Source organism: Phenylobacterium sp. (assembly GCF_036821595.1).
GTDB lineage: Bacteria > Pseudomonadota > Alphaproteobacteria > Caulobacterales > Caulobacteraceae > Phenylobacterium.
In genome coordinates, this window is record NZ_DAISJG010000007.1 from 1 (window position 1) to 54,096 (window position 54,096).

At 71.3% G+C, this 54,096-nt stretch carries 56 protein-coding genes (1 of these 56 only partly in view); 25 read left to right on the plus strand and 31 right to left on the minus strand.

Features of this window, described 5'->3' with window-relative positions:
- Positions 1–153: 153 nt before the first annotated feature.
- Positions 154–1,095 (plus strand): GlxA family transcriptional regulator, encoded by a 942-nt coding sequence (locus V7Z97_RS05570; RefSeq protein WP_334161973.1) that lies wholly within the window; start codon positions 154–156, stop codon positions 1,093–1,095.
- On the opposite strand, the gene V7Z97_RS05575 is transcribed toward V7Z97_RS05570, so the two are convergent.
- Complete coding sequence (locus tag V7Z97_RS05575; RefSeq protein ID WP_334161974.1) at positions 1,010–1,639, minus strand: DUF1003 domain-containing protein; 630 nt, start codon at positions 1,637–1,639, stop codon at positions 1,010–1,012. The two genes, V7Z97_RS05570 and V7Z97_RS05575, sit on opposite strands and share 86 nt — an antisense overlap.
- A gap of 215 nt (positions 1,640–1,854) precedes the next feature.
- Between V7Z97_RS05575 and V7Z97_RS05580 the strand changes: the two genes are divergently transcribed.
- Positions 1,855–4,176, plus strand: a complete 2,322-nt coding sequence (locus tag V7Z97_RS05580) for a PAS domain S-box protein (RefSeq protein WP_334161975.1) — start codon at positions 1,855–1,857, stop codon at positions 4,174–4,176.
- A 6-nt stretch (positions 4,177–4,182) separates the two neighbouring features.
- Here V7Z97_RS05580 and V7Z97_RS05585 read toward each other — a convergent pair whose 3' ends face one another.
- Complete coding sequence (locus tag V7Z97_RS05585; protein WP_334161976.1) at positions 4,183–5,247, minus strand: cell wall hydrolase; 1,065 nt, start codon at positions 5,245–5,247, stop codon at positions 4,183–4,185.
- Positions 5,248–5,619: 372 nt separating this feature from the next.
- Between V7Z97_RS05585 and V7Z97_RS05590 the strand changes: the two genes are divergently transcribed.
- A complete protein-coding gene (locus tag V7Z97_RS05590; protein ID WP_334161977.1) occupies positions 5,620–5,808 on the plus strand; it encodes a hypothetical protein in 189 nt (62 codons plus the stop codon).
- 46 nt (positions 5,809–5,854) lie between these two features.
- Here the strand turns inward: V7Z97_RS05590 and V7Z97_RS05595 are convergent, their stop codons facing one another.
- From V7Z97_RS05595 to V7Z97_RS05605, 3 genes are read right to left on the minus strand one after another with little or no spacing between them, the layout of a single operon-like run.
- Positions 5,855–6,526 carry a hypothetical protein gene (locus V7Z97_RS05595; RefSeq protein ID WP_334161978.1) on the minus strand — a complete coding sequence of 224 codons (672 nt, stop codon included), beginning with the start codon at positions 6,524–6,526 and terminating at the stop codon, positions 5,855–5,857.
- Between the two features lie 35 nt (positions 6,527–6,561).
- The gene (locus V7Z97_RS05600; RefSeq protein WP_334161979.1) at positions 6,562–6,822 is read right to left on the minus strand and encodes a hypothetical protein; all 261 of its coding nucleotides are present in this window, start codon (positions 6,820–6,822) and stop codon (positions 6,562–6,564) included.
- On the minus strand, positions 6,822–7,163 hold the full coding sequence (locus tag V7Z97_RS05605; RefSeq protein ID WP_334161980.1) for a PadR family transcriptional regulator: 342 nt from the start codon (positions 7,161–7,163) through the stop codon (positions 6,822–6,824). Before V7Z97_RS05605 ends, V7Z97_RS05600 begins: the two co-directional genes overlap by 1 nt.
- A 111-nt stretch (positions 7,164–7,274) precedes the next feature.
- Between V7Z97_RS05605 and V7Z97_RS05610 the strand changes: the two genes are divergently transcribed.
- Complete coding sequence (locus tag V7Z97_RS05610; RefSeq protein WP_334161981.1) at positions 7,275–8,177, plus strand: alpha/beta fold hydrolase; 903 nt, start codon at positions 7,275–7,277, stop codon at positions 8,175–8,177.
- Between the two features lie 71 nt (positions 8,178–8,248).
- Positions 8,249–8,803 (plus strand): cytochrome b, encoded by a 555-nt coding sequence (locus V7Z97_RS05615; RefSeq protein ID WP_334161982.1) that lies wholly within the window; start codon positions 8,249–8,251, stop codon positions 8,801–8,803.
- Here V7Z97_RS05615 and V7Z97_RS05620 read toward each other — a convergent pair.
- A complete protein-coding gene (locus V7Z97_RS05620) occupies positions 8,800–9,189 on the minus strand; it encodes a hypothetical protein (RefSeq protein ID WP_334161983.1) in 390 nt (129 codons plus the stop codon). The two genes, V7Z97_RS05615 and V7Z97_RS05620, sit on opposite strands and share 4 nt — an antisense overlap.
- 82 nt (positions 9,190–9,271) lie before the next feature.
- Between V7Z97_RS05620 and uvrB the strand changes: the two genes are divergently transcribed.
- Positions 9,272–11,506: an excinuclease ABC subunit UvrB gene (gene uvrB, locus V7Z97_RS05625; protein ID WP_442958013.1), complete on the plus strand. Its 2,235-nt coding sequence runs from the start codon at positions 9,272–9,274 to the stop codon at positions 11,504–11,506.
- 204 nt (positions 11,507–11,710) lie between these two features.
- Here uvrB and V7Z97_RS05630 read toward each other — a convergent pair whose 3' ends face one another.
- Positions 11,711–12,508 carry a hypothetical protein gene (locus V7Z97_RS05630; RefSeq protein WP_334161985.1) on the minus strand — a complete coding sequence of 266 codons (798 nt, stop codon included), beginning with the start codon at positions 12,506–12,508 and terminating at the stop codon, positions 11,711–11,713.
- Positions 12,508–13,299, minus strand: coding sequence for a hypothetical protein (locus V7Z97_RS05635; RefSeq protein ID WP_334161987.1), 792 nt, complete (start codon positions 13,297–13,299; stop codon positions 12,508–12,510). Before V7Z97_RS05635 ends, V7Z97_RS05630 begins: the two co-directional genes overlap by 1 nt.
- Positions 13,300–13,845: 546 nt before the next feature.
- Here V7Z97_RS05635 and V7Z97_RS05640 point away from each other — a divergent pair.
- Positions 13,846–14,133, plus strand: a complete 288-nt coding sequence (locus tag V7Z97_RS05640) for a hypothetical protein (RefSeq protein ID WP_325461255.1) — start codon at positions 13,846–13,848, stop codon at positions 14,131–14,133.
- A 484-nt stretch (positions 14,134–14,617) separates the two neighbouring features.
- Here the strand turns inward: V7Z97_RS05640 and V7Z97_RS05645 are convergent, their stop codons facing one another.
- The 3 genes from V7Z97_RS05645 to mnmA form a co-directional block, all read right to left on the minus strand.
- A complete protein-coding gene (locus V7Z97_RS05645) occupies positions 14,618–14,890 on the minus strand; it encodes a GNAT family N-acetyltransferase (RefSeq protein ID WP_334161988.1) in 273 nt (90 codons plus the stop codon).
- A gap of 217 nt (positions 14,891–15,107) precedes the next feature.
- On the minus strand, positions 15,108–16,298 hold the full coding sequence (locus V7Z97_RS05650) for an acetyl-CoA C-acyltransferase (RefSeq protein ID WP_334161990.1): 1,191 nt from the start codon (positions 16,296–16,298) through the stop codon (positions 15,108–15,110).
- Between the two features lie 232 nt (positions 16,299–16,530).
- Positions 16,531–17,712: a tRNA 2-thiouridine(34) synthase MnmA gene (gene mnmA, locus V7Z97_RS05655; RefSeq protein ID WP_334161991.1), complete on the minus strand. Its 1,182-nt coding sequence runs from the start codon at positions 17,710–17,712 to the stop codon at positions 16,531–16,533.
- Between the two features lie 192 nt (positions 17,713–17,904).
- Here mnmA and V7Z97_RS05660 point away from each other — a divergent pair, with 192 nt between their 5' ends.
- Positions 17,905–18,093 (plus strand): hypothetical protein, encoded by a 189-nt coding sequence (locus tag V7Z97_RS05660; protein WP_334161993.1) that lies wholly within the window; start codon positions 17,905–17,907, stop codon positions 18,091–18,093.
- Between the two features lie 23 nt (positions 18,094–18,116).
- Here V7Z97_RS05660 and V7Z97_RS05665 read toward each other — a convergent pair whose 3' ends face one another.
- The gene (locus tag V7Z97_RS05665; protein WP_334161994.1) at positions 18,117–19,052 is read right to left on the minus strand and encodes a flagellin; all 936 of its coding nucleotides are present in this window, start codon (positions 19,050–19,052) and stop codon (positions 18,117–18,119) included.
- Positions 19,053–19,064: 12 nt separating this feature from the next.
- Positions 19,065–21,167, minus strand: coding sequence for a flagellar hook-associated protein FlgK (flgK, locus tag V7Z97_RS05670; protein WP_334161995.1), 2,103 nt, complete (start codon positions 21,165–21,167; stop codon positions 19,065–19,067).
- A 359-nt stretch (positions 21,168–21,526) separates the two neighbouring features.
- Here flgK and V7Z97_RS05675 point away from each other — a divergent pair, with 359 nt between their 5' ends.
- The 4 genes from V7Z97_RS05675 (at position 21,527) to sciP (ending at position 25,795) form a co-directional block, all read left to right on the plus strand.
- Positions 21,527–23,092, plus strand: coding sequence for a flagellar hook-length control protein FliK (locus V7Z97_RS05675; RefSeq protein ID WP_334161997.1), 1,566 nt, complete (start codon positions 21,527–21,529; stop codon positions 23,090–23,092).
- Between the two features lie 11 nt (positions 23,093–23,103).
- On the plus strand, positions 23,104–23,823 hold the full coding sequence (locus V7Z97_RS05680) for a flagellar hook assembly protein FlgD (RefSeq protein WP_334161998.1): 720 nt from the start codon (positions 23,104–23,106) through the stop codon (positions 23,821–23,823).
- Between the two features lie 112 nt (positions 23,824–23,935).
- Positions 23,936–25,336: a flagellar hook protein FlgE gene (locus V7Z97_RS05685; RefSeq protein ID WP_334161999.1), complete on the plus strand. Its 1,401-nt coding sequence runs from the start codon at positions 23,936–23,938 to the stop codon at positions 25,334–25,336.
- A 168-nt stretch (positions 25,337–25,504) separates the two neighbouring features.
- A complete protein-coding gene (sciP, locus tag V7Z97_RS05690) occupies positions 25,505–25,795 on the plus strand; it encodes a CtrA inhibitor SciP (RefSeq protein ID WP_325460365.1) in 291 nt (96 codons plus the stop codon).
- A gap of 109 nt (positions 25,796–25,904) precedes the next feature.
- Here the strand turns inward: sciP and V7Z97_RS05695 are convergent, their stop codons facing one another.
- Positions 25,905–26,291 (minus strand): RusA family crossover junction endodeoxyribonuclease, encoded by a 387-nt coding sequence (locus tag V7Z97_RS05695; RefSeq protein ID WP_334162002.1) that lies wholly within the window; start codon positions 26,289–26,291, stop codon positions 25,905–25,907.
- A 70-nt stretch (positions 26,292–26,361) separates the two neighbouring features.
- On the opposite strand from V7Z97_RS05695, the gene fumC reads away from it, so the two are divergent.
- Genes fumC through V7Z97_RS05710 form a run of 3 tightly spaced genes read left to right on the plus strand, consistent with a single transcriptional unit; the run spans position 26,362 to position 28,474 of the window.
- Entirely contained in the window at positions 26,362–27,753 is a 1,392-nt protein-coding gene (fumC, locus tag V7Z97_RS05700; protein WP_334162003.1) for a class II fumarate hydratase, read from the plus strand.
- Positions 27,753–28,181 (plus strand): GNAT family N-acetyltransferase, encoded by a 429-nt coding sequence (locus V7Z97_RS05705; protein ID WP_334162005.1) that lies wholly within the window; start codon positions 27,753–27,755, stop codon positions 28,179–28,181. The genes fumC and V7Z97_RS05705 overlap by 1 nt, the downstream gene beginning before the upstream one ends.
- A 44-nt stretch (positions 28,182–28,225) precedes the next feature.
- The gene (locus V7Z97_RS05710; protein ID WP_325460389.1) at positions 28,226–28,474 is read left to right on the plus strand and encodes a hypothetical protein; all 249 of its coding nucleotides are present in this window, start codon (positions 28,226–28,228) and stop codon (positions 28,472–28,474) included.
- A gap of 3 nt (positions 28,475–28,477) precedes the next feature.
- On the opposite strand, the gene V7Z97_RS05715 is transcribed toward V7Z97_RS05710, so the two are convergent.
- Both V7Z97_RS05715 and V7Z97_RS05720 read right to left on the minus strand, forming a co-directional pair.
- Positions 28,478–29,410, minus strand: a complete 933-nt coding sequence (locus tag V7Z97_RS05715) for an iron-containing redox enzyme family protein (RefSeq protein WP_334162006.1) — start codon at positions 29,408–29,410, stop codon at positions 28,478–28,480.
- A gap of 86 nt (positions 29,411–29,496) precedes the next feature.
- Complete coding sequence (locus V7Z97_RS05720; protein ID WP_334162156.1) at positions 29,497–30,429, minus strand: polyprenyl synthetase family protein; 933 nt, start codon at positions 30,427–30,429, stop codon at positions 29,497–29,499.
- Positions 30,430–30,645: 216 nt separating this feature from the next.
- Between V7Z97_RS05720 and V7Z97_RS05725 the strand changes: the two genes are divergently transcribed.
- The 3 genes from V7Z97_RS05725 (at position 30,646) to V7Z97_RS05735 (ending at position 33,355) form a co-directional block, all read left to right on the plus strand.
- On the plus strand, positions 30,646–31,386 hold the full coding sequence (locus V7Z97_RS05725; RefSeq protein ID WP_334162008.1) for a tRNA1(Val) (adenine(37)-N6)-methyltransferase: 741 nt from the start codon (positions 30,646–30,648) through the stop codon (positions 31,384–31,386).
- A 116-nt stretch (positions 31,387–31,502) separates the two neighbouring features.
- Positions 31,503–32,846, plus strand: a complete 1,344-nt coding sequence (locus V7Z97_RS05730; protein ID WP_334162010.1) for a hypothetical protein — start codon at positions 31,503–31,505, stop codon at positions 32,844–32,846.
- Positions 32,831–33,355, plus strand: coding sequence for a hypothetical protein (locus V7Z97_RS05735; protein ID WP_334162012.1), 525 nt, complete (start codon positions 32,831–32,833; stop codon positions 33,353–33,355). The genes V7Z97_RS05730 and V7Z97_RS05735 overlap by 16 nt, the downstream gene beginning before the upstream one ends.
- 15 nt (positions 33,356–33,370) lie before the next feature.
- On the opposite strand, the gene V7Z97_RS05740 is transcribed toward V7Z97_RS05735, so the two are convergent.
- Both V7Z97_RS05740 and V7Z97_RS05745 read right to left on the minus strand, forming a co-directional pair.
- Positions 33,371–33,739, minus strand: coding sequence for an iron chaperone (locus V7Z97_RS05740; protein ID WP_334162013.1), 369 nt, complete (start codon positions 33,737–33,739; stop codon positions 33,371–33,373).
- A gap of 13 nt (positions 33,740–33,752) precedes the next feature.
- Positions 33,753–34,064 carry a GNAT family N-acetyltransferase gene (locus V7Z97_RS05745; protein ID WP_334162014.1) on the minus strand — a complete coding sequence of 104 codons (312 nt, stop codon included), beginning with the start codon at positions 34,062–34,064 and terminating at the stop codon, positions 33,753–33,755.
- A gap of 226 nt (positions 34,065–34,290) precedes the next feature.
- On the opposite strand from V7Z97_RS05745, the gene rsgA reads away from it, so the two are divergent.
- Positions 34,291–35,364: a ribosome small subunit-dependent GTPase A gene (gene rsgA / locus V7Z97_RS05750; RefSeq protein ID WP_334162015.1), complete on the plus strand. Its 1,074-nt coding sequence runs from the start codon at positions 34,291–34,293 to the stop codon at positions 35,362–35,364.
- 83 nt (positions 35,365–35,447) lie between these two features.
- Here rsgA and ilvC read toward each other — a convergent pair whose 3' ends face one another.
- The gene (gene ilvC, locus V7Z97_RS05755; protein WP_334162018.1) at positions 35,448–36,467 is read right to left on the minus strand and encodes a ketol-acid reductoisomerase; all 1,020 of its coding nucleotides are present in this window, start codon (positions 36,465–36,467) and stop codon (positions 35,448–35,450) included.
- Between the two features lie 216 nt (positions 36,468–36,683).
- Here ilvC and arfB point away from each other — a divergent pair, with 216 nt between their 5' ends.
- The 3 genes from arfB to V7Z97_RS05770 all read left to right on the plus strand — a co-directional run bounded on the left by arfB (position 36,684) and on the right by V7Z97_RS05770 (position 38,357).
- Complete coding sequence (gene arfB, locus V7Z97_RS05760) at positions 36,684–37,109, plus strand: alternative ribosome rescue aminoacyl-tRNA hydrolase ArfB (protein WP_334162019.1); 426 nt, start codon at positions 36,684–36,686, stop codon at positions 37,107–37,109.
- A 202-nt stretch (positions 37,110–37,311) separates the two neighbouring features.
- Positions 37,312–37,848 (plus strand): hypothetical protein, encoded by a 537-nt coding sequence (locus tag V7Z97_RS05765; protein ID WP_334162021.1) that lies wholly within the window; start codon positions 37,312–37,314, stop codon positions 37,846–37,848.
- A gap of 74 nt (positions 37,849–37,922) precedes the next feature.
- Positions 37,923–38,357 carry a hypothetical protein gene (locus V7Z97_RS05770; RefSeq protein ID WP_334162022.1) on the plus strand — a complete coding sequence of 145 codons (435 nt, stop codon included), beginning with the start codon at positions 37,923–37,925 and terminating at the stop codon, positions 38,355–38,357.
- Positions 38,358–38,412: 55 nt separating this feature from the next.
- On the opposite strand, the gene clpB is transcribed toward V7Z97_RS05770, so the two are convergent.
- From clpB to V7Z97_RS05815, 9 genes are all read right to left on the minus strand, one after another.
- Positions 38,413–40,998 carry an ATP-dependent chaperone ClpB gene (gene clpB, locus V7Z97_RS05775; RefSeq protein WP_334162023.1) on the minus strand — a complete coding sequence of 862 codons (2,586 nt, stop codon included), beginning with the start codon at positions 40,996–40,998 and terminating at the stop codon, positions 38,413–38,415.
- Positions 40,999–41,107: 109 nt separating this feature from the next.
- On the minus strand, positions 41,108–43,021 hold the full coding sequence (locus V7Z97_RS05780) for an alpha/beta hydrolase family protein (RefSeq protein WP_334162025.1): 1,914 nt from the start codon (positions 43,019–43,021) through the stop codon (positions 41,108–41,110).
- A gap of 17 nt (positions 43,022–43,038) precedes the next feature.
- Positions 43,039–44,952 (minus strand): alpha/beta hydrolase family protein, encoded by a 1,914-nt coding sequence (locus tag V7Z97_RS05785; RefSeq protein ID WP_334162027.1) that lies wholly within the window; start codon positions 44,950–44,952, stop codon positions 43,039–43,041.
- Between the two features lie 65 nt (positions 44,953–45,017).
- Positions 45,018–45,290: a hypothetical protein gene (locus tag V7Z97_RS05790; RefSeq protein ID WP_334162028.1), complete on the minus strand. Its 273-nt coding sequence runs from the start codon at positions 45,288–45,290 to the stop codon at positions 45,018–45,020.
- 30 nt (positions 45,291–45,320) lie between these two features.
- Positions 45,321–46,730 (minus strand): M20/M25/M40 family metallo-hydrolase, encoded by a 1,410-nt coding sequence (locus V7Z97_RS05795; protein WP_334162029.1) that lies wholly within the window; start codon positions 46,728–46,730, stop codon positions 45,321–45,323.
- Positions 46,731–46,825: 95 nt separating this feature from the next.
- Positions 46,826–47,257: a DUF1178 family protein gene (locus V7Z97_RS05800; RefSeq protein WP_334162031.1), complete on the minus strand. Its 432-nt coding sequence runs from the start codon at positions 47,255–47,257 to the stop codon at positions 46,826–46,828.
- Positions 47,254–48,081 carry a carbon-nitrogen hydrolase family protein gene (locus tag V7Z97_RS05805; RefSeq protein ID WP_334162033.1) on the minus strand — a complete coding sequence of 276 codons (828 nt, stop codon included), beginning with the start codon at positions 48,079–48,081 and terminating at the stop codon, positions 47,254–47,256. The genes V7Z97_RS05800 and V7Z97_RS05805 overlap by 4 nt, the downstream gene beginning before the upstream one ends.
- Positions 48,082–48,265: 184 nt before the next feature.
- On the minus strand, positions 48,266–48,526 hold the full coding sequence (grxC, locus tag V7Z97_RS05810) for a glutaredoxin 3 (protein WP_334162034.1): 261 nt from the start codon (positions 48,524–48,526) through the stop codon (positions 48,266–48,268).
- Between the two features lie 31 nt (positions 48,527–48,557).
- Positions 48,558–49,337 carry a ComF family protein gene (locus tag V7Z97_RS05815; protein WP_334162035.1) on the minus strand — a complete coding sequence of 260 codons (780 nt, stop codon included), beginning with the start codon at positions 49,335–49,337 and terminating at the stop codon, positions 48,558–48,560.
- Between V7Z97_RS05815 and V7Z97_RS05820 the strand changes: the two genes are divergently transcribed.
- Both V7Z97_RS05820 and V7Z97_RS05825 read left to right on the plus strand, forming a co-directional pair.
- Positions 49,336–50,244, plus strand: coding sequence for a methyltransferase domain-containing protein (locus V7Z97_RS05820; RefSeq protein ID WP_334162036.1), 909 nt, complete (start codon positions 49,336–49,338; stop codon positions 50,242–50,244). The two genes, V7Z97_RS05815 and V7Z97_RS05820, sit on opposite strands and share 2 nt — an antisense overlap.
- A 118-nt stretch (positions 50,245–50,362) precedes the next feature.
- On the plus strand, positions 50,363–51,274 hold the full coding sequence (locus V7Z97_RS05825; RefSeq protein WP_334162038.1) for a hypothetical protein: 912 nt from the start codon (positions 50,363–50,365) through the stop codon (positions 51,272–51,274).
- On the opposite strand, the gene V7Z97_RS05830 is transcribed toward V7Z97_RS05825, so the two are convergent.
- Together V7Z97_RS05830 and mutT are read right to left on the minus strand one after the other, a co-directional pair.
- Entirely contained in the window at positions 51,271–51,687 is a 417-nt protein-coding gene (locus V7Z97_RS05830; RefSeq protein WP_334162039.1) for a secondary thiamine-phosphate synthase enzyme YjbQ, read from the minus strand. The two genes, V7Z97_RS05825 and V7Z97_RS05830, sit on opposite strands and share 4 nt — an antisense overlap.
- On the minus strand, positions 51,687–52,094 hold the full coding sequence (gene mutT, locus V7Z97_RS05835) for an 8-oxo-dGTP diphosphatase MutT (RefSeq protein ID WP_334162041.1): 408 nt from the start codon (positions 52,092–52,094) through the stop codon (positions 51,687–51,689). The genes V7Z97_RS05830 and mutT overlap by 1 nt, the downstream gene beginning before the upstream one ends.
- A 316-nt stretch (positions 52,095–52,410) precedes the next feature.
- On the opposite strand from mutT, the gene V7Z97_RS05840 reads away from it, so the two are divergent.
- Positions 52,411–53,844 carry a DEAD/DEAH box helicase gene (locus tag V7Z97_RS05840; RefSeq protein WP_334162042.1) on the plus strand — a complete coding sequence of 478 codons (1,434 nt, stop codon included), beginning with the start codon at positions 52,411–52,413 and terminating at the stop codon, positions 53,842–53,844.
- A 163-nt stretch (positions 53,845–54,007) separates the two neighbouring features.
- On the opposite strand, the gene cutA is transcribed toward V7Z97_RS05840, so the two are convergent.
- A protein-coding gene (gene cutA / locus V7Z97_RS05845; RefSeq protein ID WP_334162045.1) for a divalent-cation tolerance protein CutA crosses the window boundary here: on the minus strand, positions 54,008–54,096 show its final stretch. Its footprint extends 229 nt past the window's final position; 89 of the gene's 318 nt are visible here — the last part of the coding sequence; the start codon falls outside the window, past its right edge — the gene reads right to left on this strand; the stop codon is at positions 54,008–54,010.

A 54,096-nucleotide genomic window follows, 5' to 3' on the forward strand; every position in this document is an offset into this window, starting at 1 on the left:
ACCTGGTGCGGGCCGGTGAAGTCCAGCTGGGTGACGCCGGGATAGAGCGGGAAGAGGACGACGAATTCGGCCATGACGGCTCCTGAGGTTTGACGGCTCATCCTGTCAAGCCTAGGCTTCGTCCGAAATGACATTGTTCCCTCTGATCCTGCCATGACCCGCCGGCTTGCCGTGGTCATCTTCCCGGGCTTCCAGCTGCTGGACGCGGCGGGACCGATCGCGGCGTTCGAGATCGCCGAGCGGTTCCGGCCGGGGGACTATGAGCTGTGGGTCCTGGCGGCGGAGCCGAGCGACATCGAGAGCTCCTCCGGGGTGAGGATGGCCGCCGACGCCCTGGACGACGGCCCCTGGGACACGGTGCTGGTCTCTGGCGGCGACGGGACCCGCGCCCTGCCCGAGCTTGCGAAGATCGTCGCCTGGCTGCAGCGCATCGCCCCGTCGGTGCGGCGGGTGGCCAGCGTCTGCTCGGGCGCCTACCTGCTGGCCGAGGCCGGCCTGCTGGACGGGTGGCGGGCGACCACCCACTGGGGCCGGTCGGACGACTTCGCCCGCCGCTACCCCAAGGTGCGGCTCGAGGCCGACCGGATCTGGGTCCGCGACGGGCCTGTCTGGACCTCGGCGGGTATCACCGCCGGCATCGACCTGGCGCTGGCGCTGATTGAGGACGACCTGGGCTCCGAGGTGGCGCGGCGCACGGCCCAGCAGCTCGTAGTCCACCAGCGCCGGCCGGGCGGGCAGTCGCATTTCTCCGCCTTGCTGGACGGCGGTGGCGTGCACGGCCGGTTCGCGGATCTCATGGACTGGGCGCGCGAGCGGCTCGCCGAGCCGCTGCCGGTGGACCGGCTGGCCGAACAGGCCGCCATGAGCCCGCGCAACTTCGCCCGCGCGTTCCGGGCCGAGACGGGACTGACGCCCGCCAAGGCGGTGGAGCGCCTGCGCCTGGAGGCCGCGCGGAGCCGCGTGGAGGCGACGGCGGAGCCGATCGAACGCGTGGCCGAGGCGGCCGGCTTCAGCGATCCCGAGCGGATGCGGCGGGCTTTCCTGCGCGCTTACGGCCAGCCGCCGCAGGCTCTGCGGCGGGCGGCCCGGGCTTGAACCGCTCGCTGAGTTCGGCGCGAAGGATGCGCAGGGCCTCGTTCTGCCGCTTGATCATCTGCAGCATCTCGCGGTGGCGCATGCTGTCGACCTTGTCGTGCAGGTGCATGATCTCGAGTTCGGCGCGCAGGTTGACCAGGTAGTCGTGCTCGGCCGCCTCTCGGTCGCGGGCGGCGGCGCGGTTCTGGCTCATCATGATGATCGGCGCCTGCACCGCGGCGAGCGTCGAGAGCATCAGGTTGAGGAAGATGAACGGATAGGGATCGAAGGCCATCCCCTCCTGCGCCGTCAGCAGGTTCCATCCCATCCACAAGGCCAGCGCGATGCCGAAGCCGGCGATGAAGGCCCAGGAGCCGCCGACCGCCGCCACCCGGTCGGCCAGCCGCTGGCCCGGCGTCCGGTCGTCGATGAGCAGGCGCGGATCGACGCCGCTGGGAGCCTCGGTGGCGATCAGGTCGATCACGCTGCGCTGAACGTCCGTGAGCTGTTCGTATGAACAGCCGAGGAGCTCCTGGGCGAGTTGCTGACGGTGCTGGTTGGGCATCGGAGCCTCCGCTCTCCACGAGCTGCCGCCGAACATCATCGGGGGAGTCGAGGCCGAGCAAAACCGCGGCGCGTCGGCGCTGTCAGGGAACCCGGCGCGTGGTGAAGCCGTTGTGCAAGGTCAAGCTGTCGCGCAGGGGGCGCCAATGCTGCAAAACTTCCACACCGGTTTGTCGGCAGGGTTGAACCGCCGCAAGGCGTCGGCTTAGTGGCGACGTGAGCGAAACGTCCTATTCCGGCGAGAAGCGCTTCCAGCTCCTGGTGGAGTCGGTCAGCGACTACGCCATCTACATGCTCGACCTGGCCGGCCGCGTGACGAGCTGGAACCCGGCCGCCGAACGCATCAAGGGCTATACCGCCGAGGAGATCGACGGGCAGAACTTCCGCCGCTTCTTCACGCCGGAGGACCAGCGCGCACGCCTGCCGGAGAAGATCCTGGCCGAGGCCCGGGAGAACGGCCGCTACGAGAGCGAAGGCTGGCGGGTGCGCAAGGACGGCTCGCACTTCTGGGCGCTGGCCACCGTGCATGCGATCCGCGGCGAGGACGGCGCCCTGATCGGCTTCGCCAAGATCACCCGCGACATGACCGAGCGGCGGGCGGCGCAGGAGGCCCTGCTCGAGAGCGAGCGCCGCTTCCGCTACCTCGTCGAAGGCGTGGTCGATTACGCCATCTACATGCTCGACGTGAACGGCACGATCAGCAACTGGAACCCCGGCGCGGAGCGGATCAAGGGCTACAGGGCGAGCGAGATCGTGGGGCGCCACTTCTCCACCTTCTACACCCCCGAGGAGCGCGCGGCCGGGGTCCCGGTCCGGGCGCTGGCGACGGCGCTCAGGGAGGGACGCTTCGAAGCCGAGGGCTGGCGCATCCGAAAGGATGGCTCGCGCTTCTGGGCCTCGGTGGTCATCGATCCCATCCGGAACGACGACGGCGATCACATCGGCTTCGCGAAGATCACCCGCGACATCTCGGACAAGAAGGCCGCCGAGGACGCGCTGGCGCAGAGCGAGCGGCAGTTCCGCATGCTGGTGGCCGGCGTCGTCGACTACGCCCTCTACATGCTGGACCCCAACGGCATCGTCACCAACTGGAACGCCGGCGCCCAGCACATCAAGGGCTATTCGGCCAGCGAGATCGTCGGCCAGCACTTCTCCAGGTTCTACGCCGATCCCGACCGGGCGGCCGGGACGCCCACGCGCGCCCTGGAGACCGCCCGGGAACAGGGCCGCTACGAGGCGGAGGGCTGGCGGGTCCGCAAGGACGGCAGCCTGTTCTGGGCGAGCGTCGTGATCGACGCGATCCGCGACGAGGCCGGCGAACTGGTCGGCTTCGCCAAGATCACCCGCGACGTCACCGAACGGCGCAACGCCCAGCTCGAGCTGCAGAAGGCGCACGAGCGCCTCGGCCAGGCTCAGAAGATGGAGGCGATGGGCCAGCTCACCGGGGGCGTGGCCCACGACTTCAACAACCTCTTGATGGTGGTGGGCGGACAGGCGCAGCTGCTGCGCAAGCGCGTGGCGGACGACACCCGGGCCCTACGCGCGCTGGACGCCATCGACATGGCCGCAAAGCGCGGCCAGGACCTGACCCGGCACCTCCTCACCTTCGCCCGCCGCCAGCGGCTGCAGCCCGTGCCGATCTCCCTGCACGAGCGCTCGGCAGACCTGCGCGAACTGCTCGGCACCAGCCTGGGTTCGACCATCAGCCTGAACCTGACCCTGCCCAAGGACCTTTGGGCGGTCGAGGTCGATCCCGGCGAGCTGGAGCTGGCGCTGCTGAACCTGGCGGTGAACGCCCGCGACGCCATGCCCTCGGGCGGCTCCCTGTCGATCGTCGGCCGCAACCGCACGCTCACCGGCGGCGAGGTGGACACCGACGTGCAGGGCGAGTTCGTCGCCCTCTCGATCCGCGACACCGGCGTGGGCATCCCGCCGGACATCCTGGCGCGCGTCTTCGAGCCGTTCTTCACCACCAAGGAGGTGAACAAGGGCACGGGGCTGGGGCTCAGCCAAGTCTACGGGTTCGTGCAGCAATCCGGCGGGCGCGTGACCGTGGACAGCCGGCTGGGCGAGGGCACCACCATCACCCTCTACCTGCCGCGCACGGAGCTGCAGCCGACCGCTGACCTGAGCGCGCCGGCTCCTGCGGCGCCCGAAGGCGTCAACATCCTGGTGGTCGAGGACAACCCCGAAGTTGCCGAGGTGGTGGCGGGGCTGCTGGAGCAGCTCGGCAACCGGACCCATGTGGTGAACAGCGCCGACGCCGCGCTCAAGGCCCTGGCCAATGGCGACGAGCCCGACCTGGTGTTCAGCGACATCGTCATGGCCGGCGAGATGGACGGCCTGGCCCTTGCGCGTCGCCTGCGGGCCGAACGCCCGGACCTGCCGATCCTGCTGGCCACCGGCTACAGCCAGGCGGCAGAGGCCATGGGCGACGAGTTTCCGATCCTCACCAAGCCCTACCGGTTGCCCGAACTCAGCCGAGCCGTGGGCGCGGTCCTGGCCCGCAGGACCATGCCCGCGCCCCAGACCCACTAGGGCCTATCAGGAGGCGGACGCCTCCGAGCCGGCGGCGGGCGCGACGGCGGCCGTGGTGTCCGCCTTGCTGAGGCCGACGGGCGCCTGGTCGGCCGCCCTCGCGCCCGGCGGCTTGGCCGCGGTCGGCCTGGCGACGGCGGGCTTGCTCTCGGCGGGCGCGGCTTCGACGTCCGGAGCCTGAGTCACCGCGTTGACAGCGGCGTCCGCAGCCTTCTCGGCGACCGCGGTGGCCAGACGCAGCTCCACGGAGGCGGGGCCGGTGTTGGCGGCCAGCATCACCGGCTCGGGCAGGCCCGGCAGCTCCGGCGCGGACCGTACAGGCTTCGCGCCGCGCGGGTTGAAGCGGTAGAACACGTGCATTCCCACCTGCGCCACCTGGCGCATCTGGGGTCCCCAGGCGGGCGAAACGGCCGTGGTGTGGAAGTGGGTCGCCGAGCCCACGTCGCCGAGCAGCCGGCCCGAGAGGGCTCGCGCGGCGACCTTGCGGGCGCGGTCCCAGGCGCTCGCCTCACGGCGGCCGCGCATGGAGCCGTCACAGGCGAAGCTGAACTGGCAGCCGGTGCGGCGGTGCGAGCCCTGGAACACCACGCCGCAGACCGTCTTAGGGAAGGCCGGATGCTTGACGCGGTTCAGCACCACCTGGGCCACCGCCGCCTGGCCGCGGGGGGACTCGCCCCGGGCCTCGAAATAGACGGCCTGGGTAAGGCACTCGAGCTCACGCGAGGCGTCTATGCCGGAGGTCGGCTCCGCACCCAGGGAGGTGAGGCTGGCGCGCAGGGCGAGGCTGTCGTTCTGCTTGCGCTCGAGGCCCTGGGCCAGGAGCGCGGCCTGGCGGTCGCGCTCGCCGACGGCGGCCAGGGGATCATGGTTACGGGCGACCCGCATCACGCCCGGGTCCATGCCCGCGGCGTTGCGCTGCAGCACGGTCTCCGAGAAGCGGCCGGAGGCGGCTTCGGCGATGCGTTCGGCGCGCGCGTGGTCGGATGCCGCCTGGGCCATGCCGCCAGCCATGTAGCCGGCGCCCAGGGCCAGGCCCACGCCCGAACCGATCAAAGCGGCGCTCAACAGCACGCGCCATTCGGCGCTTGCCTGCGTTCCAATACTCAAGGGATTTCGTGTCCTGCACGACGAGGGCGACGGCGCCCCCCGACAATTTGTCGCCGCGGTCGCCCCTGCTCTTGCTGGAAGCGCCCGCCGGCAGGCCTGTCCGGGTCACGTTGAGGACAGGCGACGGCAAAAGGTGAAGCGTTTATGAATGCAACCCGCCCGTTTGGCAAGCGGATATTGCAGTGCAGCATGAGATTTAGGGCTAAGCTTGGTTAAATCCCGTTCTGATCCACTCGGACAGAACAGCGGCAAGACACGGGCCAGCCCCGGCGTTTCCAGGAACCTCGGCCACTCAACCTTCGTTTGGTTGCCGACATCTGGAACCTGGAGATTCACATGCGCAAGACGCTGACCCTTCTCGCCGCCGCGGGGCTTCTGACCACCCTCGCGGCCTGCGGCCACACCACCGAACAGAAGGCGGCCACCGGCGCCGTGGCAGGCGCCGTCGTGGGCGGCCCGGTGGGCGCAGCGGTGGGCGGCGCCACCGGCGCGGTCGTGGGCAAGGCGACCGACGGCAAGAACTAGATCCGGCCGGGCTGCGCGGGGCCGAGGGTCCCGCGCAGCTGCGCCATCAGGCAGGGTCGAGAGCGCCGTTCGCGTCCGCGCGTCCGAGCGACTGGACCAGCCGCCAGGCCGAATGGACGGCGAGCGCCAGCATCGCCACGGCTGTCGCGGTGAAGCCGATCTGCGTCCACCTGTTGATCGTCGCCTCGCTCAGCGAGTGCCGCGCGGCGTCCGCCACCTCGATCCACGGTCCCGTCTGGGCGATCCCCGCGAGCAGGCCCGCGCCGGCCAGGTTGCGCATCAGGCGCAGGGTAGCGTTGGTCCGCACCCAGGCCGGACGTACGAAGCTCACCAGGTTCGCGAACAACTCGAAGAGCAGATAGGCCAGGACCGGACCCCGCCAGAGGTCCCAGGTCGGGGCCATGGCGACGGCCCCCTCCAGGGCCTGGGGGGCCAGGTCGCGGAAGCGGATCGCGCCCACCCACCACAGGATGAAGATCACCCCGAAGCCGATCTCGACCACGTGGTCGAACCGGGAGCGGGTCCGCAGCCTGGGCGGGGGCAGATGCGAGGGCCGCCAGCGGGCGAGCCGCCGAACGCCCCCGCCCCGCTCGAGGCCGACCGCGATGAGGGTGACCACCGCGAAGGCGATCAGGAAGGCTTCCCAGAGATCCGGGATCGCCCGGGCGACGATCCGGGTGAGCTCGCCGGTGGTCAGGAGGCCGATCACGGCGAGCACGAGGTAGACGCCGGCCCCGATAACGAGCGTCGCCTTCAGGCCGGCCCACCAGAAGGGAAGACCGCGGGGCCGACCAGGTGCTGGATCCGGCGATACCGGTGCGCAACGACGAGAGGATGGCCGAACTCGACGAGCAGGCGCTCCAGCTCGCGCCGGTCGAGCGCACGGCCGGCCGCCGCCTCCCGCTCCTCGATCTTCGAAAGCAGCTCGTCCCGCAGCTCGGCTGTGATGTCGGCCCGGTGGCCTTCCGGCAGTTCCCGGCCGATGGCGGCGAGGTAACGCTCAACGAGGTCCATCACGCGTCTCCCTTCAGGATGTCGTCCACGGCGGCGTTCAGCCCCCGCCATTCCTCGACCAGGCGGGCGAGCACGACGGCTCCCGCCTCCGACAGGCGGTAGAAGCGCTTGTTGCGCTTCTCCTCCTCCCGCCACTCGCTCACCAGGAGGCCCTGGGCCTCGAGACGGCGGAGCATGGGGTAGAGGGCCCCCTCCTCGATCTCCACGCCCGCCTCGGCCAGAGCCTTGCGCAGGGTGTAGCCGTAGTGCTCGCCGCGGAGCTGGCCGAGCACGGCGAGGATCAGCGAGCCGCGGCGCAGCTCCAGGCGGAGGATTTCGAAGATGTCGCTCTCAACCGGCATGCTGTGCGTCATATACTGTGTGACACACACTGTCTAGCGCATACTGTGCGGCGCATGGGGTACCCTGCGGCGGTGTGTGGTCTACGCTGTAAGCCAAAGAGGGAGGGAACCATGATCCGCACCGTCATCGTCGCGCTCGCCGCACTGGCGCTGGCAGGCGCCGCGCAGGCCGCGCCGCAGGACCGCTACGCCGAGAACGGCGCGGTGAAGATCCACTACGTCGCCGACGGGAAGGGGCCGCTGGTGGTTCTGCTGCACGGCTTTCCGGACTATTCCGCGACGTGGAAGCCGCTGACGGCGGCGCTGAACCGGGCGGGCTTCCGGACGGCGGCCCTGGACCTGCGGGGCTACAACCTCTCCGACAAGCCGGAGGGCGTGGCGGCCTACGCCATGCCGAACCTGATCGGCGACGTGGCGGCGGTGATCGCCGCGGAGGGCGGCAAGGACGCCGTCGTGGTCGGCCACGACTGGGGCGCGGCGATCGCCTGGCAGGTGGCCATGAACCGGCCGGACCTCGTCAGCCGGCTGGTGATCATGAGCGTGCCGCACCCGGCCGGCTTCGCCCGCGAGATGGCGACGAACAAGGACCAGCAGGCCAACAGCCAGTACGCCCGCAACTTCCAGCAGCCGGGATTCGAGAAGAACCTGACGGCGGAAGGACTGGCCGGCTGGGTCAAGGACCCCGCGGAGAAGGCCGGCTACATCGAGGCGCTGAAGCGGTCGGACTTCGGGGCCATGCTGAACTACTACCGCGCCAACTACCCGCGCGGGACCGGCGGGGAGACCGCCGCGCCGGCGACCATGGCCACCAGCCAGCCGGTGAAGGCGCCGACGCTGGTCATCCACGGGATGAAGGACACGGCGCTGAACGCTGCGGGCCACGCGGGGACCTGGGACCATGTCCAGGCCGACACCACCCTCGTGATGATCCCGGACGCCGCCCACTTCGTGCAGCACGACGCCCGCGAGCTGGTGAACCGCACCGTCGTGGACTGGCTGAACGCCCGGCGGTGACCTGACCCAGATCAAGGCCGCACGACGGCCCAAGGTCTAGGTTGGCGAGGTCATCCTCAGGAGACGCCGCCATGTCGCTCGTCAACACCCGCACCGGCTACGGCTGGGGCGCCATCGTCCTGCACTGGATCTCGGCGGTGGGGGTGATCGTGCTCTACCTGACCGGGGAGCAGATGGAGGAGGCGGCGAACCGAACCGCCGAGCTCGCGGCGCGGGCCCAGCACGTCTCCATCGGGCTCCTGCTGTTCACCTTCCTGGCGGCGCGGCTGCTGTGGAGCGCCTCGCAGGTGCGGCCCGACGCCTTGGAGACGCGGCGGCCGTTCCGGTTCATCGCCGAGGCGGTGCAGTTCCTGTTCCTGGCGATGATCGCCATCCAGATCCTCAGCGGGCCGCTGGTGATCTGGTCGAACGCCCGGCCGCTGGAGGTGTTCGACTGGTTCGCCCTCGCCAGCCCCTTCCCGGCCAAGGTGGAGTGGCTGCACGAGGGGGCCGAGACGGTGCACAAGCTGACCGCCAACCTGTTCTGGCCGCTGCTCGGCCTGCACGTGCTGGGCGCGCTGAAGCACCTGATCGTCGACCGCGACGCCACCCTTCGGCGGATGCTCTGGGTGAAGCGCGAGGCCTAGGGGGCGTAGCTGGAGCGGATCTTCACGCCCCAGTGGCCGTCCTCCAGGGTGACCACATAGACGCTGTCGAAGCCGCCGATCACCGAGCCGTCCTTGCGGTAGCGGGTGAAGCGGGTGTCGATGTGCACCTTGTCGGGCCCGGCGTGGATCAAGTTGCGCCGCTCCCAGGCGGAGTGGTCCCATTCGGCCAGCGCGCCCTGGTCGAACATGCCGGGCCTGTGGTCGCCCTTCTGCAGGATCACCAGCTTCCCCGAGGCCAGCCGCACCGAGGGGAAGTTGAAGGTCGCGTCCCAGGCTTCGACGTCGCGGGCGTTGAAGGCGGCCATGAAGTCGTCGAGGACCTGCTGGGCGGCGGCGATGGCGGCGGAATGCGGATGCTCGGACATCGGGTCCCTCGTCTCTGATGCTGCCAGCATGTTGGCAGCAGGACGGCTGGAATAACACCGGCCGGAATCCTATCTTGCGCCGATGCCCAGAGCCTCCGCCGGCGGCGTCGCCGACATGTCCGCGACGTTCGACTACGACGAGAACACCATGCCGCTCCTGTGGAAGCCCCACAGGCCCGCGCGTCCGGCCAAGTCCGAGGGCGGGCGGACGTTCAAGCTCGTCTCCGACTACGAGCCGGCGGGCGACCAGCCGACGGCGATCCGCGAGCTGGTGGCGGGGCTGGAGGGCTCCGAGCACGACCAGGTGCTGCTGGGGGTCACGGGCTCCGGCAAGACCTTCACCATGGCCAAGGTCATCGAGGCGACCCAGCGGCCGGCGCTGATCCTGGCCCCGAACAAGACGCTCGCGGCCCAGCTCTACTCGGAGTTCAAGAGCTTCTTCCCCGAGAACGCGGTGGAGTTCTTCGTCTCCTACTACGACTACTACCAGCCCGAGGCCTACGTGCCGCGGACGGACACCTATATCGAGAAGGACTCCTCGATCAACGAGCAGATCGACCGGATGCGGCACTCCGCGACCCGGGCGATCCTGGAGCGCGACGACGTCATCGTCGTGGCCTCGGTGTCGTGCATCTACGGCATCGGCTCGGTCGAGACCTACACGGCCATGACCTTCACCCTCGAGCCCGGCCAGCGGGTGGACGAGAAGAAGCTCATGGGGGACCTAGTGGCGCTGCAGTACAAGCGCAACGACCAGGCCTTCGAGCGCGGCACCTTCCGCCGGCGCGGCGACACCATCGAGATCTTCCCGGCCCACTACGAGGACCGGGCCTGGCGCATCTCCCTGTTCGGCGACGAGGTGGAGACGATCAGCGAATTCGACCCGCTGACCGGCAAGAAGACCGCCGAGCTCAAGGGCATCAAGATCTACGCCAACAGCCACTATGTGACGCCGAGGCCGACGCTCCGGCAGGCGATCAACGAGATCAAGAAGGAGCTCAAGGAGCGCCTCGACTGGCTGGTGGCCAACGGCAAGCTGCTGGAGGCCCAGCGGCTGGAGCAGCGGACCACCTTCGACATCGAGATGATCGAGGCCACCGGCTCCTGCGCGGGGATCGAGAACTACTCGCGCTACCTGACCGGCCGCCGGGCCGGCGAGCCGCCGCCGACCTTCTTCGAGTACATCCCGGAAAACGCCCTGCTGTTCGTCGACGAGAGCCACCAGACGGTGCCGCAGATCGGCGGCATGTACCGGGGCGACTACCGGCGGAAGTTCACGCTCGCCGAGTACGGCTTCCGCCTGCCCAGCGCCATGGACAACCGCCCGCTGAAGTTCGAGGAGTGGGACGCCATGCGGCCGGACACGGTGCACGTGTCGGCGACGCCGGGGTCCTGGGAGATGGAGCGGACCGGCGGCGTCTTCGTGGAGCAGGTCATCCGCCCCACCGGCCTGATCGACCCGCCGGTGGAGGTGAAGCCGGTCTCCAAGGACGGCTTCAGCCAGGTGGACGACGTCATCGACCAGGCGCGCCAGACGATCGCCCAAGGCTACCGATGCCTGATCACGGTGCTGACCAAGAAGATGGCCGAGGACCTCACGGAGTACATGCACGAGCAGGGCCTGCGGGTCCGCTACATGCACTCCGACGTGGACACCCTGGAGCGCATCGAGATCATCCGGGACCTGAGGCTCGGGGCCTTCGACATCCTGGTGGGGATCAACCTGCTGCGCGAGGGCCTCGACATCCCCGAGACGGGGCTCGTGGCCATCCTCGACGCCGACAAGGAGGGCTTCCTGCGCTCCGAGACCTCGCTGATCCAGACCATCGGCCGGGCGGCGCGGAACATCGACGGCCGGGTGATCCTCTACGCCGACCAGGTGACCGGCTCCATGGAACGCGCCATGGCCGAGACCAAGCGGCGGCGCGAGAAGCAGGAGCAGTACAACCTCGAGCACGGCATCACGCCGGCCAGCGTGAAGAGCCAGATCAAGGACATCCTGGCCAGCCCGTACGAGAAGGACCGGGTCACCGTCCCGGTGGGCGTCGCCGAGGACGGCAAGCCGTTCATGGGCGACAACTTCAAGACCACCCTGCGCGACCTGGAGAACAAGATGCGCGAGGCGGCGGCGAACCTGGAGTTCGAGACCGCGGCCCGGCTGCGCGACGAGATCAAGCGGCTGAAGCTGCTCGACCTGGAGTTCGCCTCCGATGCGCTCGCCGCGCCGGGCGAAACCGGCGACCGGGCGGCGGTCAAGCAGGTCCGCGCCGAAGCGAGAGCCGAGGCCCAGGAACGCTTCCGCAAGAAGCGGCGGTAGGGCCGCCTGGCCCCTTCCTCCTCGATGGAGGAGGGCTTTCTGAGCCTCCGCGAGCGACGATCCGTGGCACGTCTCCCGCGTACGCGTGCGCGCGCATAGGCGCCGGGGCGTCCAAAGGCCGGGGATTCACCTGTCGAAAGACCGTCGCGTGTCGCAGCTGAGAGGCTAAGCCCGGCGCCGCCGGATCGCCAAGAAATCAGCGGCCTAATCGAACACCTCGGCCACGCCGGCCTCGGCGCGGGCCCGCTGGCGGTAGACGACGGCGGCGGCGGCCGCCGCAAAGGCCTCCACCAGCGCCAGGGTCACGGCCTCGATGAGCTGCGGGACCCAGGCCGCCCGCGGGAGCAGGAGGCCGGCCAGCAGGCGGGCCGGCGCGGAGACCAGGATCATCAGCGCCAGGGCCGGCAGGACGACGGCGCCGATGTAGGGCCAGACCGCGCCCGGCATGGCGCGCCAGGAACCGCGAGGTCCGGGTCCGGGGTCGCCCACCAGCCGGGCCGTGGGCCAGAGCATCAGGCGCGCAAGCGGGTAGGCCAGCGCCAGCATGAAGGCGAGCTCGGCGAAGCTGCTCCAGGGCTCGCCCGGCCCGCCCCGGTCCGTCGCGGCCAGCAGATGGGTGACCCCCAGCAGGTCCGGCGCCGAGAAGCTGAGCGAGGCCAGGCCGGCGAGCGCCACATAGGTCCAGAAGCCGAGGTCGAGGCGCCAGCCGCGCTCCGGCGCCAGCCAGCGGCGCACGGCGAGGCCGGAGAGCGCCACGGCCACGACATCCCCCGCCACGGTGGTCGCCCACAAGGCCGGGGTGGGCGAGGCGCCCTCGCCGCCGAGACCAAGCCGGCGCTCGGCGAACTCCTGCGCGGCGTAGAGGCCGGCCAGCGCCGCCCACAGCGCCCAGACCGCGGCGGGCGAGGCGGCGAGCACCCGCCCGGCCCGCGCCACCAGCTCGCCGAACGTGACCCTCGGCGGGACGAGGTCGGCGACGGCCTCGGCGAGCGCCGGGTGCATCAGTCGAAGGTGTCGGCGACGCCGCCGGGGGCGCCGCCCACGCGGCGGCGGTAGACCTCGGCGCCGACAGCGGCGCAGGCCATGGCGAAGAACACCAGGAAGGGCGCGCCGATCACCAGGCGCCACTCGCCGCCCTGGCTGGTGTACTGCGAGGCCACCACGCTCCAGACGACCACCGGGCCCACGCCCAGGATCGCCGCGCCGAAGATGTAGGGCCAGACCGCGCCGCGCATCAGCCGGAAGGCGCGGCCGGGCGGCACCGTCCCCTCCCCCAGGAGCAGGCTGATCGGCCAGGGCATCAGGCGCAGGCAGGCCCAGGCGGCGACGAGGTAGAGCCCCATGACCAGGATCGCCCGGCCGAGGAAGGCCGCGGCGGCGGCCGGGTCGGCGGCGTCGGCGGGGGGCGGGTTGCCGTAGCCCAGCACCAGCAGGTTGAGGCCGGCGCCGGCCACGGTCAGCAGGACCACATAGGCGAACAGGCCCGCGTCCGGCCGCCAGGCGGGCCGGCCGGGCTGCAGCAGGGTGCGCAGGGTGAGCGCGGCGAACAGCGCGCCCAGCGCCCCGCCGACCAGGGAATAGGCCACGAACCGGGGCGTCACCGCCGGCAGGCCCTCGGTGACCGCCAGCGCCCGGGCCGCCCACTGGGAGGCCACCGCGAAGGCCGCATAGGCGGCGCCGATGACCACCAGCGGCCGGGGCCTGGCCCGCATGGCCCGCCAGGCGGCCGCCGCCACATGCGTCCCCTTCAGCGCCGCCGGCCCCCGCGCCGCGCCGTCACCCTGTTCCCACATCGCCCCTGGATTCCCCGCTGCTCGGCGGCGAAGGGAGCAAGCGCGCGAAGCGGGGTCAAGGCGGCGGATGGGCGGGCGCGCAGGAATGGAACCCCGAAGGGCGCGAAGGACACGAAGGGGCGGTCTCCCCCCTCCTCCGCCCGGTTTGACTGCGGGCGGACGGGGCCAGCCCGCCCCAGCGACCCGCGCCGACGGCGGCGACCGGGTGGACCTGCGGGCGGCGGAGGGGGAGTGAGGCGCCGCGGGACGCCGGCGATACTGGCTCCCCTCAGAACCCACCAGGCGAAGACCTTCGGCCGAGTCAGTCCCCAGCCCGGCTAATCCCCGCCCCTGAAAATCTCGGTGTGTCCGGGGTCACCGCTTAACTGTACAGCGTGGCGCCAAATCCCCACCTGAGCCGTACTGGCGCCGTTCATGCGGCTGTCAGGGAACCTGTGCTGTCTTCGTTCTTTAACGGGACAGCAGGCCAGGGAGCCTTCTCGAGCCGGTCCATGGGGGATCGGCGGGCTTCCGAGAACCTGGGTTGGGGATTTGAGGTACTACAGAATGTCACCGTCTCTCAGTGTGGTCGCCGACAACGACCTTAAGACTTCCGGGCCCAAGGCCGAAACCGTCGCGCAGCGCGTCCGTCGCCTGCAGCTCGAGGCCAAGACGCTCGCCAAGGATCACATCCGCGCGCTGAACCAGGCGATCGTGGACGTCGAACAGCTGGCCGCCGAGATCGCGGACGGCGGCGACGCCTACCCGCCGGGCGTGCGCGACCTCGCCCGCCGGCTGGTCGAGGACTGCGAAATGCGCGTCCAGACCCTGGAGGCCATCGTCGCCCGCACGTAAGCGGGCGCGACGAGTTTCCCCGACCGCCTGCCGTGCGTGACGGCCGGGCCCTGAGCACTTCGATGGGGCGGGGTCCGGCCGGCGCCGGCGCTGGAAAGGGCGGTCATGCCGGCATGGGCTGAAATGGGACGCCTGTCCCGTTCCGGCGCCGGTCCGGCCGGCTTCAGGCGACGACAGGTCCGACGAGAGCGCTGATCCCCCGCTCCGCCGTCGAGGACCCGAAAGCCCAGCCGGACGGGTTAACCAGGTTTCTAAAACATGAACGGCCCGTGGGCGGTGCGCCCTCGGGCCGTTCTTGCGTCTGGGGGTGCGCTGGAAGGGGCGGGCGTAGGGCGGTGGGGCCGCTGGATTTGTCCACGAACCACACGACCACACGAACCACACGAACGGGAGAAGGAACCTGCCGGCGCGGCGCCTGGACGCCACTCCCCCACCCCGCTCGCCTTCGGCGAGTCGTCCCTCCCCAAGGGAGGGAAGGCGGGCGTCAGTTCAGGAGGTCGCGGTAGTCGTGGCTGCGGCGCAGCCAGGCGGCGGCGTAGCCGCAGATGGGGGTGACCTTCAGGCCCTGGGCCTTGATGTCGGCGCTCATGGCGGCCATCAGCCGGCCGGCCGCGCCCGTACCGCGCAGCGCCGGCGGGCTCTCCACGTGCAGAATGTAGAGGCGGCCGTCGCGCATCTGGTAGTCGGCCCAGGAGGTCATCCCCTGCTCGTCCATCTCGTAGCGATGGTTCTCGGTGTCGTTGCGAAGCTGGCTCATGGGACTCTCCTCGGCGAGGAAACGGGGCGGCGGCGGAGTTTGATCCCACCCTCCCCTTCTCCCCTTGTGGGAGAAGGTGTCACCCGGAGGTGACGGATGAGGGGTCGATCCGGAAGGGCCGCCGCGAACGGCGCCGGCTGGCGGTGCGGAGGCGTCTGAGAGACCCCTCATCCGACCCGCTTCGCGGGTCACCTTCTCCCATAAGGGGAGAAGGGACCTAAACGAGTTCCACCGCCATGGCCGTGGCCTCGCCGCCGCCGATGCAGAGGGAGGCGACGCCGCGCCGGCCGCCGCGGGCTTCCAGGGCGGCCAGCAGGGTGGCGAGGATGCGGGCGCCGGAGGCCCCGATCGGGTGGCCGAGCGCGCAGGCGCCGCCGTTGACGTTCATCTTCGCCCGGTCGATGCCGAGGTCGCGCTCGGCGATCATGGCCACGACCGCGAAGGCCTCGTTGATCTCGAAGAGGTCGACGTCGTCGACGCTCCAGCCGGCGCGCTTCAGGGCCTTCTGGACCGCGGGCACCGGGGCGGTGGTGAACAGGCCGGGCTCGTGGGCGTGGGCGGCGTGGCCGGCGACCCGGGCGACGATGCTCATGCCGAGCCGGCGGGCCACGCTCTCGCGGGTCATGACCAGGGCCGCGGCGCCGTCGGAGATCGAGGAGGCGTTGGCGGCGGTGATGGCGCCGTCCTTGGTGAAGGCGGGGCGCAGCGTCGGGATCTTGGCCGGGTCGGCCTTCATGGGCTGCTCGTCGTCCTCGATAAGCACCGCGCCCTTGCGGGTGACCACCTCGAAGGGGACGATCTCCTTCCGGAAGGCGCCGGACGTGGTGGCCGCCTTGGCGCGCTCCAGGGAGGTGATGGCGTACTCGTCCATGGCCTCGCGGGTGAACTGGTACTGTTTCGCCGTCTCCTCGGCGAAGGAGCCCATCAGCCGGCCGGGCTCGTAGGCGTCCTCCAGGCCGTCCAGGTACATGTGGTCGAACATCTGGTCGTGGCCGATGCGGGCGCCTGAGCGGTGCTGCTTGGAGAGGTACGGCGCGCCGGTCATGCTCTCCATGCCGCCGGCGATGATGATGTCGGCGGAGCCCGCCGCCAGAGCGTCGTGGGCCATGATCGCGGCCTGCATGCCCGAGCCGCACATCTTGTTGACCGTGGTCGCCTCGACGGAGGTCGGCAGACCGGCGCCGATGGCGGCCTGGCGGGCGGGGGCCTGGCCGAGGCCGGCGGGCAGGACACAACCCATGAAGATCTGCTCGACGGCGTCCGTCGGGGCGCCGGCGCGCTCCACGGCGGCGCGGACGGCGGCGGCGCCGAGCTCAGTGGCCTTCACGGGGGCGAACACCCCCTGGAAGCCGCCCATGGGCGTGCGGGCGTAGGCGGCGATGACGACGGGGTCGGAGGTCTGGGTCATGGGGTGAGGATATAATTCATCGGCCGGTGAGGCGCGAGGGCGCCGGGGGGTGAACCACGAAAGGCGCGAAAGACACGAAAGAGCGGCGAAGCCGCCCAATGGAACCACGGAATACACGGATCACACGGAAGAAGGCTGAGCCGACCTTTCGTGGCTTTCGTGTTTTTCGTGGTTCAACGGACGGCTTCGCCGTCGTCAGCAGGTTCCGTGTGGTCCGTGTATTCCGTGGTTCCTAGACGTCCCGCACCGTGCGGTCGATGAAGCCGCCGCCGAGGACGCGGGTGGGGGCTTCGGGGGCGTAGAGGACGCAGGCCTGGCCGGGGGCGACGCCTTCCTCGGACGCGTCGAAGGCGAGGCCGGGCTGACCGTCCACCCAGGCCAGGCGGCCCGGGACCGGCTCGCGGGTCGAGCGCACGCGGGCCAGCACCGGACGGCCGGCGTCGCAGGCTGCCTCGAGGCTCGGCAGGTCGCCGATCCAGTTCGTTTCCTTGAGCGTCAGCGCATGGGTCAGCAGGGCCTCGCGCGGGCCGACGATCACCCGGCGGGCGTCGGCGTCGATCTTCACGACGAACAGCGGATCGCCGACGGCGACGTTCAGCCCCCGGCGCTGGCCGATGGTGTAGCGGGTGACGCCCTCGTGACGGCCCAGCACCCGGCCGTCGAGGTGGACGATGTCGCCCGGCTCGGCGCCGTGCGGGCGCAGGCGGTCGATCACCGTGGTGTAGCGGCCCTCCGGCACGAAGCAGATGTCCTGGCTGTCCGGCTTGTCGGCCACGGAGAGACCGAGGCCCGCCGCGGCCTCGCGCACGGCGGGCTTGGGCAGGCCGCCGAGGGGGAAGCGCAGGAAGGCGAGTTGCTCGGCCGTGGTGGCGAACAGGAAGTAGGACTGGTCGCGCGCGGGATCGGCGGCGCGGTGCAGCTCCGGGCCGTGGGGGCCGACCTCGCGGCGGACGTAGTGCCCGGTGGCCATGGCCTCGGCGCCCAGGTCCCGGGCGACGTCCAGCAGGTCGCGGAACTTGACCGTCTGGTTGCAGCGCACGCAGGGGATCGGCGTCTCGCCGCGCAGGTAGGCGTCGGCGAAGTCCTCGATGACCTGTTCGCGGAAGCGGCTCTCGTAGTCGAGGACGTAGTGCGGGATGCCGATCGCCTCGGCCGCCGTGCGCGCGTCGTGGATGTCCTGGCCGGCGCAGCAGGCGCCCTTCTTCTGGATCGCCGCGCCATGGTCGTAGAGCTGCAGGGTGACGCCCACCACGTCGTAGCCGGCCCGGGCCAGCAGGGCGGCGGTGACGGTCGAGTCGACGCCCCCCGACATGGCCGCCACAATCCGGGCGCCTTGCGGCAGCCGCACGGCGTCGCGGACCACCTGCAGGAGGCCGTCCGGCGCAGCTTTGGCGAGGACCACGGGCGCGTTCATGGGCGCTATTTAGCTGTCCGCTCAGGGGTTTGCGAGGGGCGGGGCGGAAATGGCCGGGGCGGCGCGGCCGCCGGCGCAGCAAACGTCACAGAAAAGCGGCAAAGCCGGATCAGTCTTCTCCCCGGACCCAGAAGCGCCGGCGGCCCGCCACGGGGGCGTCCCGACCGCCGGCTTCAGCCAAGGGGAGCCATCATGATCGAGTACCGGATCTATGTGCTGAGCGGCGACGAGCGGATCGCCCAGGCGCTCGAGGACCGCTTCGACAACGACAACGCCGCCCTGGAACGGGCCGAGGACGCCTACGCCGGCCACTACGCCGCGGAGGTCTACGACGGCGAGCGCCTGGTCGCCCGGCTCGGCGGGCCGTTCAGGCTGGACTGACCCCTTCCCTGCTGCAGCAGGCCCTACTGCAGCAGGTTCAGCAGCGAGGTGTTCTGCAGGGTGATGAACACCTGGGCCGCGGCCTGGACCGACATCTGGGCGGCCTGCAGCTGGGTGACGGCCTTGGCCATGTCGGCGTCGGTGATATCGCCGACCATGCCGGCCAGGGTGTTGGAGCGGGTCTCCAGGTTCTCCTTCACCGAGTCCACCCGCCGCTGGACGAGGCCGTTGCGGCCGGTCAGCACGGTGAGGTCGGAGCGGATGTTCTCCCAGGTCCCGAGCTGGCTCTCCAGGAAGCTCTGCTGGGCGGCGGTGAGCTTGCCGTCGAGCGGCCCGAGCGCGCCCTCGTGGAACGCCTTCAGCGCCTGGTAGGCGGTGAGCATCTCGGTCCCCAGGTCGCTGGCCAGCATGCCGGTGGTGACGACGGTGGAGTCGTCCAGCTTGGCCTGGGTCTGGAAATTGTCGTTCTTGAAGAAGCCGGCGATGGCCGGCAGCGGCGTGCCGAACAGGTCGTCCAGCTTGGTGGCGGTCACCGGCTTGGTGTCCACCTGGCCGCCGGCGAACAGGTACTTGCCGCCGTAGCGGGCGTTCATCCCCTCCAGCGCATTGCGCAGCTGGGCCTCCAGCTCCTCCATCAGGGTCCCGGCGTCGCCGGCGGCGAGCGCATCGAGGATGGTCTGGCGCGTGGAGCCGGCCGCGTCCGTGACCTGGTTGAGCGCCGCGTCCTGGGTGGTCAGCTTGTCGGCGATCATCAGGTTCTGCTCGGCGTAGACCTCCAGGCGGGTCTGCACGGAGCGCATGGCAGTGAGCATCTCGGCGTGGCGCGAATAGTCCTTGAGGTCCTTGCCGACCTTCTGGGTGGCGACCTGGTCGGACGCCTCGGCCTGGCGCGCCTGGGCGGCGAGCAGGTTCTGCAGGACGGCGCTGTAGCTGCCGACGGTGGAGACACGGGTGACCATCTAGGCCTCTCCTCAGACCATCTGGACCAGGACGTCGAAGAGGTCCTTGGCCGCCTGGATCATGCGCGCGGAGGCGTTGAACGCCTGCTGGTAGGTGGTGAGGCGGACGAGTTCCTCGTCCAGGTTGACCCCCTCCACGGCCTGCCGCCGGGCCGTGGCCTCGGCGTAGACGGACTGGGCGCTTTCCTTTCGGGTCTCGGCGGCGGCCGCCTCGCGGCCGATCGAGCCGCCGAACTCCGAGGCGTAGCGGCTGACCGTCATGGTCACCTGCCCGAGCGAGCCGGCGGGCTGGAACCGCGCGGCGACGTCGCCGGAGGCGGCCAGGGCCAGGGCGCCGCGGCCGTCGCCCGGACGCAGCGCCGGCTGGCCGGGCAGGGCGGTGAGGTCGAGCTTGCCGAAGGCCAGCTTGGTGGGGTCGGAGACCAGGGTGGGGCTGGCCAGGAAGCGGCCGGCGCGGGCCGAACGCTCGACGACGCCGAGGCCGAAGAGCTGGCTGACCGAGGGCCCGCCAATCCCGCGCTGGGTGCCGTCCACGACGATCGACAGGTTGGCCGGGGTCGCGCCGGTGCTGGCGAAGCTCAGCGCCCCGTTCCCGTCCAGGCTGAACGCGCCGTAGAAGCCGACGCCGGTGGTGGAGCTGTTCAGCGCGGCGATCAGGTCGGCCATGGTCGCGCCGCCGGGCACGGTGACCGTCACCTCCTGCAGCGGCTTGCCGTCGTTCTGCGACAGCAGGAGCTTGAGGGTGTCGCCCGGGATGAAGCCGTGCGGGTCGGTCGGGGTCAGGCCAGTCTCGTAGGTCGTGTAGCCGGTGGACCGGACGAGGTCGTTCAGGCCGAAGAAGTGGGAGAACTGGCGCCCCGCCTTCATCGAGGTGCCTTCGTCGATGGCCACCCCGCGCGAGGGGCCGGTGGCGGCGATGGACAGCGCCCCGTCGGTGAAGGTCGCCGAGCCGAACGCGCCCAGGCTGATGTTGAGGTCGGTGAGGAAGGTCGCCGCCGTGAACGGGCCGCCCGGCGCGCCGTCGATGCTCATGGTCTGGGCGTCGAAGTCGATGGCCACAGTGCGCTGCACGACGCCGGCCGGGTCGACGATGGCGATGGTCGAGGTCCCGGTGAAGCCGCTGATGGCGGTGTCCAGGTCGAGGCCGGTGAGGCGGCCGCTGAGCGTCGCCGGGGGCGGCACCGCGCTGGCGGCGTTGTGGGCGGCGTTCAGCCGCTCGGCGGCGCGGGCCACGAACTCGCCGAGCTGGTCCGACAGCGCCGGCAGCTTCTGGTCGCGCAGGTCCATGAGGCCGCGGAGTTCGCCGCCGGGGATCTGGATGGCCTGGGTCGAGCCGATGCCGCCGGCGGGACGGGCGGTGATATAGCCGCGCGTGGAGTCCGTGCGCACGTAGGAGAGCGTCGCGGCCCCGTCGCCGGCCAGCTTCACGCCCTCGGCCGAGCGGATGTCCACCCCGCCGCCGGGACGCTTGGCGATCTGGACGCTGAGCAGGGAGCTGAGCTCGTCCACCAGGCCCGACTGGATATTCTCCGAGCCGGAGGAGTCCTGCTCGATCAACCAGGCGCGGCTGATGTCGGCGTTGAGCCGGTTGATCTGCGAGAGCAACTCGTTGACCCGCTCGACGTCGGTGCTGATCCGCGACTCCACCGTGCGGCCGATCTCGCGCAGCTGGGTGTTGATGCGGCTGGCCTCGCCCAGGAAGTCCTCGACGTTCGCCAGCGCCTGGCTGCGCAGCAGGCTGGAGGACGGATCGTCGGCGGCGGCGGCGAAGGCGGCGTAGGCGTCGTCCAGGCGGTTGAAGAAGAAGGTGTCGCTGGACGGGTCGCCGAACAGCGCCTGCGCGTTGTCGAAGTACTCCGAATAGACGCCCCAGCGCGCGGCGTCCGAATTGGCGGTGAGGCTGGCGAGCTGCAGGTACTGGTCGGTCACCCGCTTGATGGCGGTGACCTCGACGCCCATCCCGATGCCGTTCACGACGACCGGCCGCTGCTCCACCTCCTTGCGGACGTAGCCGGGCGTGTTGACGTTGGAGATGTTGTCGGAGACCGCCCGCAGGCCGGTCTGGGCGGCCAGCATGCCGGTGGTCGCGGTCCTCATGGTGACGTTCAGCGACATCGCTAGCTCTCCGCCCGGCAAAGCCTGCGCGCCCCGGCGGATTCTGCCGGGACTTTTCGGAACGCAGGCGTGAAGCGCCGGGAAAAGTCGTTGTTTTTCAACGTCTGCTTTCGAGCCGTCGACATGGGTTATGGTTAAGGGCGCAAGAGCCGGGCCAACCGGCCGGGCGGCACTTAACGACCCACCGCCGGCGCCGTGGCCCGGCAATTTCCGCCGCGGCAGGACCCTGCGCAGAACCTGCCCGGGGAATGAATTGCCAAACAAGACAAGGACTTGCCGGGCTGGCGCGAAGGTTGCTCCACGAGGCGGCGACAACCCCGGCGCAAGAAGGCGCTCACCAAGACCAGCCCGAGGCCCATTTGACCGCGCCCCTGCTCAACGTGTCCGTCCTGACCTCCGCCGGCCCCGCCGCCGGCGGCGTCCAGCCGACCGGGCAGGACCCCGCGGCCGCCTTCGAGACGATGATGGCGGCCTTCATGGGCCAGCTCACCGCGGCCGACCCCGCTCCGGCCCCCGCCGCCCCTGCGGAAGCGGGCCTGGCGACCGCCCAGACCGCGGGCGAGATGGTAGAGGGCGAGGTCGTCGCGGAAGCTCCCGAGGCCGCCGCCGACCCGACGCTGCCGCTCATCGATCCGGCCCTGGCCGCGGCGATGGCCCAGACCTCCGCGGCCCCCGCCGCAACGGTCGAGACCGCCGCCGCCGATGCGGCCGCGAAGACCCCCGCGCCGCCCGCCTGGGGCCAGGCCAAGGCGCCGGGCGGCCCCGCCGCCCCCGCCTTCGCCCACGCCGCCGACCGCGCCGCCTTCCTGCAGGGGGAAGAAGGCGCCGAGCCGCTTCCTGCCGAGGGCGAGACCCCGCCGGCGGCAGAGACTGCCGAGCTGTCGGCGCCCCCGCAGCCCGGCAAACCTGACCCGGCGCCGGTTCGGCCCCAGACGCGCGCCGCCGCCCAGCCAGCCGCGCCCCAGGCACAAGCTCAGACCCAGGCCGCGGCCCTGTCGGCGGATGCGGACGCCGCGGCGCCCGCCCCCCTCGCCGCCCCGGAGACCGCGCCAGCCCAGACGGCGGCGGCTCCATCCGCCCAGGCCGCGTCCGGCGCGACCGCAGCCGCCGCGCCCCAGGCCACGGCCCAAGCCGCCGCCCAGGCCGGCGAGGCCGCGCAGGCCCCTCCGCGGGAGAAGGCCGAGGCCAAGACCGAGCGCAAGGGCGCCGGACGGGTCGAGGCCTTCGCGGCCAACGGCGCCGGCCCGGCGTCGCCGCCCCTCGGCGCGCGCGCCGCCCAGCCGGCGGCGGACATGGCCAAGCCCGGCCTCGATCGTCCGGCCGAGGCGCCCCTGCCCGAAACCGCCGCAGCCGCGGAAGCGCCCGCCGCCGAGTTCGACGCTCCCGACGCGGGCGGGCCGGCCGAGGCCGCGCCAAGCCAGGCCTCGGCTTCGACCGCGGCCAGCGCCGGCCCGGCGGCCGCCCAGGCGCGCGGCTCCCCCGAGACCGTGGCCAACCTCTCCGCCCAGATCCTCAAGAAGCTCGACGCCCGCTCCACCCGGTTCGACGTCGAGCTGACCCCCGAAGGGCTCGGCAAGGTCGACGTGCGGGTGGAGATCGGCGCCGGCGGGCGGATGACCGCGGCCATGTCGTTCGACACCCCGCAGGCCGCCCAGGAGCTGAGGGCCCGGGCCGGCGAGCTGCAGCGGGCGCTGGAACTGGCGGGCTTCGACGTCTCCGGCGGCATGTCCTTCGACGTGGCCGGCGATCAGGGACGGCCGAGCCAGGGCTTCCTCGGCCAGGACGGCCGTGACGCCGGGGCGGCGTTCCGCGGCCGTGCGTTCCGGGCGGCGCTGGACACCGCCGGCGAGGCGGACGCCGCCCCGGCGCGCGGCGGGCTCAACCTGCGCCGCGGCGTGACCGCCGGCCTCGACGTGCGGATCTAGGGAGAGCACTGATGACCGTTTCCGCCGTCGGAGCCCCCACGGAAGTCACCTCAGGCGCCCGCACGCGCCTGGCGGAGAACTTCGACACCTTCCTGACCCTGCTGACCACCCAGCTGAAGAACCAGGATCCGCTGTCGCCGATGGATTCCAACCAGTTCACCCAGCAGATGGTGCAGATGACCGGGGTGGAGCAGCAGCTGCTCACCAACGACCTGCTCAAGCAGCTGGTGGGCAACACCAACTCGGGCATCTCCACCGCCGTCAGCCTGATCGGCAAGGAGGTGCGCGCCGTCACCGACACCACCGCGCTGAAGGGCGGCAAGGCCGACTGGGTCTACAAGCTCGACCGCGAAGCGGAAGAGGTGAAGTTCGAGGTCGTCGACGCCAGCGGCAAGACGGTCCACACCAAGACCCTGACCGGCGACGCCGCCAAGGCCGGCGAGCACACCTTCACCTGGGACGGCAAGGACGTCTCGGGCCAGAAGCTGCCCGACGGCGGCGGCTACACCCTGCGGGTCAGCGCCAGGGACACTGCCGCGGCGGCCGTGCCCTCCACCGTCTATGTCCAGGGTGTCGTGACCGGCGTCGAACAGGCCGAAGGCCAGACCATGCTGACCATCAACGGCGGCAAGGTCCCGTGGAACTACGTCTCCAGCGTCAGCCTGCCGGCGGAGACCGCCGGCGGCGACAACACCGACACCACCAGCAACCCGCCCCCGGCAGATGCCTAGGGGCTCCCCCCATCAACCCCCCGGCTGAACGCCGGAGGACGCGACGGCCGAAAGGCGCCGTTCCGCATCCGCAGCACGCGGATTCCACAGTGAAACAGAACGGAACGAACCAATGAGCATCAACTCCGCCATGCTGGCGGGCGTCTCCGGGTTGGTCGCCAACTCCTCAGCGCTCGCGGCGATTTCGGACAACATCGCGAACGTCAACACCAACGCCTACAAGCGCAGCCAGGTGAACTTCGCCAGCGTCGTCACCGCCCAGGTGTCCGGCCGCTATTCCGCCGGCGGGGTGCAGGGCAACACCCGGCAGTTCATCAGCCAGCAGGGCCTGGTGCAGAGCGCCACCTCGCCCACCGACCTGGCGATCTCCGGCGAGGGCTTCTTCATCACCACCCAGAAGTCCACGGGCCTGACCAACGGCGACGCCCGGCTGTTCACCCGCTCGGGCTCATTCACGGTGGACGCCGACGGCTACCTGCAGAACGACGCGCGCCTGTTCCTGCAGGGCTGGCCGATGCAGGCCAACGGGACCTTCGACATCAACCCGTCGGACCTGAACAAGCTGTCCCCGATCAACGTCCGGGGCCTGGGCTCGGCCGTGGCGCAGACGACCAGCGTCGCGATCAGCGCCAACCTGAACAAGGAAACCCCCTACTCGTCCGCGATCGCGCCGGCCCTGACCTACGACGCCACCTCGGCGGACTCGATGGCCGACTACGCGGACGACCCCACCACCGGCACCCGGCCCGACTTCACCCTGGAGATGAACGTCATCGACTCCGTGGGCGGCAACCACAAGGTCGCCATGGCCTTCCTGCGGGACGATGCGGCGCCGAACCAGTGGTACGCCGAAATGTACGCCGTGCCGGCCAGCGACGTCGCCAACCCCAACAACGGCCGCCCCGGTCAGCTCGCCGCCGGCCTGGTCACCTTCAACCAGGACGGCACGATCAACCTGGCCAACACCACCCTGTTCGGGGCGGCCGGCGCCACGCCGCGCCTGACCCTGGAGGGGTCGGACGTCGGCGCCCCGACCGGGCCCCAGTGGAATCCGGCGCTGGGCATCAACGGCCAGGCCATCGACCTCAACCTCACGAAGCTCTCCCAGTACGCCCAGGCCTCCACGGTGAATTCCGTGAACGCCGACGGCGCAGGGGTCGGCAACGTGGTCGGCGTGCAGGTGGACGAGAGCGGCATCGTCTCGGCCATCTTCGACAACAGCCAGATCCGGCAGATCGCCAAGGTGGCCATCGCCACCTTCCCCAACGCCGACGGGCTGAAGGCGGTGAGCGGCAACGCCTACCGCACCTCGATCGACGCCGGGCAGCTGGTGATAAAGGAGCCGGGCATCGGCGCGGGCCAGATCTCGCCCTCCAGCCTGGAAGCCTCGACCGTGGACCTCTCGGCCGAGTTCACCGGCCTGATCTCCACGCAGAAAGCTTACTCCGCATCTTCAAGGATCATCACGACTGCCGACCAGATGCTGGAAGAGTTAATCAACATCAAGAGATAGTACTCGGCTGTTAACTGAGGTTAACAGCTTCCCACGTCTGTAAGTGTCTCGTTTTCGTACACGGGGGAGGAGATGGTTAGGCCATTTTTTACTATCGGGATTCAGCGGCTGTTAGGAGCCGCGGCCTATTTTCCCCATCAACAGTGATGGTGGGAAAGGCGTAAAGCCATGTTGCAGCAACAGCAGCAGACGCGCACGAACAGCCGCGGCGAAGCCTATGTCATCGGTCCCACGGGGGCGCCGCTGACTCTGAAGGATCTTCCGCCGCCGAATACCGGCCGGTGGGTGATCCGCCGCAAGGCCGAGGTGGTCGCCGCCGTACGCGGCGGACTGATCTCGCTCGAAGACGCCCTGGAGCGCTACCGGCTGACGTCGGAGGAGTTCCTCGCCTGGCAGGCCTCGATCGACCGCCACGGCATGGCGGGCCTTCGGACCACGCGCCTGCAACAATATCGCTGAGCCTCTCTCCTCCCCCGGAAAGGTTCGCGAAGTCTCGGCCCCGCCCCTCCAGGGCGGGGCCGCTTTCATTCAGGGCGCCAGGTCTCCTTCTCCCGTTGCGGGGGAGGCATCAGGGATGGAACGGCCGGCCCATGGGGCGGTCGGAGAGCTTGCGGATGGCGAGCACGATGCGCTCGCGCTCGCCGGCGGTGCGCTCGACCAGCAGGCGGGCCACCTGGGCGTCGTCGTGGAAGGCGTAGCCCTTGATGGCGTCGAGGATGGCCTTGGCAAGGTTGTCTAGGTCGATCCAGGGCGGGTCGCCGACATATTCCATGCGGATTTCGACGGCGAACTCCCCCCAGCCAGGCCGCGCGCCGCGCCAGACCTTGCGGAAGAACTCGTAGATCAGCGGCTTGTAGTACTTGGCCTGGGTGGTGAGGCCGTCCACCTCGACCTCCAGGGCGCCTTCGAACTCGCGCGCGCGCACCTTGCCGTGCTGGGTCCAGCCGTCGCTCATTCCCTCCCCTTAGCCTTGCGATCCTGCGCCGTCCCGCTAAACCGCTCCCGCTGTCTGGCTGGAGTTTGAGATGACCGCGACCCGCACCGAGACCGACACCTTCGGCCCCCTGGAGGTCCCCGCCGACCGCTACTGGGGCGCCCAGACCCAGCGCAGCATCCAGAACTTCAAGATCGGCTGGGAGAAGCAGCCGATCCCGGTGATCCGCGCCCTGGGCGTGGTCAAGCGCGCCGCGGCCGAGGCCAACATGGAGCTGGGCCGGCTGGACCCGGCCATCGGGAACGCCATCGTGGCGGCCGCTCAGGAGGTGATCGACGGCAAGCTGGACGACCACTTCCCGCTGGTCGTCTGGCAGACCGGCTCCGGCACCCAGTCGAACATGAACGCCAACGAGGTGATCTCGAACCGGGCGATCGAGATGCTGGGCGGCCAGATGGGCTCCAAGACGCCGGTCCACCCGAACGACCACGTCAACATGAGCCAGTCGTCGAACGACACCTATCCGACGGCGATGCACGTGGCCTGCGCCGACGAGGTGGCGCGGCACCTGAACCCGGCGCTGGAGCACCTGCACTGGGCGCTGAAGAAGAAGGCCGACGAGTTCGCCCACATCATCAAGATCGGCCGGACCCACACCCAGGACGCCACGCCGCTGACGCTCGGCCAGGAGTTCTCCGGCTACGCCCAGCAGGTCTCGATGTCGGTGCGGCGGATCAAGGAGACCCTCTACGGGCTCTACGAGCTGGCCCAGGGCGGCACGGCGGTGGGCACGGGGCTGAACGCCCCGGCGGGCTTCGCCGAGAAGGTCGCCGAGAAGATCGCGGCGATCACCAAGCTGCCGTTCGTGACCGCGCCCAACAAGTTCGAGGCGCTCGCCGCCCACGACGCCATGGTGTTCAGCCACGGGGCGATCAATTCGGCCGCCGCGGCCCTGTTCAAGATCGCCAACGACATCCGCTTCCTGGGCTCCGGGCCGCGCTCCGGGCTGGGCGAGCTGGCCCTGCCGGAGAACGAGCCGGGCTCCTCGATCATGCCGGGCAAGGTGAACCCGACCCAGGCCGAGGCCCTGACCATGGTCTGCGCCCACATCATGGGCAACCAGACGGCGATGAGCATCGCCGGCAGCCAGGGCCATTTCGAGCTGAACGTCTTCAACCCGGTGATGGCCTACAACTTCCTGCAGTCCACGCGGCTGCTGTCCGACGCGGCGATCAGCTTCACCGACAACATGGTGCTGGGCATCGAGGCCCGCGAGGACAACATAAAGGCCAACCTCGAGCGCAGCCTGATGCTGGTGACCGCGCTGGCCCCGAAGATCGGCTACGACAACGCCGCCAAGATCGCCAAGCTGGCCCACAAGAACGGCACCACGCTTCGCGAGGAGGCGGTCGGCGGCGGCTATGTCACCAACGCGGAGTTCGACGAGGTGGTGCGGCCGGAGAAGATGATCAGCCCGGGCTGATGGTGCAGCTGGTCCGGATCCTCGACGACCTGCCCGACGGGTTCGAGGCGCTGCGGGCCGAGGCCGAGGCCGAGGGCCACCGGCACCTCACCCGGCTGGCGCAGGAATGGGCGGAAAATCCCGGCCGGTTCGCGGCCGTGCTGGCGGCGTTCGCGGGCGGGGAGCTGATGGGCGTCGGCGCACTGACGCCAGAGCCGGCTCCCGCCCCGGAGCCTGCCCTGCGCATGCGAAGGCTCTATGTGTCGAAGGCCGCGCGGCGGCAGGGCGTGGCCCGGACGATCGCCAGCGCGCTCCTGCAGGAGGCCCTGGACCAGGTGAGCCTCGTCACCGTGCATGCGGGCAATCCCGACGCCGCGCTGTTCTGGGAAGCGCAGGGCTTCTCGCCCGTGGCGGGTGCGGCCTGGTCGCACGAATTCCGGCCGGGCTGAGGAACGGCGTTGACGGCCCGGCCGAACGGGCGCGTCAGGAGCGGATGGCCAAGGAAACCGTCCACATCGTCCAGTCCTACGTCGCCGGCCGCGGCAAGTCGCTGAAGGCCGAGCAGCAGGTGGGCTGCAAGACCGCCGAGGAGGCGCGGCGCAAGGCCGAGCGGCTGGGGCCATTGCGCCCGGCGGTGGTCGCCTTCTCCGCCACGGCCGACACGGAACTGGGCGACTACGACGAGAACCCGGTGATCCTGTTCCGGTCCGGGCCCCTGCCCTATCCGTTCAACGAGGCGTAGGCGCTACTCCGCGGCGTAGACCAGCGGGTGGTGGTGGGCCCACAGGTGGGCCCGGTAGCTCTCGAAGCACTGCTCGCCGGCCACCAGGCGCATGATGGCGCCCTCGGCGATGTACTTCGCGCAGTCGGGGTTCTCCTCGACCAGCGGGACCAGGGCCTCGGCGTTCCAGGCCTTGGAGTGCTCGATGTCGAGCTGGGCGTGCAGGACGAAGTACTTCCGCTGCTCGGGCGGGCAGCCCAGCCGCTTCAGCCCCTCGGCCACGGCGCCGACGCGGGTGGGGGCGGTGAGCTCGACGGCGCCCAGGGCGCCGATCGACTGGTAGGCGTAGCGCCGGGTGCTGGCGAAGGCGGTGAGCGTGTTGGCCAGGCACAGAGACTGCCAGCAGGTGCCCTCGATGGTGGGGATAAGGCCCAGGCCCTGGACCGTGCGGTCGAGCATCGGGCCATGCATGCCGCCCATGTGGCCGCGGCCCATCTCGTCCCAGTAGTTGCGCGCCAGCTCCATCTTCGGCCGGGCGGACAGCTTCACCTGGGTCATGGCGACGAGGTCGTCGAAGCCCGCCTCGCCGGCGGCCTCCTGGGTGAGGAACCACTTCATCTGCTCGAGGTCGGCCTCGGTCTCGAGCCAGGCGAACAGCGGGTCGTACTGGCCGGGGCCGCTGTCCTTCAGGGCCTCGAACCAGGCGATGAACCCGTCGGGATCCGACGGGACGTCGGCGACGAGCGGCTGGATGTGGGCCCGGAACGCCTCCACGAAGGCGCCCTCGAGCCGCAGCATCCGCTGGTTGGCGCTGAGCTCGGCCTGCCAGTCGTCGTGCGGCGCCGCCACCGCCAGGCGGCGGCGGTTCCAGTGGGCCAGGCCCGTGTGCAGCATCTCGGCGTCAGGGAACTCGGGCGTGAAAACGCCCAGGCGCGCCAGTCTCGTCCCAGGAAACATGGGTTCTCCGTCCGTGGACGGGTTGAGCGCGCAACCCTGGGTCCGGGTTCCCACGGCGGCGCTTGCCGGACGGCCGCGGCGGCGCCTCAGGCCCTACGGGCGACGGCGAAGTCGGCGAGGTCTTCCAGGGCCGGGCGCCAGGGGGTGGCGCCGAACTCGGCGAGGGCCGCCTTGGCGGTGCGGGCGTAGTCGGCGGCGAGCTTCAGGGTGTCGTCCAGGGCGCGGGTCTCGCGCATCAGCTCGCGGGCGCGGTCGAAGTCGGCGTCGGTCTGGTCGCGGCGGTCGATGGTGCGGATCCAGAACTCACGCTCGCCGTGCGTGCGCTGCATGGCCAGCAGCAGCGGCAGGGTGGCCTTGCCTTCGCGGAAGTCGTCGCCGGCGTTCTTGCCCAGGGTGCCGGCGTCACCGGAATAGTCGAGGGCGTCGTCGACGAGCTGGAATGCGAGGCCCAGGTCCTGGCCGTAGGTGCGCAGGGCCTGGCAGCGCTCGGGCGAGGCGCCGGCGGACACCGCCCCCACCTCGGCGGCGGCGGCGAACAGCTCGGCGGTCTTGGCGCCGATGATCTCCAGGTAGAGCTCCTGGGACAGGTCGAGGTCGTGGGCGCGGGTGAGCTGCAGCACCTCGCCCTCGGCGATGACGCGGCTGGCGCGGGCCAGGATCTCCAGGGCCGGCATGGAGCCGGCGCCGACCATCAGCTCGAAGGCCCGGGCGAACAGGAAGTCGCCGACCAGCACCGAGGACGGCGCGCCCCAGATCAGGTGGGCGGCGACCCGGCCGCGGCGGAGTTCCGATGAGTCCACCACGTCGTCGTGCAGCAGGGTGGCGGTGTGGATGAACTCCACCGCCGCGGCCAGCTTCAGGCAGGCGTCGTCGCGGGCGCCGGCCAGGCGGGCGGCGGCGACGGTAAGCAGGGGGCGCAGGCGCTTGGCGGAGCCGGCGATCAGGTGGTCGGCCAGCGCCGGGATCACCGGCACGGGTGAATCCATATGCTTGCGGATCAGGGCGTCCACCGCCGCCATGTCGCTCCGGGCGAGCGCGATCAGCGCGTCGAGCGACGGCGGCTTTTCGGCGACGGCCGTGCGGGCGGCTTCCACGCGGATACGAACTCCTGGCGGCAGGCGGCGGATGGGGGGAGGCCGGCCGCCGTTTGCCGGGACAATGGTGACGCGCTAGGGCACGGTCAAGGACGCGGCTCCCAGCGCTGCGCCTTCAACCATACACCAGGCCCCGAGGGAATGGACGAGATCACCGAGGACCTGCTGCTGGGCGGCCGGATCCGCCTGAAGCAGGCGGCGCGGGGCTATCGGGCGGGCCTCGACGCCGGCCTGCTGGCGGCGGCCTGCGACGCCCGTCCCGGCGAGCGGGTGCTGGAGGCGGGCTGCGGGCCGGGCGCGGCCCTGCTGCAGGCGGCGGTCCGCCGGCCGGGCGCCTTGTTCACCGGGGTGGAGCGCGATCCTGCCGCCCTGGCGCTGGCGCAGGCGAACATCGCGCTGAACGGGCTGGAGGACCGGGTGGCGGCGGTGGCGGGCGACGTGGCCCAGCCGTTCGCCCGACTGGGCCTCGGGAAGTTCGACGCGGTCATGGCCAATCCGCCGTTCTACGACGACCCGGCGAGCCTGCGCGCGCCCTCGGCGGCCCGCCGCGCGGCCTGGATCGCCGACGAGGGGCTGGCGGCGTGGGTCCGCTTCCTGCTGAAGGCGGTGCGCGAGGGCGGAACGATCACCCTGATCCACCGGGCCGACCGGCTGGCCGACATCCTCTCGCTGCTCGCGCCCAAGGCGGGGTCGATCCAGGTGCTGCCCATCCACCCCTTCGCCGACGCCCCGGCCAAGCGGGTCCTCGTCCGCGCCGTGAAGACTGGCCGCGCGCCCCTGAAGCTGCTGCAGCCGCTCGTGCTGCACGCCCGCGGCGAACCCCGCCACCTGCCCGAGGTGGAAGCCCTCCTGCGCGGGGAGACGGCGCTGGGGTGGGGATGAGAAGGTATTTGTTCTCGTTTTGTTCTTGCCTTTTTCCCGATCTCGCGCCATGATGTAGAGCTTGGGGGAGCTGCGCTTGGCGCCACCCAATTCGCAGGCCAACGGGGGGACGCCGAGTGGGGGTTCTGGAGGACATCAAGAGAAAGACGCGCGAGACCGAGCAAGCCGTAAGGCAGCGGATGCGGGATCTCAGCCACGACGCGCGCGAGCTAGAGGCTCTCGGCTACGAAGTGGTGAAGCGGGCCATCCGGACAGGGGAGGACGTCGTGGCCAGGACACCGACGGAGGTTCGACAGCTGGGCTTGGCCGCGGTCAAGGGACAGCTGCCGCAAGCCCTTGCCGGAATGGCGGTGAAGAAGGTCGCGGCGGCCGCTCCGGCTCCGAGGAAAGCGACGGCCCCGCCGGCATCGAAGGCCGTCGTCAGGAAGACGCCGGCGAAGAGCGCGGCTGGCGAGCACGCCAGGGCGGCGGTCAGCGGGGCCGTGGACGAGTTCACCCTCGGCGCGGCGGACCGCGTCCTGTCGGCCGGCGAGGCGCTGCTGGACGGGGGCGTGCAGGGGTTTGGCGACCGCTACTCGGCGGAGATGCGCGAGAGGCGCGCCGAGGACTCCTACGACAGCGCGCACTACGGAGTTGCTCGGACGACCGGCCGCGCCGTCGGCTTCGTCGGAGGCCTCGCGGCGACGGGCGGCGTGGCGTCTGCGGGCCGGGTGGCCCTGTCTCGTCTTCCGCAGGCTGCGAAACTGATCACCGCGGTTGAGAAGGCGCCCCGGCTGAAGGTCGGCGTCGATCCGCGCGGGCTCGGGCGGCTGGCCGCAGGCGCCGGCGCCGCCGGAGGGGTGACGGCGCAGGTCGTGGAGGACGTGGCGACCGGGCGGCCGAGCTCTCCCGGGCAATATGGCGCCGCCGCGGTGGGCGGCGCCACAGGCGGGCTGGCGACCCTGCGCTACGGGCCGATGCACGGCGGCGCAATCGGCGGCGCGAGCGAGGCCGTCGCGAGCGATATCGCTGCAGGCCGCGCGCCGTCGGCCGAGCGGGCGATCGGCGCGGCCCATGGCGGCGCCCTGCTCGGCAAGGCTGGGGATGTGCTCGGCACCTACGGAACGGCTTCGTTGCCCAGGCGCCTTAAGGGCGAGGTCGGGGAGGCGCTTTCGTACGGCAAGACGCTAGCGAGGGGGAAGAAGCCGAACGTGAGCAAGGATAAGGTAGACGTCGGGGGCCGAAAGTTCAGCAAACCCGACCAGAAGATCGGCGACGACTACCTTGAAGCGAAGATGGGACCGTACGCCGACCTCACGCGCAATCAGCGCCTCCTGCAGGCCAAGCTCAAGCGCGAGGGCAAGGAGCTCCTCATCGACGCCTGGCAGTTCCGGGACGTCGGCAGGGCGGCGGGCGTCCTTGCCTCGCCGTTCGGCGGCGGCTGGGGGAGCGAGGAGACGACGCGGTGGCCAGAAAGGTGAAGCGGAAGGGGCCGACCAAGCGGGTGCGGCTCGCCGCCGCGCTGCGCGAGGCCATGGGCCCGGTGATGCGCGCGCATGGCTTCGATCATCCGCCGAAGTCGAACGGTGGCTACAGCAGTTTATACCCGCGCGCCGACCAGTGGTATCGCTGGGTCGGCGACGAACGCCAGGTCGTCGAGGTCGATTGGGCTGAACATAGCCAACCGAAGTTCCTGATCCGCTGGTGGGACGACAGCAAGCTCCTGGAGAGCGGGCACATGCCGACGTTCCTTCTCGAGGTCCCGGGAGGCCGGTTTGTAAGGCCCCTCGGCATCGGGGCTTTCGGCGGCCTGTGGCCGATCTCCTTCACTGTGCGCAAGGCGATGGAGCGCCTTCAAGACCTGCTGGCCTACTGGGATACGGGCGCCACGTCGCCCCACCTGGGCCTCGACCATCCTTTCCGGCAACCCTTTCCCTTCAAAGAGTGGGAGCCTGAGCTGCCGAGGCCGGGGGTCGGGGCTAAGCCTTAGGGGCCGTTGCCTCCGTCAGTCGCAGGCGCTGGCCGCGTCCGACGCCGCGGTGTCGCGCAGGAGCTTGTCGAGGAGGGCGAAGTCGATGGTCTCGGGCCTGCGGTAGCGGATGCAGCTCTTGCCGGCGTCCAGGCCCTTCAGGGCCTCGGCGTTGAGGGCGTGCACGCGCGGCGGGACGTAGAGCGCGACGTACTGCTTCTGGCTGTTGAAGGCGAAGGTGACCTCGTCGCCGCGGGAATAGCTCGGCATGCCGTAGCGCATGGCCTCCGTGAAGCCGGGCAGGTTCTTCAGCGCGCTTTCGCGGATCCTCGCCAGGACCGGCGCGCGGGCCGGATCGGCTTCGGCGAGCCAGGCCTCGACGCTGGCGGCGGCCGACTGGGCCATCGGTCTCCCTCCCCTAGTCGATCCCGAGGCGGCCGCGGTAGGTCTCGTGGACCAGGTCGTGCCACTCCGGGTGCTTGGTGATGTAGGCGGCCATGAAGGGGCAGAGCGGGATCACCTTCAGTCCCTCGCGGCGGGCGTAACCGAGGGCGGCCTTCGCCAGCGCCGAGCCCACGCCGCGGCCCTCGAAGGCGTCCGGCACCACCGTGTGCGGCAGTATGATGCCGTGGTCGACGAGGCGGTACTCGGCGAAGGCGGTCTCCCCGTCCAGCTCGACCTCGAAGCGGCGGGTCTCCTCGTTCATGACGACGTCGAGGGTCTCGGACATGGGGGCGCTCCTTACTGGGGCGGCCATTGTTGACCCCGGAGCCGGCCTGAGCCAAGCTCCGCCTGCACGCCAACGCCAGCGAAGGAGGATGCGATGTCGACGCCCATTGTTCCCGCAGCCCTTCGCCGCGCCCGCGTGCAGACCGCCTAGGAGGCGGCCCCTCCTCCTAATGGACGGGATCCCTGCGCGCGGCGCCTGACGCTGCGCATTCGCAAGGATTCCGACATTGATCGAACATTACGGCTGGAGCGACACGCTCCGGCAGGACTTCCAACCGTTCGCGGCCCAGGGCTTCGCGCCCGGCCGCGTCATCGTCCAGCAACGCGACCTCTATCGCCTCGTCACCGAGGCGGGCGAGCTGGAGGGCCGGCTGTCCGGCCGCTTCCGGCTGGACGCCGAGGCCGGCGGCCATCCGGTGGCCGGCGACTGGGTGGCCGCCGACCTGCGCCCGCAGGAGGGCCAGGCGACCATCCGCGCGCTCATGCCCCGGTCCACCGCCTTCGTCCGCTGGGCCTCCGGGCCGGTCGGCGGGCGCCAGGTGGTGGCGGCGAACGTCGACGTGGCCTTACTCGCCGCCTCCCTGAACGCCGACCTCAGCCTGCGACGGCTCGAGCGCTACCTCGCCACAGCCTACGAGAGCGGGGCCGAGCCGGTGATCGTGCTGACCAAGGCCGACGCCTGCGAGGACGTCGCAGGCGCCGTGGCCGAGGTGGAGGCGATCGCCTTCGGCGTGCCCGTGCTGGCGGTCTCGGCGGTCACCGGCGAGGGGCTGGCGGCGGTGGCGGCGCATCTCGCGCCGGGCCGCACGGCGGTGGTGCTGGGCTCGTCCGGGGTGGGCAAGTCCACGCTCGTGAACGCGCTGGCCGGCGCCGAGCTGATGTCCACCCAGGGCATCATCGAGGAGGGCGCGCGGGGGCGGCACACGACGACCCACCGCGAACTCGTGCGGCTGCCGTCCGGCGGGCTGATCCTCGACACGCCCGGGATGCGGGAGCTGGGGCTGTGGGACGCCGAGGCCGGGCTCTCGGCGACCTTCGCCGACGTGGAGGGGCTGGCGGCCGGCTGCCGGTTCTCCGACTGCCGGCACGAGGCGGAACCGGGCTGCGCGGTGCAGGCGGCGGTGGCGACGGGAGCGCTCGATCCCGAGCGGCTGCGGAGCTGGCGCAAGCTGCAGCGCGAGCTCGCCTACGAGCGGCGCCGCGAGGACCCGCTGGCCCGCGAGGCCGAGCGCAAACTGTGGATGGGCCGGCACAAGTCCGCCAAGGCGCACATGAAGGCCAAGCGGGACTTCGGGGCGTGAAGCGGCTGCAGAGAAAAAGGCCCGGGATCGCTCCCGGGCCTTGGTCTGAATCCCGGCTTTCGCCGGCTAAGCCCCGTCGCGGCTCAGTTGCGGGCGGTGTCCACCAGCTTGTTCTTGGTGATCCAGGGCATCATGGCCCGCAGGCGGGCGCCGACTTCCTCGATGGGATGCTCGGCGGCGCGGCGGCGGGTGGCCTTGAAGCTCGGCTGGCCGGCGGCGTTCTCCACCATCCAGTCGCGGACGAAGCGGCCCGACTGGATGTCCTCCAGCACGCGCTTCATCTCGGCCTTGGTCTCGGCGGTCACGATGCGGGGGCCGGTCACGTACTCCCCGTACTCCGCGGTGTTGGAGATCGAGTAGTTCATGTTGGCGATGCCGCCCTCGTAGATCAGGTCGACGATCAGCTTCACCTCGTGGAGGCACTCGAAATAGGCCATCTCCGGGGCGTAGCCGGCTTCCACCAGGGTCTCGAAGCCGGCGCGGATCAGCTCCACCAGGCCGCCGCAGAGGACGGACTGCTCGCCGAACAGGTCGGTCTCGCACTCCTCGCGGAAGTTGGTCTCGATGACGCCCGAACGGCCGCCGCCGATGGCCGAGGCGTAGGCCAGGCCCAGGTCCATCGCGCCGCCGGTGGCGTCGTGGTGGATGGCGATCAGGCAGGGCACGCCGCCGCCCTTCTGGTACTCGCCGCGCACCGTGTGGCCGGGGCCCTTCGGCGCGACCATCAGCACGTCGACGGTCGACTTCGGCTCGATGAGGCCGAAGTGGACGTTGAGGCCGTGGGCGAACATCAGGGCCGCGCCGTCGCGGATGTGCGGGGCGATCTCGTCCTTGTAGATGCCGGCCTGCAGCTCGTCGGGGGCGAGGATCATGATCGCGTCCGCCCAGGCGGCGGCCTCGGCCACGCTCATCACCTTCAGGCCGTCGGCCTCCACCTTCTTGGCGGTGGCCGAGCCGGGGCGCAGCGCCACGGCGACGTTCTTCACGCCGGAATCGGTGAGGTTGAGCGCGTGCGCGCGGCCCTGCGAGCCATAGCCTACGATGGCGATCTTCTTGTCCAGGATGCGGGAAAGGTCGGCGTCGCGGTCATAGTAGACGCGCATGATTGTTCTCCTGAACAGGTATGAAGTCGCCCTGCCGCGCAACGCAGGTGCAGCAAAGCCGGCGCTTTCCAGCCGTTTTTTGCCGAAAGGTCAAGGGAAGCCCGTCCCATTGCGGTGCGTCACAGCGCGAGTCGGGCCGTTCGCATGTGCTGGACGCAGGCCCCGAGGTCCGCTGCGGCCCTCGCGCTCGTCGCCGAAGCTTGGCAAAGCAGGGACATGATCGAGGTCACGCCATCCATCTCGCTGACCGACGACGAGGTCGTCTGGAAGGCGGTGCGCGCGTCGGGGCCGGGCGGACAGCACGTGAACAAGACCTCCACGGCCGTGGAGCTGCGCTTCGACGTGCGCGGCTCGCCGTCCCTGCCCGAGCCGGTGCGGGCGAGGCTCTACCGGCTGGCGGGAAGCCGGCTGAACCAGGAGGGCGTGCTGGTGCTGGTCGCCCAGGCGCGGCGCTCGCAGGAACTGAACCGGCAGGAGGCGGTGAACCGGCTCCTGGAGCTGATCCGCAAGGCCGCCGAGCCGCCGCCCCCGCCGCGCAAGAAGACCAAGCCCACCTACGCCTCGAAGCTGAAGCGGCTGGAGGGCAAGTCCCGGCGCGGCGGCGTGAAGGCGATGCGGGGCCGGCCACGCGGGGACGATTGAGGCCTTCCCTCCCCTTCATGGGGCGGGCCGATGCGGCGCAGGCGCGGGGTGGGAAGCGTGGATCAGGCGCCGACGCCAGCGCTGGACCGCGACATCCCCACCCGTCCGACGCTCCGCGCCGTCCACCCTGCCCATGAACGTGGGGGAAAGGCCGCTGCCCTCTGGCCTCATTCGGCCGCAATGGCGTATAGGCTTGGAACCGATGTCGAAGCTTAGCCTGCTCACCGCCGCCGCCCTTTCCACCCTCGCCGTCGCCGCGTGCGCGCCGACCCTGGGACCGCCGCCTCCGGGCCGGGGACCGATGGCCGGGCCGCCGACCTTCCGCGCCGCCGATTTCGCCTGGTCGCAGGCGCCCGGCCGCAACGGGGTGGCGGGCCGCGTCGCCTATCGCCGTGGCCCGACGCGGTTCACCTGCGCCGGCGCGGGCGTGGTGCTGACGCCGGAGACGCCGTGGTCGCGGGCCCGGATGGCCGCCCTCTACGGTTCCACCGAGCGCGCGGTCCTGCCGACCGAAGAGGTGCGGGCCCGCACGGCCGAGGCGCCGCCCGGCGACGCCGGTCCGTTCGTCAAGCGCGCCACCTGCGACAGCGCCGACCGGTTCAGCTTCGGCGGCCTGCCCGACGGCGCCTGGTACGTGATCACCACCGCGCGCCCGGCCGGCCGGCCCGAGGCCGACAGCGTGGCCCTGATGCGCCGAGTGACGACGCGCGGCGGGCGCACGGTCAGCGTCGAGCTCTAAGCTTCACACTCGGAACCGAACGCCGTTTCCCGAGCGTTTGCAGACCCTTGAGGGATGCACCGAGGAGAAACGGTATGCGCAAGCTGATGAGCGCAGCGGTCGCAGGCCTCGCCATGGCGGGCGGCGCGGCTGTGACGGCGTCGACGGCCGAGGCCCAGCCCTACGGCTACTACGGCCCCCCCGCCTACCAGGGCGGCTACAGCCAGCCCTACTACGGCGGCTACGGCACCCGGCCCTATTACGGCGGCTACAACCAGCCCTACTACAGCCAGCCCTACGCCGCCGGCGACCCGCTGACGGCGGGCATGGCCGCGCTGGGCGCGGCGCTGGGGCTCAATACCCAGAGCGGCTACGGCGGCTACGGCTACGGCGTGCCGGTGGACCGCTACGGGCCCGACCCGAACGGCATGATCGGCCCCGACGGGCGCCGCATCAAATGCAAGCTGAAGCGGAGCTACGACAGCTACTACCGGACCTATGTGACCCGGCGCGAGTGCCGGACGCGGTAAGGACCGGCCTCCCCCACGGCGGCAGCCGTGGGGGAGTGACGCCGCTCCCGCGGCGTCAGTGCACCTTGGCGCGGCCGATGGCGAGGCCGTCGCCGGTGGAGGAGACCTCGATCACCTGGCCGTCCTCCAGCTCGCCGGCGAGCAGCTTGCGGGCGATGGGGTCGACCAGTTCCTTCTGGATGACGCGCTTGAGTGGGCGCGCCCCGTAGACCGGGTCGTAGCCGCGCTCGGCCAGCCAGTGCAGGGCGGTGGCGTCGAGGTCGATGGCCATGCGGCGGTCGGCCAGGAGCTGTTCCACGCGCTTCAGCTGGATGCGGACGATGTTGTCCATCTCCGCGCGGCCCAGCCGCTTGAAGAGGATGATCTCGTCGATCCGGTTCAGGAACTCGGGCCGGAAGTGCCGGCGCACCACGTCCATGACCATCGGCCGGGCGGTGTCGACGTCGTCGCCCTCGGCGAGGTTGGCGAGATACTCCGAGCCCATGTTCGAGGTCATGATGATCAGGGTGTTGCGGAAGTCGACCGTGCGGCCCTGGCCGTCGGTCAGGCGACCGTCGTCCAGCACCTGCAGCAGGACGTTGAACACGTCCGGGTGGGCCTTCTCCACCTCGTCGAACAGCACGACCTGGTAGGGCCGGCGCCGCACGCTCTCGGTGAGCGCCCCGCCCTCGTCGTAGCCGACGTAGCCGGGAGGGGCGCCGATCATCCGGCTGACCGAGTGCTTCTCCATGTATTCGCTCATGTCGAGGCGGGTGATCGCCGCCTCGTCGTCGAACAGGAACTCGGCCAGCGCCTTGGTGAGCTCGGTCTTGCCGACGCCGGTGGGGCCGAGGAACAGGAACGAGCCGATCGGCCGGTTCGGGTCCTTCAGGCCGGCGCGCGCCCGGCGCACGGCGTCGGAGACGGCGACCAGGGCCTCCTCCTGGCCGACCACCCGCTCGCGCAGGGCGTCCTCCATGGAGAGCAGCTTCTCGCGCTCGCCCTCGAGCATCTTCTCGACCGGCACGCCGGTCCAGCGGGAGACGACGGCGGCGATCTGCTCGGCGTCGACGACCTCGGGCGTCATGGCGTCCTGGCCGCCCTCGGCGGCCTCGGCCTCGGCGAGCCGCTTCTCGAGCGCCGGGATCTCACCGTAGGCGATCTCGGAGGCGCGCTGCAGGTCGCCGCCGCGCTGGGCATTGACCAGCTCGGCGCGCAGGCGGTCGAGCGCCTCGCGGGCCTGAGCGGCGGCGCCGACCTTCTCCTTCTCGGCGCGCCAGCGGGCGGTCATCTCGGCGCTCTCGGATTCCAGGCCGCGCAGCTCCTCCTCGAGCTTCTCCAGCCGGGCCTTCGAAGCAGCGTCGGTCTCGCGCGTCAGGGCCTCGCGCTCGATCTTCAGCTGCACGACGCGGCGGTCGATCTCGTCCAGCTCCTCCGGCTTGGAGTCGACGGCCATGCGCACGCGGCTGGCGGCCTCGTCGACGAGGTCGATGGCCTTGTCCGGCAGGAAGCGGTCGGTGATGTAGCGGTTGGACAGGGTGGCGGCCGCGACGATGGCGCTGTCGGAGATGCGCACGCCGTGGTGCACCTCGTACTTTTCCTTCAGGCCGCGCAGGATGGAGACGGTGTCCTCCACCGTGGGCTCGCCGACGAACACCGACTGGAACCGGCGGGCCAGGGCCGCGTCCTTCTCCACATGCTTGCGGTACTCGTCGAGGGTCGTCGCGCCAACGCAGTGCAGCTCGCCGCGGGCGAGGGCGGGCTTGAGCAGGTTTGAGGCGTCCATGGCGCCCTCTGTCTTCCCGGCGCCGACGAGGGTGTGCATCTCGTCGATGAACAGGATGATCGAGCCCTCGGCGGCGGTGACCTCGTTGAGCACGGCCTTCAGCCGCTCCTCGAACTCGCCGCGGTACTTCGCGCCGGCGATCAGCGAGCCCATGTCGAGGGCCAGCAGCTTCTTGTCCTTCAGGCTCTCGGGCACGTCGCCGTTGACGATGCGGAGCGCCAGGCCCTCGACGATGGCGGTCTTGCCCACGCCGGGCTCGCCGATCAGCACGGGGTTGTTCTTGGTGCGGCGCGACAGGACCTGGATGGTCCGGCGGATCTCCTCGTCGCGGCCGATGACGGGATCGAGCTTGCCGTCGCGGGCCGCCTGGGTGAGGTCGCGGGCGTAGCGCTTCAGCGCGTCGTAGCCCTCCTCAGCCGAGGCGGAATCCGCAGTCTTGCCCTTGCGCAGGTCGCCGGCGGCCCGCTCGAGGCTCTTGGTGTCGACGCCGGCGGATTTCAGCGCGGCCGCCGCCTCGCCGCCTTCCTTGGCGATAGCGATCAGCAGCCGTTCGGTCGTGACGAAAGCGTCGCCGGCCTTCTTGGCGCCGTCCTCGGCGTCGGCGAAGACGCGGGCGGTGTCGGGCTTGAGGTAGAGCTGGCCGGAACCGCCCTCCACCTTGGGCAGCTTGCCGAGCTGGGCGTCGATGGCCTTGTCGGCCTCGTCTGGCCGGCCGCCGGCGCTCTGGATCAGGGCCCGGGAAAGCCCGTCCTTCTCCTCCAGCAGCACCTTCAGGAGGTGCTCCGGGGCGAGCTGCTGGTGGCGGCGGGCGAGCGCCAGGCTCTGGGCCGACTGGATCGCCTGCTTGGCGCGGTCGGAATAGACGTCGATGTTCATCAGGTCCCCTCGTAGGCGGATCGGCGGGGGCCGCCTTGATAAAGCGCAGCCCCGGCCTCACCCGATGTAGTGTGGCCCAAAGGTCACACAAGCCCAAACGACCGGCAAATCACATCGGCGGGTTGTGCTTCTCCAGGAAGGTGACGACCGCGTTCAGCATCCCGACCCGGGTCTCGCCGCGTGTCAGCCAGTGGTCCTCGCTGGACTGGACGACGAGCTCCACGGGCTTGCCGGCGGCGCGCAGCGCCTCGGCCATGGAGCGGCTCTGGTCGAGCGGGACGACGGTGTCGTCGCGGCCGTGCACCAGCAGGACCGGGATCTCGGCCCTGGCGGCATGCAGGGCGGGCGAGAGTTCGGCCAGGACCGGGTCGCCCAGGTCCTCGGCCCCCATGAAACGGGTCCAGTAGCGGAGGCTCATCGAACCGCTCTGGTTCCGGGAATAGGCGATCAGCTTCCGGAGGTCCGAGACGCCGGCCACGGAGGCCGCGCAGCGGTAGACGCCGCGGTCGTGGGTGGCCCCCGCGAGGGCCGCGTAGCCTCCGTAGCTGGCCCCCACGATGCACACCCGCCGGGGATCGACGACGCCCTGGGCGGCGAGGTGGCGGACGCCGTCGGAGAGGTCGGTCTGCATCTTGCGGCCCCACTGGCCGAAGCCGGCCTCCAGCAGGCCGCGGCCCAGGCCGTCGGAGCCGCGGAAGTTCACCTGCAGCACGGCGTAGCCGCGCGAGGCGAGCGCCTGGGCCCACCAGTCGAAGCCGGGCTCGTCGCGGCTCGCCGGACCGCCATGCGGCAGCACCACCAGCGGCAAGCCCTTCGCCTCGCGGCCCCGCGGCAGGGTGACGTAGCCGGTGAGGTCCAGCCCGTCGGCGGCCTTGAAGCGGAGGGCCTGCTTGGGGGCGATGTCCTCCGGCATCAGGTCGTTGTAGACCGCGCCCAGCCAGGTGGCCTTCTTCGTGCCCACGTCGACGAGGGCGTAGGCGGGCCCCTCCTCGGGGGAGTCCACCAGGGCGATGATCTTGCGCCGGTCGGCGGACCAGGAGCTGAACCAGACCTGGGAGCCGGGGAAGGCCGCCGCCGTCGAGCGCCAGGCCCTGGCGTCGCCTTCGTCGAAGAAGGTGTAGCGCACCTCGTCGCCGACCAGGGCGTGGTGGCCGACCATCCGCCCGTCCACCGGATCGCGGATCGTGCCCTGGTCGTCGTGCAGCGGCATGGGCGGACCGACCTCGCCGGTCTCCAGGCTGACCTCGCGCCACACGGCCGCTTCGCCGTCGTGGGTGGCGAAGAGCACGCTCTGGGGCGTGCGGCCGAGGCCGATCACATAGGGCCGGTCCAGCGGGGCGACGGCGCTCTGCACCTCGCGCCAGCCGGCGCCGTTGCGGATCTTCAGGGCCCACTGGCCGGTGCGGCTATCGTAGACCTCATGGGCGACGGCGCGGCCGTCGGACCCCACGATCCAGTCGCGGACGTCGTCGCCGACCTGCTCCACCAGAACGCTGCGGCCGGTGTCCAGGTCGTAGCGGTAGAGGGAGAGCCGGCCGCGGCCGCCGACCAGCTGGACGCCCTGGACGAAGACCGTCGGCTCGCCGCGGTAGGTGCGCACCACGGGGGAGTCGAAGATGAAGTTCAGCGCCTGCTCGGCCCCGCGCATCAGCGGCCGGGGTGTCTGGGTGGCGAGGTCGTAGCTGTAGGCGACCATCCACTCGCGGCGGCCGCCGGAAATGCCGATCGGCGCGCCCGTGGCCGTCGCGACGACGATCACGTGCTTGTCGCCGGCCCATCTCACGTCGCGCACCTTCACCGAGCCCGCGCCCACGCGCATGAGGAACCTGCCGGTGGCCAGCTCCTGCACTGCGACCACCCGCTTCTGGCCGTCGGAAACGATCACCGCCACGGCGTGGCCGCTGGGCGAGATGGCGGCGTCCTCGATGGTCGGCAGCTTGCCGTAGGCCTCCAGCGGGGCCGCCGCCGCCGGCGCGGCGACCAGCGCGGCCAGGACGGCCAGCAGGCTCAGAAGACGGATCATACGCGGGCTCCGGTCGGTCAGGTCGGCGGATTGTGCTTTTCGAGGAAGGCGACGACGGCCTGCAGCATCTGCAGGCGGGTCTCGCCGCGGGTCAGCCAGTGGTCCTCGCCAGCCTGGACGACCAGTTCGTGGGGCTTGCCGGCCTTCTTCAGGGCGTCGGCCATGACCCGGCTCTGCTCCAGGGGGACCACGGTGTCGTCCTTCCCGTGGACCAGCAGGATCGGGATCTCGGCCCGGTGCGCCTGGGCGGCGGGCGACAGCTCGGCCATCACCGGGTCGCCCAGGTCCTCGGCCCCGATGAAGCGCGTCCAGTAGAGCAGAGTGGTCTTGCCGCCGCGGTTGCGGGCGTAGCCGATCTGACGGCGCAGGTCCGAGACGCCGCCGAAGGACGCGGCGCAGCGGTAGACGCCGCGGTCGTGGGTGGCTCCGGCCAGCGCCGCATAGCCGCCGTAGCTGGCGCCCACGATGCACACCCGCTTCGGGTCGACGACGCCCTGGCCGGCGAGGTGGCGGACGCCGTCGGAGAGATCGGTCTGCATCCTGCGGCCCCACTGGCCGTAGCCGGCCTCCAGCAGCGCGCTCCCCAGGCCGTCGGAGCCGCGGAAGTTGACCTGCAGCACGGCGTAGCCGCGCGAGGCGATGGCCTGCGACCACCAGTCGAAGCCAGGATCGTCCCGCCCGGCCGGTCCGCCATGCGGCAGCACCACCAGCGGCAAGCCCCTGGCCTCCCGGCCCCGCGGCAAGGTCAGGTAGCCGGTGAGTTCGAGGCCGTCGGCCGCCTTGAAGCGGATCGGCTGCTTGAGCGCGATGTCCTCAGCCTTGAGCCCCTGGTGGACGGCGCCCAGCCAGGTGGCCTTGCGGCTGGTCAGGTCGACCACGGCGTAGGCGGGGCCCTCGGTGGGGGAGTCCACGAGGACGATGATCTTGCGGCGGTCGGCCGACCAGGACCGCAGGCTGACCCGCGAGTCCGGGAAGGTGGACAGCACCGTGCGCCAGACCGCGGCGTCGGCGGGATCGAAGAACACCCAGCGGTCCTGGTCGCCGACGAGGCCGCCGCGGCCGATCAGCCGGCCGTCCTGCGGATCGCGCAGCGCGCCCTCCGCGTCCAGCACCGGCGTGGTGCGGCCGGGCTCGCCGGTCTTCAGGTCGATCTCCTGCCAGACGGACCGCTCCCCGTCGTGGGTGGCCACGAGCAGGTGCTCCCCGCTGCGGCCCAGTCCGAGGACGTAGGGAGGATCGAGCGGGGCCACGGTCTGCTGGACCTCCCGCCAGCCGCCGCCGTTGCGCAGCTTGATGGACCACCGCCCGCTGGAGCGGTTGTAGAGCTCCTGCGCCACCGGCTGGCCGTCGACGCCGACGATCCAGTCGACCGTGTCGCTGCCGCCCTCCTCCACCAGGTGGCTGGTGACCCGCTCCAGATTGATCCGGAACAGCGAAAGTGCGCCGCGTTCGCCTCTGAACTTCACGCCCTGGACGAAGACGGTCGGCTCTCCGCGGTAGGTCCGCACCACCGGCATGTCGAAGATGGTGTTCATGCCTTCTTCGACGTCCCGGAGGAGGGGACGCGCCTTGCCCTTCTCCAAGTCGTAGGCGTAGGCCAGCATCCACTCCCGACGGCCGCCGAGGAGGCCCGCGGGCGCGGCGGTGGCGCTGACGATGATCAGGACGTTGCGGTCGCCGGCCCACTGGATGGCGCGGACCTTGGCCGGACCGGCCCCGGCCTTCATCAGGTATTCGCCGGTGGTGGCGTCGCGCACCGCGACGATCCGCTGCTCGCCGTCTGTGACGACCAGGGCCACGGCGTGGCCGCTGGGCGAGATGGCGACATCCTCGATGGTCGGCAGCCTGCCGTAGGCCTCCAGCGGCGCAGCGGCGGCCGGACGGATCGCGAACAGCGCCAGCGCGAGAACAGCGCTCAGCAGACGGATCATGCGGCTCCCCCCGGATGCACACGCCAGAGTGGCGCCGCCGGGGCGGTCCGGCAAGCCGGGGCGCGTCAGCCGAGCGGCGCGGCGGGCCTGGTGTAGACGCGGGTGACGTAGCGGACCTGCTCGCCGGCGGTCCAGATGACGTGCTCGATGCCGGTGATCTCGTGGGCGAGGCCGGGATGCGAGCCGGGCAGGTCCAGGGGCTGGATGTGGTCGCCGCGGTTCATCGGCGTGAACGGGTCGTCGCTGTCGACCTTCCACATCAGGTCGGCGGCCCCGCCCTGGCCGTAGAGCTCCAGGCTGTAGGGCTTGAGCTGGTCGGTGTGGAAGCGGCTCGGCATGACGGCCGAACGCGCGATGCGCCCGCCCGTTCAGCGGGCGTTCGCGTAGACCTTCACCACCCGGTAGAGGAACTCGCGGCCCTCGTAGAGCGAGCGCACGCGGATGCGCTCGTTGAGGCCGTGGGCGCCGCCGCCGTCCGGCTCGCCGAACATGCCGGAGAGGCCGTAGGTCGGGATGCCGGCCGCCAGCAGGAAGCGGCCGTCGGTCGCCCCGGTGGCCATGGCCGGCACGAGCGGCACCCCGGGCCACAGCTCGTTCGCCACGCGCTCGGCCGGGCGGGTGATGGCCGGGGTGAGCGGCGGGGCGGGCGAGACCGGGCTGGGCTCGCCCACCGCCGCGATCCGGACGCCGGGGTCGGCGACGACCTGGGTCAGCGCCGCCTGCACCGCGGCGACGCTCTCGCCGGGCAGGATGCGGCAGTTGACGTTGGCCGTGGCCCGCTGCGGCAGGGCGTTGGGCGCATGGCCGGCGTCGACCATGGTCGCCACGCAGGTGGTGCGCATCATGGAGTTGTAGCCGGGGTCGCGGGCGATGCGGGCGATCACCTCGGCCGGCGGCGGGCTGGCCAGGGCCGCGGTCATGTCGGCGCCGAGCTGGCCGTCGACGATCGGCGCCATGCGCTCGAAGTGCAGGCGGGTCGCCTCGTTCAGCCGCACCGGGAAGTCGTAGGCGCCGATCTTCGAGATCGCCGCGGCCAGGCGGTAGATGGCGTTGTCCTTCACCGGCCGGGAGGAGTGGCCGCCGGGGTTCGTCGTCTCGAGCGTGAAGTCCTGGTAGACCTTCTCGCCCGCCTGGATGCCGAGGAAGACCCGCCGGTCGCCGGCCAGGCGCCCGCCCGCGCCCTCGTTCAGCGCGAACTCGGCGGCGAGGGTCTCGGGATGGGTCTTCAGCAGCCAGGAGACGCCATTGAAGGTGTCCGGGGTCTCCTCGCCGCAGGTCAGGGCCAGCTTCAGGGCCCGGCGGGGCCTGAAGCCCTCCCCGCGGTAGCGGATCAGGGCATCGGTGAAGGCCGCGGCCATGGCTTTGTCGTCCGCCGCGCCGCGGGCGTAGAAGTAGCCGTTCTCCTCGACGAGGGTGAACGGGTCGCGCTCCCAGTCCTCGCGCCGCGCCTCGACCACGTCGATGTGGGCGAGCAGCAGGATCGGCTTCAGCTTCGGGTCGGTCCCGGGGAGCACGGCGACGAGGTTGCCGTCCTTGGGCCGTTCGGCGGGGGCGAGCACCCGGACGTCCTTCTCCGGATAGCCGGCGGCCTTCAGGCGGGCGGCCATGCGCTCGGCGGCGAGCGTGCAGGAGCCGGCCGAGAGCGTGGTGTTGGTTTCGATCAGCTCCTTGTAGAGGCCGCGGAACTCGGCCTGGCCGGGGTAGTCCTGGGCGGACGCCGGGGCGGCGGAGAGCGCGCCCGCGACCAGCACGGCGGCGGCGGCAAGGATACGGACCATGCGACACACTCCCCCAGAACGTGGCCGAGAACGTAGCGCTCGGCCCTGGGAAGCGAAAGCATGCACGCTCTGACGGGCGCGGAGAGGACCGCGGGCTAGTTCAGCTCGGTCTTCTTGGGCGGCTCGGGGGGAAGCGGGGCGACCGGGACGCCGTCCTCCACGAGCTCGCGGACCTCCTTCGGCGTGGCCTGGCCGTAGATGCCGCGCTGTTCCGACTTCCCCTCGTGGATGGCGCGGGCCTCACGGGCGAAGGTGTCGCCGACGTCGTCGAAGTTCTCCTCCACATGCCGGCGGATCCGGCCCATGGCCTCCATCATCATCTCGCGCACGGGCGCCGTGGACTCGTCCTGGACCGTGCGCCGCGTCCCCGCGAGCGCCGGGGCCATGATCTGCTTGCGGACCGCCTTCGAGGCGCAGAGCGGGCATTCCAGCAGGCCGCGGGCCTGCTGGTCGTCGTAGTCGGCGGACGAGCCGAACCAGCCTTCGAAGCCGTGGTCGTGCTCGCAGGTGAGCGCGTACTTGATCATCGGAGAGATATAGGGAGTTCGAACTCGCGGGCGTTCTTCAGCGCAGGGATCGCGGCGCGCGCCTTGGCCGGCGCCGCCAGGTCTAGGTCGGCGAGAAGCACGCCGGGCTCGTCGTGGTCAAGATGGCCGAGCACCTCGCCCCAGGGGCCAACGGCGATGGTGTGGCCATAGGTGACCCGCCCGTCCTCGTGGCGGCCGCCCTGGGCGGGGCCCAGCACGAAGCTGCCGGTCTCGATCGCCCGGGCGCGCAGCAGCACCTCCCAGTGGGCCTCGCCCGTGGGGCGGGTGAAGGCGGAGGGGATGGTCATCACCTCCGCCCCGGCCAGGGCGAGCGCGCGATAGAGGGCCGGGAAGCGCAGGTCGTAGCAGACGGTCATGCCCAGCCGGGCCTCGCCCGCCTGGACGGCCACGGCTCGGGCGCCGGGCTCGTAAGCCTCGGACTCGCGGGAGCGCTCGCCGGTGGGAAGGTCCACGTCGAACATGTGCAGCTTGTCGTAGGTGGCGGCGACCCGGCCGTCGGGAGCGATCAGGACCGAGCGGTTGGCCGCCTTGCCGTCCTCACGGCGGACCAGGGCCGAGCCGACGAGGAGCCACACGGAAAGCTCGCGCGCGGCGTCGCGCAGGCCCTGGACGACGGGGTCCTCGTCCAGCGGGCGGAGCTGCGGCAGGAGGACGGCGCGGTCCTTCTGCAGGACGTTGGTCCCCTCCGGCGTGAGGATCAGGCGCGCGCCCTCCCCGGCCGCCTCGCGGACCAACGGTAGGACGTGGGCCAGCGCCGCGGCATGGGTCGCCGGCGTGCGGGTCTGGAGAAGCGCGGCCTTCATGGGGGAGTAGATAGCACGGGTCTGTCCTTCTCCCCTTTGTGGGAGAAGGTGGCAGCCGAAGGCTGACGGATGAGGGGTGGCACGGCGGCTCGCCCGCAAGCATCAAGGACGACAGGCGCGGAGAAACCCCTCATCCGACCTGCTTCGCAGGCCACCTTCTCCCTCAGGGGGAGAAGGGATTCTTCTACGCTGCCTGTTGCAGCAGGGGGTCGAGCTTACCCTCGCGCTCGAGGGCCATCATGTCGTCGCACCCGCCGATGTGCTGCCCGCCGATGAAGATCTGCGGGAAGGTGGCGCGGCCGGAGCGCTGCATCATCTCGGCGCGCTTCTCGGGATCGAAGGCGGCCTCGATCTCGTCGAACTCGACGCCCTTCTTCTCCAGCAGCGAGACCGCGCGGATGCAGTAGGGGCAGTAGGGCTTGGTGTAGATGGTGACTTGGGCCATGGCGCTCTAACAAAACGCGGTCGGGGAAGTTTCATATAGTGAGTCCGCCGCGTTCCTTAACTCGGGCGACGACGGCCAGGTCGACGCGGACCGCACCGGCGGCCTTGAGGGCCCTTGCGCAGCCCTCCGCCGTGGCGCCGGTGGTCATCACGTCGTCGACCAGCAGGATGCGGCGGCCGGCCACCTGGGCCGCGCGGCGGGCGGGCACGTCGAAGGCGCCGGCGACGTTCCGGCGGCGGCCGGAACCGGACTTGCCAGCCTGGGTGTCGGTGGCGCGGCGGCGGACGAGGGCGTCGGGCAGGTAGGGAACGCCGGACAGCGCCGAGAGCGGCCGGGCGATCTCGGCGGCCTGGTTGTAGCGGCGGTGCAGCAGCCGGAACGGGTGCAGCGGGACGGGCGCGATGGCGTCCGCCTCCTCCACCAGCCCACGGGCCGCGCGGCTGAGCCAACGGGCCAGCAGCGGGGCGAGGTCAAGCCGGTCGGCGTGCTTCAGCTTGAGGATCGGATCGCGGGAAACCTCGTCGTAGAGGCAGGCGGCGCGGGCGGCGTCGAAGGCCCGCGGCTTCGCCAGGCAGGCGGCGCAGCGGTCGCCGGTGTCGTACTCGAAGGGGACGCCGCAGCCGTCGCAGACCGGGCCGTCGAGGAAGTGGATGCGGCTCCAGGTGTCCGCGGAGAGCCCGGCGGCCAGCGGCGCGGCGCCGCCGTCCAGCGCCTGCGGCGGGAACAGCAGATCCAGCGCGCCGCGCCAGAGCGCTTTTGCGCGCGGCCCCGGTTTCAATCGGTCCGCGAAGACGCCATCTTCCGCGGCCATGTCCGAGCCCCCCCGCCTTTTCGACCGCGCCCTGCACCGCAAGCGCCTGGACCGCGCCGCCCGCGACTATTCCCAGGCCGACTTCCTCAAGCGCCGGGCCGCTGAGGACGTGGCCGAGCGCCTGGAGGCGATCATGCGGGACTTCCCGTTGGCCGTCGACCTCTCGGCGCGGACGGGCGCGTTCCGCGAGGCGCTGGCCGGGAGCGCGGCGGCGGCGCGGATCGGGACCCTGATCGAGGCCGACCTGTCGCCGGCCATGCTGGGCGGCCGGGCGGGCCCGCGGGTGGCGCTGGACGAGGAGCGCCTGCCGTTCGCCCCGGAAAGCCTGGACCTGGTGGTCTCCACGCTCGGCCTGCACTGGACCAACGACGTGGTCGGCGCGCTGATCCAGGCGCGGATGGCGCTGAAGCCGGACGGCCTGTTCATCGGCGCCTTCCTTGGCGGCGCGACCCTGACCGAGCTGCGCCAGTCGCTGGTGGGCGCCGAGGCCGAGATCCTGGGCGGCGCGGGCAGCCGCGTCTCGCCCTTCGCCGACACCACCGACGCGGCGGGTCTGCTCCAGCGCGCCGGCTTCGCCCTGCCGGTGGCCGACGTGGACCGGGTGAGCGTCACCTACGACCACCCGCTGAAGCTGCTCTACGACCTGCGCCGGATGGGCGAGACCAGCGTGCTGGCCGAGCGGCACCCGAAGAAGCTGACGCGCGCGCTGATGGGGCGGGCGTTCGAGATCTACGCCGAGCGGTTCGCCGGCGGGGACGGCCGCGTGCCGGCCACCTTCGAAATCATCACCCTGACGGGCTGGGCGCCGCACGAGAGCCAGCAGAAGCCCCTGAAGCCCGGGTCGGCGAAGATGCGGCTGGCCGACGCGCTGGGCACGGTGGAGCACCGGGTCCCGGGGGCGCGGTGACGGCAGGCGCGGCAACGTCCCGCTAACCAACAAGCGCGACAACTGGCCACGGCGGCGTTGGCGCAGGTCTCGACCTACGGTGGCGCTTCGGGGGGCTCCCAAAGCCGGGGGTCAGTAAGTGACATCGAACATCCGAGGCTGGGGCGCCGCCCTAACCGCCGCAGCCCTTGCGGGCTGCGCCACCGCGTCCGCGCCGCCGGAGCGGAGCGCCACGGGCGCGGCGCGCGCCGACCGGTCCATCGAGGCCCAGGCCAGCGCCTTCGAGAGCTTCATGCGCCGCGCGGGCGGCATCGACGCGGGCTTCTCCGGCCCGGGCGCCGTGGCCCAGGCGCTGCAGGTGGGCGCCGGCCACGACCCCAAGGAGCTGCAGGCGGGGATGATCGCCTATGCTGCGGTCGCGGCCCTGCAGGAGCCGCGGTTCGTGGATGCGGTGCGCCGGGCCGGCAGGGGCGACCTCGCCCGGCGACTGGCGGCCGATCCGCAGGCCGCGCTGGCCCTGCCGGGCAGCGAGGCGGCCGCGGCGCGGGCCGGCGGGGCGCTGGCCCGCCAGGGCGAGGCGCTCGCCGCCGACGGGCGCAAGGTGAAGCAGGCCTCCTATTCCCTGCAGAAGCACGGCTGGTCGAAGCAGAAGGTCCCCAACGCGCCGGCCAGGCTGGCGAGGGTCAAGGCCATCTCCCAGGCGGGCTACCGGCCGCAGCCGGGCGACCAGGCGCAGCTCTACCGCGCAGTGTCGGAGGGCGGCCGGCGCGGCGGGGCGGCCTCGCCGGTGGTGGCGCGCGGCGTGGCGCTGGCGGCGCTCTCGGTGCTGGGCGAGGAGGCCCGCGGCCGGGCGCTGATGAACGAGCCCCGCAGCGGCATGTGCGTGAGGATGGCCAAGCTCAACCTCTACCAATGCCTGGCGAGCGCCGGGCCGCACTACGAGGACGTCTACTGCCTGGCCACCCACGCCATGCTGGAGCCGGCGGGCTGCGTCACCGACGCGGTGAAGCCGCCGAAGCCCGGCGTGCAGAAGGCGAGCTACTCGCGCTAGTCGCCCAGCAGGTGCAGCACCACCTCGCGGCGGTGGGGGCGGGCGCGGTGCTCGAACAGGTAGAGCCCCTGCCAGGTCCCGAGCGCCAGGCGGCCGCCGAGCAGGGGGACGGAGAGCTGCACGGCCGTGAGGGCCGCGCGCAGGTGGGCGGGCATGTCGTCGGGGCCCTCGTCCTGGTGGCGGTAGGCGGCGCTCTCCGGCGCCAGGCCGGCAAAATAGTCCTCCAGGTCACGGGCGACGTCGGGGTCTGCGTTTTCCTGGATCAGCAGGCTGGCCGAGGTGTGCCGGCAGAAGAGGGTGAGCAGGCCGGTGGTCATCCCCTGCCCGGCCGCCCAGCCGGTGGCCTCGCGGGTGAACTCGTGCAGGCCCTGGCCGCGGGTCTGGAGGACGAGGGTGTGAGCCGCCTGGCGCATCAGACCAGGTCCCGCAGCCAGGCCACCAGCGGGCCGTCGGCCGGCGGCATCGGATAGTCGGCGAGCTTCATGGGCTTCACCCAGGCGATCGCCTTGTGCTCGCGGGCGGTGACCTGGCCCTCCCAGCGGCGGACCAGGTAGAGCGGCATCAAGAGGTGGAAGCCGTCGTAGTCGTGGCTGGCGAAGACGAAGGGCGCGAGGCAGGCGTGGCTGACCCTGATGCCCAGCTCCTCCTCCAGCTCGCGGATCAGGCAGGCCTCGGGCGTCTCGCCCGGCTCCACCTTGCCGCCCGGGAATTCCCAGAGGCCGGCGAGCTGCTTGCCCTCCGGCCGCTGACAGATCAGCACCCGGCCGTCGGAATCGATGAGGGCGGCGGCGGCCACCAGGACCATGGGCTTGTCGCTCATGGGCGGGACTTAGCCTTCCCGCGCCGCCGAGGCGAGAGGCCGCGCGCCTGCGCCATATCGGCCACAGCACACGGAACAATCCTCGAACGCGGGTTGACTTCGCCGTTCGCAGCGCCCATCTGCACCCTGCGCCTACAAGAAGGGCGCTATCGGTGCTCCAGCCGCGTGGGGTCCTCTCCGGACCCAGCCTGTCGAGCGCAGAGAGACTTCTCATAGATCGCCCATCACGCGGGGCGCTTCCCCAACGACCCCGCGCTCTCCGCGACCCTCGGACAATCCGTGCGGCCGCGCTCGGCGCATACGCGAAAGCTATACCTTGACCCAATTCACTGACCTTGGCCTGGCCAAGCCCCTTCTCAAGGCGCTGGCCGACGAAGGCTACACCACGCCCACGCCGATCCAGGCGCAGGCGATCCCCGGCGTGATGGAAGGCCGCGACCTACTGGGCATCGCCCAGACGGGCACCGGCAAGACCGCCGCCTTCGCCCTGCCGATCCTCCACCGGCTGGCCGAGAACCGGAAACCCGCCCCGCGCAAGAGCGCCCGGGTGCTGGTTCTCTCCCCGACCCGCGAACTCGCCACCCAGATCGGCGAGAGCTTCAAGGCCTACGGCAAGCACCTCGGCGTCACCGTCGCGGTGGTGTTCGGCGGCGTGAAGTACGGCGCCCAGATGAAAGCCCTGGCCCCCGGCGTCGACGTGCTCGTCGCCACGCCCGGCCGCCTGATCGACCACATCCAGGAGAAGACCATCTCCCTGGAAGGCGTCGAGACCTTCGTCCTCGACGAGGCCGACCAGATGCTGGACATGGGCTTCATCCTGCCGATCCGGCGGATCGTGAAGTTCCTGCCCCGCCAGCGGCAGAACCTGTTCTTCTCGGCCACCATGCCGAGCGAGATCGAGAAGCTGACCGGCGAGATCCTCAACCCGAACCCGCTGAAGGTGTCGGTGACGCCGGCGGCGACCACGGTCGACCGGGTGAACCAGCGCGTGCTGTTCGTCGAGCAGTCGCGCAAGCGCGCCCTGCTGGCCGAGCTGTTCGACGACGCCGGCTTCAAGCGCGTGATCGTCTTCACCCGCACCAAGCGCGGCGCCGACCGCGTGGCTCGCGGCCTGGAGCAGGTCGGCGTGGAGGCCTCGGCCATCCACGGCGACAAGAGCCAGGGGCAGCGTGAACGCGCGCTGGCCGAGTTCAAGGCCGGCAAGGTCCGCGCCCTGGTGGCCACCGACATCGCCGCGCGCGGCATCGACATCGACGCGGTCAGCCACGTCGTCCAGTACGAGTTGCCGAACGTGCCGGAGTCCTACGTCCACCGGATCGGCCGGACGGCGCGGGCCGGGGCCGACGGCTCGGCCGTGGCCTTCTGCGCCGACGACGAGCGCAACCTGCTGAAGGACATCGAGAAGGTGACCCGCCAGCGGATCCCGTCCTTCGACCGCCGCAACGACCGCCAGCTGGGGGCCGCCACGGCCGCCCTGCCGGAAGTCGCCGGCAAGCCGGAGCGCCCGGACACCCGCGGCCAGGCCCAGCCGCACCGCGGCGGCCACAAGGCCAAGCCGAACCGCAACCACGCGACGGCCAAGCCGGGCCACCGCCACGAGGGCGCCCCGGCGCGTTCGGGCGAGCGTCCGGCCCAGGCCAAGCCGGCCGGCGGCGGGGGCTTCAAGGGCCCGCGTCGCGGCCGCGGCGGCCAGGGCGGCGCCGGCCGCTCCGGCGGCGGCGAGCGCTCGGGCGTCTGGTCGAACCGATAACGGCTAATCCTTCTCCCCCTGTGGGAGAAGGTGGCAGCAAAGGCTGGCGGATGAAGGGGTCGCGCCGGACAACGGTGCGACCCTTTTTTCTTGTCCGGCCAGTCCGAGATACCCCTCATCCGACCCGTTTCGCGGCCCACCTTCTCCCACAAGGGGAGAAGGGTCAGGGCCCCGTCACCTCGCCCATCCAGGCCAGGTAGGCGGGGTCGGCGTCCGTGATCGCCAGCGCCACGATCTCCGGCGTGTCGTAGC

Coding starts and splice junctions, on each gene's coding strand:
- V7Z97_RS05570 (WP_334161973.1), top strand. CDS start 154: ATGACCCGCCGGCTTGCCGTGGTCATCTTCCCGGGCTTCCAGCTGCTG.
- V7Z97_RS05575 (WP_334161974.1), bottom strand. CDS start 1,639: ATGCCCAACCAGCACCGTCAGCAACTCGCCCAGGAGCTCCTCGGCTGT.
- V7Z97_RS05590 (WP_334161977.1), top strand. CDS start 5,620: ATGCGCAAGACGCTGACCCTTCTCGCCGCCGCGGGGCTTCTGACCACC.
- V7Z97_RS05600 (WP_334161979.1), bottom strand. CDS start 6,822: ATGGACCTCGTTGAGCGTTACCTCGCCGCCATCGGCCGGGAACTGCCG.
- V7Z97_RS05605 (WP_334161980.1), bottom strand. CDS start 7,163: ATGCCGGTTGAGAGCGACATCTTCGAAATCCTCCGCCTGGAGCTGCGC.
- V7Z97_RS05610 (WP_334161981.1), top strand. CDS start 7,275: ATGATCCGCACCGTCATCGTCGCGCTCGCCGCACTGGCGCTGGCAGGC.
- V7Z97_RS05615 (WP_334161982.1), top strand. CDS start 8,249: ATGTCGCTCGTCAACACCCGCACCGGCTACGGCTGGGGCGCCATCGTC.
- V7Z97_RS05620 (WP_334161983.1), bottom strand. CDS start 9,189: ATGTCCGAGCATCCGCATTCCGCCGCCATCGCCGCCGCCCAGCAGGTC.
- uvrB (WP_442958013.1), top strand. CDS start 9,272: ATGCCCAGAGCCTCCGCCGGCGGCGTCGCCGACATGTCCGCGACGTTC.
- V7Z97_RS05630 (WP_334161985.1), bottom strand. CDS start 12,508: ATGCACCCGGCGCTCGCCGAGGCCGTCGCCGACCTCGTCCCGCCGAGG.
- V7Z97_RS05635 (WP_334161987.1), bottom strand. CDS start 13,299: ATGTGGGAACAGGGTGACGGCGCGGCGCGGGGGCCGGCGGCGCTGAAG.
- V7Z97_RS05640 (WP_325461255.1), top strand. CDS start 13,846: ATGTCACCGTCTCTCAGTGTGGTCGCCGACAACGACCTTAAGACTTCC.
- V7Z97_RS05645 (WP_334161988.1), bottom strand. CDS start 14,890: ATGAGCCAGCTTCGCAACGACACCGAGAACCATCGCTACGAGATGGAC.
- V7Z97_RS05650 (WP_334161990.1), bottom strand. CDS start 16,298: ATGACCCAGACCTCCGACCCCGTCGTCATCGCCGCCTACGCCCGCACG.
- mnmA (WP_334161991.1), bottom strand. CDS start 17,712: ATGAACGCGCCCGTGGTCCTCGCCAAAGCTGCGCCGGACGGCCTCCTG.
- V7Z97_RS05660 (WP_334161993.1), top strand. CDS start 17,905: ATGATCGAGTACCGGATCTATGTGCTGAGCGGCGACGAGCGGATCGCC.
- V7Z97_RS05665 (WP_334161994.1), bottom strand. CDS start 19,052: ATGGTCACCCGTGTCTCCACCGTCGGCAGCTACAGCGCCGTCCTGCAG.
- flgK (WP_334161995.1), bottom strand. CDS start 21,167: ATGTCGCTGAACGTCACCATGAGGACCGCGACCACCGGCATGCTGGCC.
- V7Z97_RS05680 (WP_334161998.1), top strand. CDS start 23,104: ATGACCGTTTCCGCCGTCGGAGCCCCCACGGAAGTCACCTCAGGCGCC.
- V7Z97_RS05685 (WP_334161999.1), top strand. CDS start 23,936: ATGAGCATCAACTCCGCCATGCTGGCGGGCGTCTCCGGGTTGGTCGCC.
- sciP (WP_325460365.1), top strand. CDS start 25,505: ATGTTGCAGCAACAGCAGCAGACGCGCACGAACAGCCGCGGCGAAGCC.
- V7Z97_RS05695 (WP_334162002.1), bottom strand. CDS start 26,291: ATGAGCGACGGCTGGACCCAGCACGGCAAGGTGCGCGCGCGCGAGTTC.
- fumC (WP_334162003.1), top strand. CDS start 26,362: ATGACCGCGACCCGCACCGAGACCGACACCTTCGGCCCCCTGGAGGTC.
- V7Z97_RS05705 (WP_334162005.1), top strand. CDS start 27,753: ATGGTGCAGCTGGTCCGGATCCTCGACGACCTGCCCGACGGGTTCGAG.
- V7Z97_RS05710 (WP_325460389.1), top strand. CDS start 28,226: ATGGCCAAGGAAACCGTCCACATCGTCCAGTCCTACGTCGCCGGCCGC.
- V7Z97_RS05715 (WP_334162006.1), bottom strand. CDS start 29,410: ATGTTTCCTGGGACGAGACTGGCGCGCCTGGGCGTTTTCACGCCCGAG.
- V7Z97_RS05720 (WP_334162156.1), bottom strand. CDS start 30,429: ATGGCGGCGGTGGACGCCCTGATCCGCAAGCATATGGATTCACCCGTG.
- V7Z97_RS05725 (WP_334162008.1), top strand. CDS start 30,646: ATGGACGAGATCACCGAGGACCTGCTGCTGGGCGGCCGGATCCGCCTG.
- V7Z97_RS05740 (WP_334162013.1), bottom strand. CDS start 33,739: ATGGCCCAGTCGGCCGCCGCCAGCGTCGAGGCCTGGCTCGCCGAAGCC.
- V7Z97_RS05745 (WP_334162014.1), bottom strand. CDS start 34,064: ATGTCCGAGACCCTCGACGTCGTCATGAACGAGGAGACCCGCCGCTTC.
- ilvC (WP_334162018.1), bottom strand. CDS start 36,467: ATGCGCGTCTACTATGACCGCGACGCCGACCTTTCCCGCATCCTGGAC.
- arfB (WP_334162019.1), top strand. CDS start 36,684: ATGATCGAGGTCACGCCATCCATCTCGCTGACCGACGACGAGGTCGTC.
- V7Z97_RS05765 (WP_334162021.1), top strand. CDS start 37,312: ATGTCGAAGCTTAGCCTGCTCACCGCCGCCGCCCTTTCCACCCTCGCC.
- V7Z97_RS05770 (WP_334162022.1), top strand. CDS start 37,923: ATGCGCAAGCTGATGAGCGCAGCGGTCGCAGGCCTCGCCATGGCGGGC.
- clpB (WP_334162023.1), bottom strand. CDS start 40,998: ATGAACATCGACGTCTATTCCGACCGCGCCAAGCAGGCGATCCAGTCG.
- V7Z97_RS05780 (WP_334162025.1), bottom strand. CDS start 43,021: ATGATCCGTCTTCTGAGCCTGCTGGCCGTCCTGGCCGCGCTGGTCGCC.
- V7Z97_RS05785 (WP_334162027.1), bottom strand. CDS start 44,952: ATGATCCGTCTGCTGAGCGCTGTTCTCGCGCTGGCGCTGTTCGCGATC.
- V7Z97_RS05790 (WP_334162028.1), bottom strand. CDS start 45,290: ATGCCGAGCCGCTTCCACACCGACCAGCTCAAGCCCTACAGCCTGGAG.
- V7Z97_RS05795 (WP_334162029.1), bottom strand. CDS start 46,730: ATGGTCCGTATCCTTGCCGCCGCCGCCGTGCTGGTCGCGGGCGCGCTC.
- V7Z97_RS05800 (WP_334162031.1), bottom strand. CDS start 47,257: ATGATCAAGTACGCGCTCACCTGCGAGCACGACCACGGCTTCGAAGGC.
- V7Z97_RS05805 (WP_334162033.1), bottom strand. CDS start 48,081: ATGAAGGCCGCGCTTCTCCAGACCCGCACGCCGGCGACCCATGCCGCG.
- grxC (WP_334162034.1), bottom strand. CDS start 48,526: ATGGCCCAAGTCACCATCTACACCAAGCCCTACTGCCCCTACTGCATC.
- V7Z97_RS05820 (WP_334162036.1), top strand. CDS start 49,336: ATGTCCGAGCCCCCCCGCCTTTTCGACCGCGCCCTGCACCGCAAGCGC.
- V7Z97_RS05815 (WP_334162035.1), bottom strand. CDS start 49,337: ATGGCCGCGGAAGATGGCGTCTTCGCGGACCGATTGAAACCGGGGCCG.
- V7Z97_RS05830 (WP_334162039.1), bottom strand. CDS start 51,687: ATGCGCCAGGCGGCTCACACCCTCGTCCTCCAGACCCGCGGCCAGGGC.
- mutT (WP_334162041.1), bottom strand. CDS start 52,094: ATGAGCGACAAGCCCATGGTCCTGGTGGCCGCCGCCGCCCTCATCGAT.